52 protein-coding genes, 5 tRNA genes and 2 pseudogenes (1 of these 59 only partly in view) are annotated in these 56,886 nt (G+C 68.1%); 35 read left to right on the forward strand and 24 right to left on the reverse strand.

The window, feature by feature from the left end:
• Nucleotides 1-192: 192 nt before the first annotated feature.
• Complete coding sequence (locus tag HNR57_RS10605; RefSeq protein WP_033309004.1) at nt 193-681, reverse strand: YajQ family cyclic di-GMP-binding protein; 489 nt, start codon at nt 679-681, stop codon at nt 193-195.
• Nucleotides 682-901: 220 nt separating this feature from the next.
• On the opposite strand from HNR57_RS10605, the gene HNR57_RS10610 reads away from it, so the two are divergent.
• A tRNA-Tyr gene (locus HNR57_RS10610) sits at nt 902-983 on the forward strand.
• Nucleotides 984-1,147: 164 nt separating this feature from the next.
• On the opposite strand, the gene HNR57_RS10615 is transcribed toward HNR57_RS10610, so the two are convergent.
• The 14 genes and pseudogenes from HNR57_RS10615 to HNR57_RS10680 all read right to left on the reverse strand — a co-directional run bounded on the left by HNR57_RS10615 (nt 1,148) and on the right by HNR57_RS10680 (nt 12,702).
• Nucleotides 1,148-2,515, reverse strand: coding sequence for a tyrosine-type recombinase/integrase (locus HNR57_RS10615; protein ID WP_184559249.1), 1,368 nt, complete (start codon nt 2,513-2,515; stop codon nt 1,148-1,150).
• Nucleotides 2,516-2,584: 69 nt separating this feature from the next.
• Complete coding sequence (locus HNR57_RS10620) at nt 2,585-2,773, reverse strand: helix-turn-helix transcriptional regulator (RefSeq protein ID WP_184559250.1); 189 nt, start codon at nt 2,771-2,773, stop codon at nt 2,585-2,587.
• Between the two features lie 164 nt (nt 2,774-2,937).
• Entirely contained in the window at nt 2,938-4,164 is a 1,227-nt protein-coding gene (locus tag HNR57_RS10625; RefSeq protein WP_184559252.1) for a DUF3631 domain-containing protein, read from the reverse strand.
• Nucleotides 4,161-4,583 (reverse strand): hypothetical protein, encoded by a 423-nt coding sequence (locus HNR57_RS10630; protein ID WP_221342355.1) that lies wholly within the window; start codon nt 4,581-4,583, stop codon nt 4,161-4,163. The genes HNR57_RS10625 and HNR57_RS10630 overlap by 4 nt, the downstream gene beginning before the upstream one ends.
• Nucleotides 4,580-5,506 (reverse strand): bifunctional DNA primase/polymerase, encoded by a 927-nt coding sequence (locus tag HNR57_RS10635; protein ID WP_313673339.1) that lies wholly within the window; start codon nt 5,504-5,506, stop codon nt 4,580-4,582. Before HNR57_RS10635 ends, HNR57_RS10630 begins: the two co-directional genes overlap by 4 nt.
• Entirely contained in the window at nt 5,503-6,252 is a 750-nt protein-coding gene (locus tag HNR57_RS10640) for a class I SAM-dependent methyltransferase (RefSeq protein WP_184559254.1), read from the reverse strand. The genes HNR57_RS10635 and HNR57_RS10640 overlap by 4 nt, the downstream gene beginning before the upstream one ends.
• 89 nt (nt 6,253-6,341) lie before the next feature.
• On the reverse strand, nt 6,342-6,650 hold the full coding sequence (locus HNR57_RS10645; protein ID WP_184559256.1) for a hypothetical protein: 309 nt from the start codon (nt 6,648-6,650) through the stop codon (nt 6,342-6,344).
• 220 nt (nt 6,651-6,870) lie between these two features.
• On the reverse strand, nt 6,871-8,982 hold the full coding sequence (locus HNR57_RS10650) for a hypothetical protein (protein WP_184559258.1): 2,112 nt from the start codon (nt 8,980-8,982) through the stop codon (nt 6,871-6,873).
• Nucleotides 8,983-8,984: 2 nt separating this feature from the next.
• The gene (locus HNR57_RS10655) at nt 8,985-10,595 is read right to left on the reverse strand and encodes a hypothetical protein (protein WP_184559260.1); all 1,611 of its coding nucleotides are present in this window, start codon (nt 10,593-10,595) and stop codon (nt 8,985-8,987) included.
• A 74-nt stretch (nt 10,596-10,669) separates the two neighbouring features.
• Complete coding sequence (locus HNR57_RS10660; protein ID WP_184559262.1) at nt 10,670-11,008, reverse strand: RRQRL motif-containing zinc-binding protein; 339 nt, start codon at nt 11,006-11,008, stop codon at nt 10,670-10,672.
• A pseudogene (locus tag HNR57_RS10665) lies at nt 11,008-11,884 on the reverse strand (DUF2637 domain-containing protein). Before HNR57_RS10665 ends, HNR57_RS10660 begins: the two are co-directional and overlap by 1 nt.
• Nucleotides 11,881-12,171 carry a hypothetical protein gene (locus HNR57_RS10670; protein ID WP_184559264.1) on the reverse strand — a complete coding sequence of 97 codons (291 nt, stop codon included), beginning with the start codon at nt 12,169-12,171 and terminating at the stop codon, nt 11,881-11,883. Before HNR57_RS10670 ends, HNR57_RS10665 begins: the two are co-directional and overlap by 4 nt.
• Complete coding sequence (locus HNR57_RS10675; protein WP_184559266.1) at nt 12,168-12,428, reverse strand: DUF6284 family protein; 261 nt, start codon at nt 12,426-12,428, stop codon at nt 12,168-12,170. The genes HNR57_RS10670 and HNR57_RS10675 overlap by 4 nt, the downstream gene beginning before the upstream one ends.
• A 94-nt stretch (nt 12,429-12,522) precedes the next feature.
• Complete coding sequence (locus HNR57_RS10680; protein ID WP_184559268.1) at nt 12,523-12,702, reverse strand: hypothetical protein; 180 nt, start codon at nt 12,700-12,702, stop codon at nt 12,523-12,525.
• 408 nt (nt 12,703-13,110) lie between these two features.
• On the opposite strand from HNR57_RS10680, the gene HNR57_RS10685 reads away from it, so the two are divergent.
• Nucleotides 13,111-13,872, forward strand: a complete 762-nt coding sequence (locus HNR57_RS10685) for a GntR family transcriptional regulator (protein ID WP_184559270.1) — start codon at nt 13,111-13,113, stop codon at nt 13,870-13,872.
• Between the two features lie 25 nt (nt 13,873-13,897).
• Nucleotides 13,898-14,566 carry a histone deacetylase gene (locus tag HNR57_RS10690; RefSeq protein ID WP_184560349.1) on the forward strand — a complete coding sequence of 223 codons (669 nt, stop codon included), beginning with the start codon at nt 13,898-13,900 and terminating at the stop codon, nt 14,564-14,566.
• Nucleotides 14,567-15,149: 583 nt separating this feature from the next.
• On the opposite strand, the gene HNR57_RS10695 is transcribed toward HNR57_RS10690, so the two are convergent.
• Together HNR57_RS10695 and HNR57_RS10700 are read right to left on the reverse strand one after the other, a co-directional pair.
• The gene (locus HNR57_RS10695) at nt 15,150-15,539 is read right to left on the reverse strand and encodes a cupin domain-containing protein (protein WP_184559272.1); all 390 of its coding nucleotides are present in this window, start codon (nt 15,537-15,539) and stop codon (nt 15,150-15,152) included.
• 172 nt (nt 15,540-15,711) lie between these two features.
• On the reverse strand, nt 15,712-16,095 hold the full coding sequence (locus HNR57_RS10700; protein WP_184559274.1) for a hypothetical protein: 384 nt from the start codon (nt 16,093-16,095) through the stop codon (nt 15,712-15,714).
• Between HNR57_RS10700 and HNR57_RS40860 the strand changes: the two are divergent.
• Nucleotides 16,090-16,308: pseudogene (locus tag HNR57_RS40860) on the forward strand (hypothetical protein); the annotation flags it as partial. The gene HNR57_RS10700 and the pseudogene HNR57_RS40860 overlap by 6 nt on opposite strands.
• A 21-nt stretch (nt 16,309-16,329) precedes the next feature.
• Here HNR57_RS40860 and HNR57_RS10705 read toward each other — a convergent pair.
• Together HNR57_RS10705 and HNR57_RS10710 are read right to left on the reverse strand one after the other, a co-directional pair.
• Complete coding sequence (locus HNR57_RS10705) at nt 16,330-17,100, reverse strand: hypothetical protein (RefSeq protein WP_184559276.1); 771 nt, start codon at nt 17,098-17,100, stop codon at nt 16,330-16,332.
• A gap of 758 nt (nt 17,101-17,858) precedes the next feature.
• Nucleotides 17,859-18,347 (reverse strand): hypothetical protein, encoded by a 489-nt coding sequence (locus HNR57_RS10710; protein ID WP_221342356.1) that lies wholly within the window; start codon nt 18,345-18,347, stop codon nt 17,859-17,861.
• A 157-nt stretch (nt 18,348-18,504) separates the two neighbouring features.
• On the opposite strand from HNR57_RS10710, the gene fxsT reads away from it, so the two are divergent.
• The 3 genes from fxsT to HNR57_RS10725 all read left to right on the forward strand — a co-directional run bounded on the left by fxsT (nt 18,505) and on the right by HNR57_RS10725 (nt 22,718).
• Nucleotides 18,505-21,405 (forward strand): FxSxx-COOH system tetratricopeptide repeat protein, encoded by a 2,901-nt coding sequence (fxsT, locus tag HNR57_RS10715; RefSeq protein WP_184560351.1) that lies wholly within the window; start codon nt 18,505-18,507, stop codon nt 21,403-21,405.
• Between the two features lie 144 nt (nt 21,406-21,549).
• Nucleotides 21,550-21,640 (forward strand) — tRNA-OTHER (locus HNR57_RS10720).
• A 250-nt stretch (nt 21,641-21,890) separates the two neighbouring features.
• On the forward strand, nt 21,891-22,718 hold the full coding sequence (locus HNR57_RS10725) for a hypothetical protein (RefSeq protein ID WP_184559280.1): 828 nt from the start codon (nt 21,891-21,893) through the stop codon (nt 22,716-22,718).
• Nucleotides 22,719-22,817: 99 nt separating this feature from the next.
• On the opposite strand, the gene HNR57_RS10730 is transcribed toward HNR57_RS10725, so the two are convergent.
• A complete protein-coding gene (locus HNR57_RS10730) occupies nt 22,818-25,031 on the reverse strand; it encodes an MFS transporter (protein ID WP_184559282.1) in 2,214 nt (737 codons plus the stop codon).
• Nucleotides 25,032-25,419: 388 nt separating this feature from the next.
• Here HNR57_RS10730 and HNR57_RS10735 point away from each other — a divergent pair, with 388 nt between their 5' ends.
• A complete protein-coding gene (locus HNR57_RS10735) occupies nt 25,420-25,632 on the forward strand; it encodes a hypothetical protein (protein WP_030839769.1) in 213 nt (70 codons plus the stop codon).
• A gap of 28 nt (nt 25,633-25,660) precedes the next feature.
• On the opposite strand, the gene HNR57_RS10740 is transcribed toward HNR57_RS10735, so the two are convergent.
• Together HNR57_RS10740 and HNR57_RS10745 are read right to left on the reverse strand one after the other, a co-directional pair.
• Nucleotides 25,661-26,317 (reverse strand): NAD(P)H-binding protein, encoded by a 657-nt coding sequence (locus tag HNR57_RS10740; RefSeq protein WP_184559284.1) that lies wholly within the window; start codon nt 26,315-26,317, stop codon nt 25,661-25,663.
• 124 nt (nt 26,318-26,441) lie between these two features.
• Nucleotides 26,442-27,701 (reverse strand): amidohydrolase family protein, encoded by a 1,260-nt coding sequence (locus HNR57_RS10745; protein WP_184559286.1) that lies wholly within the window; start codon nt 27,699-27,701, stop codon nt 26,442-26,444.
• A gap of 236 nt (nt 27,702-27,937) precedes the next feature.
• Here HNR57_RS10745 and HNR57_RS10750 point away from each other — a divergent pair.
• From HNR57_RS10750 to HNR57_RS10790, 9 genes are all read left to right on the forward strand, one after another.
• Nucleotides 27,938-28,010: transfer RNA gene (locus HNR57_RS10750), tRNA-Thr, on the forward strand.
• 47 nt (nt 28,011-28,057) lie between these two features.
• Nucleotides 28,058-28,130, forward strand: a tRNA-Met gene (locus HNR57_RS10755).
• 88 nt (nt 28,131-28,218) lie between these two features.
• Nucleotides 28,219-28,383 carry a 50S ribosomal protein L33 gene (gene rpmG / locus HNR57_RS10760; protein WP_003948671.1) on the forward strand — a complete coding sequence of 55 codons (165 nt, stop codon included), beginning with the start codon at nt 28,219-28,221 and terminating at the stop codon, nt 28,381-28,383.
• A gap of 100 nt (nt 28,384-28,483) precedes the next feature.
• Nucleotides 28,484-28,936, forward strand: a complete 453-nt coding sequence (locus HNR57_RS10765; protein ID WP_184559288.1) for a MaoC family dehydratase N-terminal domain-containing protein — start codon at nt 28,484-28,486, stop codon at nt 28,934-28,936.
• Nucleotides 28,937-28,944: 8 nt separating this feature from the next.
• Nucleotides 28,945-29,373, forward strand: coding sequence for a MaoC family dehydratase (locus HNR57_RS10770; RefSeq protein WP_184560353.1), 429 nt, complete (start codon nt 28,945-28,947; stop codon nt 29,371-29,373).
• A 112-nt stretch (nt 29,374-29,485) separates the two neighbouring features.
• Nucleotides 29,486-30,040 carry a TetR/AcrR family transcriptional regulator gene (locus HNR57_RS10775; RefSeq protein ID WP_184559290.1) on the forward strand — a complete coding sequence of 185 codons (555 nt, stop codon included), beginning with the start codon at nt 29,486-29,488 and terminating at the stop codon, nt 30,038-30,040.
• Between the two features lie 92 nt (nt 30,041-30,132).
• Complete coding sequence (locus tag HNR57_RS10780; RefSeq protein ID WP_184559292.1) at nt 30,133-31,569, forward strand: DHA2 family efflux MFS transporter permease subunit; 1,437 nt, start codon at nt 30,133-30,135, stop codon at nt 31,567-31,569.
• Between the two features lie 31 nt (nt 31,570-31,600).
• Nucleotides 31,601-31,981: a DUF3291 domain-containing protein gene (locus tag HNR57_RS10785; RefSeq protein WP_184559294.1), complete on the forward strand. Its 381-nt coding sequence runs from the start codon at nt 31,601-31,603 to the stop codon at nt 31,979-31,981.
• A gap of 98 nt (nt 31,982-32,079) precedes the next feature.
• Nucleotides 32,080-33,135, forward strand: a complete 1,056-nt coding sequence (locus tag HNR57_RS10790) for a UDP-N-acetylmuramate dehydrogenase (protein ID WP_184559296.1) — start codon at nt 32,080-32,082, stop codon at nt 33,133-33,135.
• Between the two features lie 340 nt (nt 33,136-33,475).
• On the opposite strand, the gene HNR57_RS10795 is transcribed toward HNR57_RS10790, so the two are convergent.
• Nucleotides 33,476-34,507 (reverse strand): adenosine deaminase, encoded by a 1,032-nt coding sequence (locus tag HNR57_RS10795; protein ID WP_184559298.1) that lies wholly within the window; start codon nt 34,505-34,507, stop codon nt 33,476-33,478.
• Nucleotides 34,508-34,644: 137 nt separating this feature from the next.
• On the reverse strand, nt 34,645-35,871 hold the full coding sequence (locus HNR57_RS10800; protein ID WP_184559300.1) for a pyridoxal phosphate-dependent aminotransferase: 1,227 nt from the start codon (nt 35,869-35,871) through the stop codon (nt 34,645-34,647).
• 306 nt (nt 35,872-36,177) lie between these two features.
• Here HNR57_RS10800 and HNR57_RS10805 point away from each other — a divergent pair.
• The 18 genes from HNR57_RS10805 to HNR57_RS10890 all read left to right on the forward strand — a co-directional run.
• A tRNA-Trp gene (locus HNR57_RS10805) sits at nt 36,178-36,250 on the forward strand.
• Nucleotides 36,251-36,358: 108 nt separating this feature from the next.
• Nucleotides 36,359-36,643 (forward strand): preprotein translocase subunit SecE, encoded by a 285-nt coding sequence (gene secE, locus HNR57_RS10810; protein ID WP_030233953.1) that lies wholly within the window; start codon nt 36,359-36,361, stop codon nt 36,641-36,643.
• An 80-nt stretch (nt 36,644-36,723) separates the two neighbouring features.
• Nucleotides 36,724-37,548: a transcription termination/antitermination protein NusG gene (nusG, locus tag HNR57_RS10815; protein WP_184559302.1), complete on the forward strand. Its 825-nt coding sequence runs from the start codon at nt 36,724-36,726 to the stop codon at nt 37,546-37,548.
• A 166-nt stretch (nt 37,549-37,714) separates the two neighbouring features.
• Nucleotides 37,715-38,149, forward strand: a complete 435-nt coding sequence (gene rplK / locus HNR57_RS10820) for a 50S ribosomal protein L11 (protein WP_003992325.1) — start codon at nt 37,715-37,717, stop codon at nt 38,147-38,149.
• A 77-nt stretch (nt 38,150-38,226) separates the two neighbouring features.
• Nucleotides 38,227-38,952, forward strand: coding sequence for a 50S ribosomal protein L1 (rplA, locus tag HNR57_RS10825; RefSeq protein ID WP_033308987.1), 726 nt, complete (start codon nt 38,227-38,229; stop codon nt 38,950-38,952).
• Between the two features lie 127 nt (nt 38,953-39,079).
• The gene (locus HNR57_RS10830; RefSeq protein WP_184559304.1) at nt 39,080-39,934 is read left to right on the forward strand and encodes an SCO4651 family lipoprotein; all 855 of its coding nucleotides are present in this window, start codon (nt 39,080-39,082) and stop codon (nt 39,932-39,934) included.
• A 91-nt stretch (nt 39,935-40,025) separates the two neighbouring features.
• Nucleotides 40,026-40,853, forward strand: a complete 828-nt coding sequence (locus tag HNR57_RS10835; protein ID WP_184559306.1) for an SCO4651 family lipoprotein — start codon at nt 40,026-40,028, stop codon at nt 40,851-40,853.
• A gap of 308 nt (nt 40,854-41,161) precedes the next feature.
• Nucleotides 41,162-41,692, forward strand: coding sequence for a 50S ribosomal protein L10 (rplJ, locus tag HNR57_RS10840; protein ID WP_033308984.1), 531 nt, complete (start codon nt 41,162-41,164; stop codon nt 41,690-41,692).
• 115 nt (nt 41,693-41,807) lie between these two features.
• Nucleotides 41,808-42,197: a 50S ribosomal protein L7/L12 gene (rplL, locus tag HNR57_RS10845; RefSeq protein WP_033308983.1), complete on the forward strand. Its 390-nt coding sequence runs from the start codon at nt 41,808-41,810 to the stop codon at nt 42,195-42,197.
• A 571-nt stretch (nt 42,198-42,768) separates the two neighbouring features.
• Complete coding sequence (gene rpoB / locus HNR57_RS10850; protein WP_184559308.1) at nt 42,769-46,254, forward strand: DNA-directed RNA polymerase subunit beta; 3,486 nt, start codon at nt 42,769-42,771, stop codon at nt 46,252-46,254.
• 94 nt (nt 46,255-46,348) lie between these two features.
• A complete protein-coding gene (locus tag HNR57_RS10855) occupies nt 46,349-50,248 on the forward strand; it encodes a DNA-directed RNA polymerase subunit beta' (RefSeq protein WP_184559310.1) in 3,900 nt (1,299 codons plus the stop codon).
• 160 nt (nt 50,249-50,408) lie between these two features.
• A complete protein-coding gene (locus tag HNR57_RS10860) occupies nt 50,409-50,927 on the forward strand; it encodes a DUF1707 and DUF4190 domain-containing protein (RefSeq protein ID WP_184559312.1) in 519 nt (172 codons plus the stop codon).
• Nucleotides 50,928-51,249: 322 nt separating this feature from the next.
• A complete protein-coding gene (rpsL, locus tag HNR57_RS10865; protein WP_003948652.1) occupies nt 51,250-51,621 on the forward strand; it encodes a 30S ribosomal protein S12 in 372 nt (123 codons plus the stop codon).
• Nucleotides 51,622-51,623: 2 nt separating this feature from the next.
• Nucleotides 51,624-52,094, forward strand: coding sequence for a 30S ribosomal protein S7 (rpsG, locus tag HNR57_RS10870; RefSeq protein WP_003998848.1), 471 nt, complete (start codon nt 51,624-51,626; stop codon nt 52,092-52,094).
• Nucleotides 52,095-52,133: 39 nt separating this feature from the next.
• The gene (fusA, locus tag HNR57_RS10875) at nt 52,134-54,260 is read left to right on the forward strand and encodes an elongation factor G (protein ID WP_033308979.1); all 2,127 of its coding nucleotides are present in this window, start codon (nt 52,134-52,136) and stop codon (nt 54,258-54,260) included.
• Nucleotides 54,261-54,416: 156 nt separating this feature from the next.
• Complete coding sequence (tuf, locus tag HNR57_RS10880) at nt 54,417-55,610, forward strand: elongation factor Tu (protein WP_033308978.1); 1,194 nt, start codon at nt 54,417-54,419, stop codon at nt 55,608-55,610.
• A 366-nt stretch (nt 55,611-55,976) separates the two neighbouring features.
• On the forward strand, nt 55,977-56,486 hold the full coding sequence (locus HNR57_RS39465) for a hypothetical protein (protein WP_246554451.1): 510 nt from the start codon (nt 55,977-55,979) through the stop codon (nt 56,484-56,486).
• A gap of 48 nt (nt 56,487-56,534) precedes the next feature.
• A protein-coding gene (locus HNR57_RS10890; RefSeq protein ID WP_184559314.1) for a hypothetical protein crosses the window boundary here: on the forward strand, nt 56,535-56,886 show its 5' portion. Its footprint extends 296 nt past the window's final position; the window shows 352 of its 648 coding nt (coding positions 1-352); it begins with the start codon at nt 56,535-56,537; its stop codon lies beyond the right edge, outside the window.

Here is a 56,886-nt window from a genome sequence, read left to right on the forward strand (position 1 = left end):
CGGCCGGCAGAAGAGCCGATGACGGCTGGCGGGCGGGCCGATGGCGGCCGACAGATGAGCCGATGGCGGCCGGCAGATGAGCCGACGACGGCCGGCGGGCGAGACCAGGGGCGGCAGGTGGGAGAGAAGGGTGGGCACCGGTGGTACCCACCCCTCCGCTTGTCCGTGAGGACGGGGGCCGGGGGACCGGACCTACCGGTAGTTCACGAACTGCATCGCGAAGTCGAAGTCCTTGCCCTTCAGCAGGGTGATGACGGCCTGCAGATCGTCACGGCTCTTGGAGCTGACCCGCAGCTCCTCGCCCTGCACCTGCGCCTTCACGCCCTTGGGGCCCTCGTCGCGGATGGTCTTCGCCACCTTCTTGGCGTTCTCCTGGGAGATCCCCTCCTTGATCGAAGAGAAGATCTTGTACTCCTTGCCGGAGAGCTGGGGCTCGCCCGCGTCCAGGGCCTTGAGCGAGATGCCCCGCTTGATCAGCTTGGACTGGAAGACGTCGAGGATGGCCTTCACCCGGTCCTCGGAGTTCGCCTCCATGAGGATCTGCTCACCGGACCACGAGATCGAGGCACCCACGCCCTTGAAGTCGTAGCGCTGCGAGATCTCCTTGGCGGCCTGGTTGAGTGCGTTGTCGACCTCCTGCCGCTCGACCTTCGAGACGATGTCGAAACTGGAGTCGGCCATGTCCTGTGGCTCCTTGTATCGGGGTGCGTATCGTGCGTACCGGCGTATGCGGGCGGTCGCGGGGCCCGTTCAGGTCCCGGGCCGCATCCGGACAAGCCTAGCCACCCCCGGCCCTCCGGGCGCCGATCAATCGGGTGGCGGAGCACCCCTCCACATCAGGTATTGTTTACGTCGTTGCCACGGAGCGCCGCGGGAAAGCGGCTCGCCAGGCAGCAACCCCGGCGGTGTGCCCGAGCGGCCAAAGGGAGCAGACTGTAAATCTGCCGGCTCAGCCTTCCCAGGTTCGAATCCTGGCGCCGCCACAAGACCGAAAGGGTCTGTGACCAGCAGCAATGCTGATCGCAGACCCTTTCGGCGTTCACCGGTGTGCACTGGTTGCTATGGGGGCTTTTTCCCGGTGTGTCTCACCCTGATTCGGGTGCTGACCAGTCCGTGTGGGGCAGGCGTGGGGCAGCTTCCGGCCCTCCTAGCTGCCGTTCTTCAACGCCTGCTCGATTCGGGCGTTCGCCGTGGCCGTGCCGCCGTCCAGGCACTTCGCGTACACCCGGAACAACACGGCCACACTGTGGCCGGCGCGTGCGGCCACCTCCTGTGGTTCCACCCCGGAGCTGAGCCACGTGGACACGGCGGCGTGGCGAAGATCATATGGACGCTTCGCCAGCAGCGACGCGCACTGAGCGGGCGTGAGCGCACGCGTGCGGGCTTCGGCCCACACCTCGCCGTATCCGGTGTCCTGGATGAGTCCGCCGCGTTGCGTCCGAAACAGCCGCCCGTCGGGGGCAACACCGTACGCCGTGACGTGCCACCGGAGCAGGTTCACGAGATCGGGCGGGATCGGCACGGTGCGGACTGCTTTCCGGGGCCGGTGCTTGAGCCCTCGCCGGTCGTGAGCCTCACCGCTGTCAGTCCAGGCCGACCCGGAACGCGGGCGGGTCTCTCGGAGTCGCAGAGTGCCCCACCCTCGGCGGGGCAGGTCGCAGTCCTGGAGCCGGAGACCGATGACTTCCGCTGGCCGTGCCGCCGCGTAGTACATGCAGCCGAAGAATGCGACCATGCGCCGCCCGCGGGGGCTCTGCGTGCGCACGGCATCGAGCAGCGCGAGGGCCTGCCGGGGGTCTGGCACTGAGGCGGGGTCCAGTTCCTCCGCTACCTGCTCCGGAGCTTTCCACTGCACCTGTGGCAAAGGGTTGTCCGTCAGACGGCCGGCATCGACGGCATAGCCGAGTGCGTTGTGGAAGATGGCTCGCTTCCGGCGAATGGTAGATGCCGCCGCCGTGGTGCCGTCCAGCTTCTTGGTCAGGGCGTCCAAGGCGGCGCGTACCTGCATGCGGTCGGCCAGGGCGGACGTGGGCAGGGACTTCCGTTCGAACCACGTCAGCACCGCGGTCACCTCGTCGGGCGGGTCCTGGTCGCGTCGGCTCACGTTGAATGCCCAGCTATAGAGAGCCGTCCGAACCGTAGCGGCGTCGGCCATGCCCTTGCTGTCCTTGACGAGAGCCGGTGTCACGGTTGCCATGGCTTCCGCGAGCGTCCGGCGAGTCGAGCCGGGGGAGTGCTGCCACTTCATCTCGATGTACTCGCGGGCGTGCTGGTACCAACTCACATCATTGCGCTGTCGAAGCTCAGAGAGCGGTACCCCGGTGGACTCGTCGAACGGCTCGCCGGCGTGTGCCGCCTGCAGCAGTTCAGCGCGGCGGCCATCGGCCAGCGTCTTGGTGCGGAACGTCTGAGAGTGCGGAGTCTCGCCCGTCTTCCAGCGCAGTTCCGCGGAGGTCTGTCCGCGGTCCTTCCGCTGCCGGACGGACCAGATTCGAACGTCGTACGTCTTCCCCATCGGGGGCCTTCCTAAGAACGGGACCCGGTATAGGCCGGGCCCCGTGGGTGAGTTGGTCGGTCGGTGCGATCAGTAGGCGGGGGAGTCCAGGTTGCTGAGCCAGTCGTCCAGGTCGTTGCGGCGGACCCGCAGATGACCGTTGGGCAGCTTCACGAGTCGCGGCGCCTGCCCACGGGCGCGCATGCGATAGAAGGCGGCGCGGCTCATGCCGATCTCTTCGAGGACTTCGGGGAGTTTGAGCATCTGGGGGCGGGCCAAGGTGCGACTCCTTGTCTCTGTCTCTCTTCTGGGGAATCCGCCACGTCCGCCACGCCGCCACATCGCAGGTCAGAGCCTTGATCGTGTGGCGGATAGCGGCTTTGTGGCGGATAGGTGCCGCCACATCCGGCGGGGTGTGGCGGCGTTGACGGTTGCCGGGTGAGTCAGCCGGCGAGGGTGGGCTGTGTGGCGGTTTCCGCGAGCGTGTGGCGGATGGCTGTGGCGGTATCCGCCACGGATTCACCCCTGCTGACCTGCGGTGTGGCGGACGTGGCGGACGTGGCGGACTTTCCGGGGGGTGGGGGGCAATACCGCGTCCAGGCGTCCGTGAGGTCTTCCGCGTAGTAGCCCTTGGGGAAGCCCGAGGGGGTGCGGATGCCGCGGGGCTTGATGGGCTTGTTGGTGGGGGTGACGTACTGGCCGAGCAGCTTGGACAGCATCCGGGAGCTGAGCGGCTTGTCGTCCACATCGCCCCAGGGGGCGTCGTCCAGGGCCAGCAGCATTTCCAGGATGACGGCGGTGGGTACGCGGTCGGCGCCGCAGAACACCTTGTCGCGCAGGTCGGTGAGCAGCCGTACTCCGAGGGATGCTTCGTCGTTGTCGTGGGCTGCGTTGACCAGTTCCAGGCAGGCGGCCCGTGCACGGGTGGGCCATTCGCCGCCGGCCGCGTCCGCGACGGCAAGGAGGGGTTCCCATACGTCGGCGGGCCGATCGGTGACGCCTTCGGGCAGGTCGGGCCAGGCACCGGAAACCTGCTCGCGGACGCTGTCGGCCCACTTTGCGAGTCGGTCTCGGAGGGCGTGGCCCTGGTGTTCGTTGAGCCGCTGGCGGTAGGGCTCGATCCTCTCGTTGGGGGCGCGCTTGCGCATGCGGATGATGACGGAGCGGGTCAGGATCGTGTCGGGCAGGGAGCCGAGCCCGGCCATGGCGACGGCGCAGAACGAGGAGAAGCGCTGCACGCTCTGGTTGGCGCCGTCTCCGACGCAGCGCAGCATGGTGCCGATGCGCCGGTATCCGGAGTTGAGGAAGCCCCGGACGGGTTCATTGTCTCCGGCCTTGGGGCCGAAGACGGTATCGATCTCGTCGAACAGCAGCGTCGGCCGTCCCTCTGCCGCGTCTACCAGCCGGAACAGGGCATTGGGAGACGCGTTCACGGTGGCCTCGGCTCGCGGGGTGAGAGTCTCCACGATCTCCAGCGCCCGCGACTTGCCCGACCCCGGCTCGGGGCTCAGGAAGGCGAGTCGGGGGGTGGAGTCGAAGCAGTCGAGCAGGTGCGCGTGCGCGTCCCACAAAGTGACCGCGACGTAGGCGGCCTCGGTCGGAAAGACGTTGAACCTGCGGTGGAAGGCTTCCACCTCGTCGAGCAGCGCAGCGCCGTCAATGGCGGTCATGCGGCGTTCCTCCCTTCGGCGGGCGCGGCGGGCGCCCCGGTGCAGGCGGACGTGTGTGCCTCGTACTCGGCGACTAGCGCGGCCACGGCGTCCGGGCCGGTGGCAGTGCCGATCAGTCCGCAGGCGCAGACGTAGGCGGCGGTGGGCAGGGCGCCGGGCCGGGTGGACCAGCGGGCCCCGTCGTAGTGGTGGCGGTAGACCGGTGGGGCGAAGATCCGGATGCCAGGCTGGTCCGGCGTCGGGTCGGCTCCCGGCCGGGCCGGGGAGCGGTTCGAGCGGGGAAGAGCAGTGACGACGCCCTTGCGGGCGGCGCCTTTCGGCTCGCCCACGGCCGCCACGTCCACACGTTGTGGAGCGACGTGCGGCCGGTCGGGCGTGCCGGTGTGGCAATCCAGGCGGGGGGAGTCGGGGGCGGTCATGAGGCTGCCTGCCGTGGTGTGGCGTGGGCGATGACCCAGTCCATGGCGCTGCGGATGGTGGTGCGGCACTCGGCCGGCGGCAGTCCGCTGGCCTCCCCCGCCGCCTGGATTGCCTGCTCCGCGACATCCCCGGGGAGGTCGCCCCACGCGACGAACCGGGCCACCTTGCAGGCGCTCTTGTGGAGGGTGTTGTTGCGTCCGTTCGGCCCGCCCTCGCTCGTCGCGGCGACGATCGCGCACTCCCGTTCCAGAGCCGCGCGGGCGGCCTTGGTGCCGTCCCGCAGCGGGGCCAGGTCCACGACGGTGGGCTTGCGGGGCTTGGTGAGCAGCGCGGCAAGCCACTCCGGGAGTGGCGCGAGCGGCGCATCGTCGCTCACCTCGTAGGCCCCGTCGGGGGTGGTGCTACCGGGGGCGACGACGTAGCCGCCCCAGGCGCGGGTGTCGATGTGCGGCCCGAGACGGTTCGCGCTGCACTTCAACCGCACTCCAGATGGGGCGGTGAAGTACAGGTGCTCCCCGCCGCGCGCGGTCCGCACCCGGTAGGTGGCGGGGACGGTCTGGCCGGTGCGCTCGCAGAGCGCCGCAAGGGAAGTTGCGCCGTCAGGCGCTCCTTTCGGCTCCTCGGGCTTGCACACGTCCAGGTCGACCACGAGCAGCCCGGCCGGGCCGGTCGCGATACCCACGTTGTACGGGCGCGTCGCCCAGGCGGCATGGATGAGTGCCGGATCGGTGGTGGCGCGCTGCTCGGGCGTGCGGTGTCCTCCCGCGCAGCGCCCGGTGCCGGGGCAGTCCCGTTCGGCATGCCCCGCCGGGCGCTTGGCCGACGGGATCAGCGGGATGACCGGCCAACCGCGCTCCGCGGCGGTGAGCGCGGATGCGAGGCGGGGCAGGCAGGCCAAATCGGCGGTCAAGATGCCGCTCACGCCGCCACCCCCAAGGTGGGGGCGAGGGTGGCGAGGTAGGCGCGGCCAATCCACTCGGTGTAGGCGGGCGGGAGCGCTTCCCGCAGCTTCAGATGGTCGGTGGACCAGTCGATGCCCTTGGCGGCGCGGATCTCCTCCACGGTGGCCTTGCCGCCGCCCTCGCCGTACGCGGCCACATAGGGGCCGTCGTGCCACTCCCCGTGTCGGTACCCGCGCACCCTGCCCCGGTGCTTGGGGTGGGCCGGCTGCGGGGTCGTCCAGCCGCCCAGCTCGAAGTAGCGGTGCATGATGACGGCGAGTTCGAACTGTTCCCCGCACAGGCGGATGTCCTTGCGGACCGCGGAGCCGGCCACGTTCTCGATCACGTACGGCCGGCCGGTGGCCTCCAGTGCTTCGCGGGCGGGGTCGATGAGGTGGGGGTAGGTGCGGCCGATCGCGGCGTTGCGGGCCTTGTTGGTGCCCTTGGCGGGTGCGCCCTCGCCCTGGCAGGGCGGGGAGATGTGGATGAAGTCGAATTCGTGGCCGTGGGCGCGGATGAACTCGATCGCGTCGCCCTGGTGGAAGTCGTCACCGCAGTAGTCCGGCTGGGCTTCCTTGTCGATGCCGGTGATGCGGCAGTCGGGGCCGAACGCGCGCCGGTAGCCCTCGGTGCCGCCGCCGATGCAGCAGCAGCCGTCCAGCACCCGGAAGGGCCGGGCCGGGGTGAGTAAAGCGAGGGCTCGCCGGATGTTGGTGGGTTGGGTCATGCTGGATGTCTCCAGTTCGGTGCTAGCGGGCTGGATGGTCAGGGCGGCCCCGTGTTCTTGGCGGAATTGGGGGGCCGCCCTTGGCGTAGCTAGGTCTTGTTGCGGGCCAGGCGCAGGGTGATGCCGCCGATGCCGATCGGTCCGGCGACGCTGGCGATGACGGTGGCGGTGTGGGCCGCGGCGTCGAGCAGGAAGCACAGGGCCACGACCAGTCCCCAACCGCCGGCGACAGCGGCCCCGGCGATCGCGAACGGGACCAGGATCCGGCGCCACGGGATGCCGACCGGAGCGGGGTTGTGGACGACGATGACGACGGGCTGTCCGGTGGCTTGTGCGCGCTGCCAGTCGTCGGCGGGTATGTGCGGGGCGATGTTCCCCTGCGGGGTGCGGTGATCCATTGCGGGCTCCTTGGGTGAGCCGCGGGCCCGCACCATCAGGTGGTGCGGGCCCGCTCGGATGGGTGGCTGTGCTTGTCGCGTTGCTTGTCGTCTCCCTTGTCGTGTGGCTTGTCGCCTGTCTTGTCTTGTCGCTTGTCGCCTTGCAGGTCACAAGCCGATTCCGCGCTCCCAGACCCTCAGAGCGGCATGTGTTCGGGGTGAGCCGACAAGCGACAAGTGATCAGCCCTCGGGGGGCTGTTCGGGGGCGTGCTGGCGGTGGACGTAGCGGGCTTTGGTGCCCTCTCCGACGCGTACGGCGGTGCCGTCCTTCACCCAATCCCGCAGCCAGCCGACGACCGTCTGACGGGACGTGCCGTGCTCGTCGGCGAGCGCGCGGGCGATCGCAGAGGCCCCGGTGCCCTCCCGGCCAGCGGCGAGCAGCAGCGCCAGGGCAGCCTGTTGCGCGGGACTCTCCTGCTCGCCCCGCAGCGCCGACAGGTTCAGCCCACCCGCGGCCGGCGGCCTGTCACCTCCCGCGGGGGTCTGCGGCTCGGGTGCGGTGCCGAACTGGGCGTCGATCTGCTCGCGGAAGCGGCGCAGCATCTCGTCTTCCGGCGAGCCCTGCGCCTGCTCCGAGCTGTTCAGGGCGGACAGCCTCAGCCCCGTCCCCGCCGAACTGGTGGCGTTGGCGTCGTTGCTGGAGGCTTGGTCACGCATCCAGGCGGTGCGGTCGCTGTCCCAGCGCCGGACGTAGGCGGGCCCGGCTGCCTTGGCGGACACGGCATCGAGGGTGGGGTGGCGGTCGGAGGTGGCGGCGATGATCTCCCGGATCTGGTTCGGGAGGATGCGCCAGGCCTTGAACAGCGCGGCCGGCGACTCGGGGGTGCCCATGAACCCGGCGCCCTTGTGGGGTGCCTGGTCGACGCGCAGTCCGCGGGAGCCGGGGAACATCTTGGACAGGTCCATGCCCTCGGTCTCACCACCGGTCAGGGCAACCCTGACCTTGGCCTCTCGCCGGATCATGAGGTTGCTCAGCACGCTGCCGGTCGCTCCGAGGGCGGTGAGGACGGTGCGGATGCCCATGGCGCGGGCGATCCGGATCACTTCCAGGATCTTCTCTCCGAGCTTGCGCACCTGCCGGTCCGGGCTGGACAGGATCTCGGCGCCCTCATCGATGACCAGCATGATCTGCGGAATCTTCGCGCTGATGGGCAGCAGGTCCGTGTTCGCGCGGGCGAGTACGTCCTGGTAGCCCATCTTGCGGTGCTTGGCCACGCGCACGGCGGTGTCCAGCATGGTCATGGCTTCGTCGTAGGTGCCAGCGAGCCAGTCGATGCCGGGCCGGACCAGTTTGCCGTCCGGGGTGCTGATCTCGCCGTTGAGCGCCGGGAGCACCCAGGGCAGGCCCGCAGAACCGGCGTTGAGGTCGATCACCCAGGTGAGGATGTCGTCGGCGCGGGCGAACCCGGCGAGGATCGAGTGGACCATGTTGGTCTTGCCCGATCCGGTCGGGCCGACGATGAGGGCGCACTGCTCGCGCAGGTAGGTGAGGATCTGTTCGGCGTTGGTCCGGTATCCCCACGGGATACCGGTGTGGACCGAGAGCGGCCCGTAGTCGCTGGGATAGGTGCGTTCCTGCTCCAGCACGTTGACGGTGGTCACGTCGATGATGACGCGGCCCTGGTGGATGCCGGGGGAGGCGGTGGCGGTGCAGCCGTGCGGCAACCGAGCATCCGCAGACAGGCGGGGGGACTCGGCGGCGATCCTGTTCCAGGTGGCGCCGCCGGGCGGGAGTTCGGCGTCGATGGAGTACCCGGCGCCGGTCTCCCACGTCTCGACTCCGACCACGCGCACGGTGATCGAGCAGACCCGCTGGATACGGTCCACCCACTGCGCAGCGATAGCCCGGCGCTCCGCGGACAGCTCGGCGGCGATCTGCCGCTGTTCGGCGGCGATGGCCTCTTCCTCCCGGGCCTCTTCGAACAGGGCGGTGGAGCGGGCGGCGGCACCGATGCCGACGCCGATGGTGGCGAGGGAGCCGAGGGCGGCCCAGGTCAGGGGGCCGTGGGTCATGGCCCAGGTGGTCCATCCGGCGCCGACGAGCCAGGAGGCGGCGCGGGTGGCGAGCGTGCGGCCGGCGTCGCGGACGCGCAGGCCGACCACGGTGTGTCCGAGGGCGCCGGCCGCGCCGACGGCCAGGGCCCAACCCGGGGGCATGGATGTGGCGGCGCCGGTGGTGGCGACGGCGAAGGCTCCGGTGGTGGCGGACAGGGCGCCGGTCACGGGTCCGTGACCGGCCGTCCAGTCCAGCACCGGGCCACTGGGCTGCTGCTTTGTGGCGGTGGTGGCCATGATCAGACGTTCCAGCCCTTCTCGGCCTCGTGTCCGTTGCGGGGGTCCTCGTGTCGGGCGATGTCCTGGGCGTGGACCTGGCGGAACACCGGGCCCATGTCCTCGGCCACGGCGACGGCGCTCATCAGGGCGCCGTAGATGTCGTTGAAGTTGTCGGCGATCTGCTTCTCCAGCGGGAACTCGCTGTCGGAGCGCTCGGCGAGGATCTTCATCACGTTCGCCACGCTGGTCAGCGCGGCGGGCAGGCTCTCGACCATCGCCAGGATCTCCATGCAGCCGTCGGGCTCGTAGGAGTTGGCGGCCTCCTCCATCTCGGAAGCGGCCTCTTCGAACCGGAAACCGGTCATGTGCTCTCCCTCGATCGACGGGGTGTTCGTGCTGGTGGGAACGGTGGATGCGGGTCGCTCGACGCCGTCGGCGATGCCGTCGGTGGCGTCCTTGGCTGCCTCCGCGTCCGCGGCGGCTTCCTGCTGGGCCTGCTCCTGGCGGATCGCCTCATCCCGCGCGGCCCGCTGCTCGGCAGCGACACCGGCCAGCCGCCGGTACAGGCGCCGTCCCGGGTGGATGAGGGCGGGGATGCCGAGCTTGCGGCCGATCGGGCTGGTGATCAGCCCCAGCAGTCCGGCCGGGAGGGCGAGCAGCGCGGCGAGCAGGCGCCGGCCGTGGAAGCGGGCCGCGGACCGGCGCAAAGCCTGCCGGGCCGCCCTGCGAGCCGGAGCCTTACGGACCGCGGCGCGCTTGGCAGCGACCGTGCCCGCCGCCTGGGCATCCCGCCTGGCACGACTCTTGGCGACCGCTGCATCTCGCGCGGTGCGGGCCTTGCGGGCGGCGCTGCTGAGCATCCGGCCTGCCAGGCCGCCCCGGCGCCCTGCCCGGGAGGTGATCCCGCTGCCGCCGGGGGTGCGGGTCTCGGCGTGGCGGCGGGCGTCGGCGACCGCGCGGCGGGCAGCGGTGGTCTGTGCCCGCTGCCCGGCCCGGGATCCGGCGGCGGCCTGCTGCGCCGACCGCAGAGCCTTGACCTGCCCAACCCGGCCCGCAGCCTTCCCAAGTGCGCTGGCCGCGCGCTTGGACGCGCCCTGACCGGCCTTGCTGCGGGTCTTCCCGGCTCCGGCGGTGCTGCCGTTACGGGCAGATGAGCCGGACCCGCGGCGGTGCTGTCCGGGCGCGCTGCCCGACCGGCCGCCGGAGCGACCGCCACGAGTAGCGGACGAACGCCCCCCGGCGCGGCTGCCGGGAGTTCCCGCACCACCGCGGCGCAGGCCTGCGCTGTGGGCAGCGGATCGGCCGGCGGCACAGGCGGCGGCCCGGCGGGCTTCCTTGCGGGGGTTGGCCTGGCGGCTGCGGGTGGCAGCGACCGTGCCGAGGACGACGGCGCCGGTCGCGGCCACCATGGCGGTGACCGGGCCGCCGGCCAGGGCCGCGGTGGCGACTAGGCCCACGGTGCTGTTCGCCCCGGACAGGGCGAGGGGGACGACCGGCCAGCCGCCGGGCGTGTGCTCCACCTCGGCCACAACCGGGGTCGAAGCCTGCTCGGTCGGTGGCGCAGGTGGGGGCAGGGGTGGTGCGGGTGCGGGCGCCTCGATGGCTACCGGTTCGGTGCTGAGTTCCGTCATGCTGTGAGCACTCCTTTGGGAGTAGGGCCCGGCCGGGGCTGTAGGAGGCGTTTGGCCGGGCCTGCCAACAGGGCTTATGCGGCGTGCTGTTCGTCGGGGTAGGCGCACGGGGTGCACATGCCGAGTGAGGGCGGGACGACGTATCCGGCATCCCGCCGGCACTCCGGGCAGATACGGCGAGCGGCGTTCGCCTTGGCCAGCGCCGCCCACTTCGCGGGCGTCATCGGCCGTACGGGCTTGGCCTGCTCGATCGAGTAGAGGTAGGCGACCAGCGGGCCTCGGCGGCGCCGCGGACGCTCAACCTGCGCGGCCACATCCTGACCACCGGGCCGCAACCCGAGAGCCCGGAGCTGGCGGCGCGTGGCCAACCCGTCGGGGGCGAGCCGCCACTGGTAGACCGGGACAGCGGGCATCAGACGCTAACCGTGTCGACTGCCCGCAGGACCGGCCGGGCCGGTTGCTCGTCGTCGCGGACGGCGAGGATCTGCTTGCGTCCCCAGGACTCGCTCATGCCGAATGCCTCACCCAGCGCACGGGCGCTGAGCGGGCGGCCCGCCTGTGCGGACTCGGCATACGCACGGCGTGCGTCCTGCCGCATCCGCTCCAATTCCGCCTCCTCGAACTGCGCCTGCCGCAGCGCGTCATCAGCGCTCTCGGCCTCAGGCGTGCGGGCGGTGTGCGGGCTGTGCGGATCGGTTGCCCGTCCGGCATCCGCACGGGCCGTGACCAGCACAGACGCCTCGCGATCCGGAGCAGCGGCCAGCGGGGCCGGGGCGCTCTGGCCGACGGGTGCAGGGGCGTGCGGGACGGGTGCGGATTCCTCCCCGTCCGGCCCGTACACCTGCTCCGGTGTGGCAGTGCCGCGCTGGTGCAGAACCTTGGCCACGAGGTCGGAACCGAAGTAGATGGAACCGACCGGCAAGGACGTGGCGAGCAGGACGAGCACCCAGTGCGCCACATCCCACTCGGCCAGCCGCACTCGGCCGGCGCCGCCGCCGTGCGCAGCGGGGACGAGGCCGTGCACGTAATTCAACACCAGCGACGCGAGGGTGTAGGTGGCCAGCACCCGCAGCGCGAACCGCTTGTCCGTCCGTGTCGGTCAGCACCAACGTGGCGATGAGGGCCAGCGCCATCAGTCCGTCGACCACGAACGGGTACAACAGCGCCGCGGTCGCGTCCGCGCCGATGGACTGCGCAACATCCCGCAGGGCGTTCCAGGAGACGCGGAAGGCCATGGCGACCACCGCAACCAGCGCGAGAACGAGCAGGACCCTTCCCTTGCGGTTCACCGCGCACCCCTCTCGTTGGTCCACGGGGTGTAGGTGACCGGCTCACGGTCCACCCAGGCACGCAGCGACAGCGCGGCCCGTCCCGCCTCGTGTCCGTCATCGAGGATCCCGGCGAGGATGACCTGCGCATCCCTCGCCCGGTGCACCAGAAGACGGGCGTAGGCGCGTTCGTCTGCGTCGGTCAAGCCCGGCAGCGGAAGATCCAGCGCGTCATGGACAGCGCGGAGCAGCGCCATCACCGGGTCCGGGAGCGAGTCGACGCGGTGGGAGTCGGTGCGCCCGCTCATGCGGCGCCCCTCTCGGCCGCGGCCTGGTTGGTCAGAGCGCAACGGGCAGCCAGGGCCTTGCGGCGGGCCCGGCGGATCCGACGGGCGTCCAGCTCGGTCGGCCGGTTGTCCAGCGCGGCAATCTCCGCGTCGACCAAGTCGACGTCCGCGAGGATCGCGGGCATCTCCAGCTCGATCGCGTCCAGCTCCGCGTCCGTCGGCTCCTTCCAATCGGCGAACGCGGTAACAGCTTCCTGAACAGTGACGATGTGGCTCATTGGGTCGGGTGTCCTCTCACAGGTGAACGGCCCGAACAGCGGCTCCCGGGAGGCACCCCGGGAGCCGCGCGCCGTTTAAGAAGTAGGTCCGAACTCAGCGGCGAAAGGCCCAGGAGATGAGGCCACTGACAGCGTCGGTGCAGTCGGTAACCCGGCCGGACTCCAGTTCTTCGGCCCGGTCCTCCATCTGCTTCGCGGCAGCGTCCTTGCCCCGACTACGCAGCACCTTCGCTGCCTCGCGGTTCTTCGAGGCCTGCGCCTTCAGGCGGTCCATGAACAGTCCTCTCGATGGGTGAAGGGTGAAGCCCACGCGGCTCCCCACGCCCCGCCCGTACGGCACGCGCACCAGGTGCGGAGCCGGACGGGCGGGGGAGGCAACCGGCCCCAGCCGCTCAGGGCTGCGGAGAGGTCGAATAGCGCTGTACCTCACGCGGGAGCTCCCGCGTGACCGCCTACTTGGCCGAGGAGAGGCGGTGTGATCCCCATGCAGTTGTCAATGAACGCCCAGCTCAGGGACTTACGGCGAACCGCAGTAGCCCTGCCTGGCATAAAGACTGACTCAACGGTGTTGGTGGTGTTGTACCAACAACTGATGCCCTGAGTGTTGCCTCAAGTCGCTACGACCGTCAAGGCAAAAGGCGTATGTTGTTGGCACAAGTCAGCCAACTAGCAGGGAGGCACCGTGCGGGAGCAGCGCCCCAGGTACCACCGAATCGCGGATGACCTGCGAGGACAGATCGAGCGGGGCGAGCTGGAACCGGGTCAACAGCTCCCAACGGAGTTCGAGTTGGTCGAGCGATACGAAGCGAGTCGCAACACAGTCCGCCTGGCCCTACGGCGCTTGACCGAGGAAGGGCTCATCATCGCTGGTCAGGGGCGGGGTAGCTTCGTTCGCCGCAGTCTGACACCGGCCGTCTGGGACTGGTCAGTATTGGAGTCTCGGACCCGGCACCAGTCGAACGAGCGCGGTGACCAGTGGGCCAGCATCGTGGCTGAAAGTGGGCGCCAACCTCGGCAGGAAGTTCGCGTCTCCATCCGGCGTCCACCGGCTGAAGTCGCGGAACGCCTGGAACTGGATCCCGAGACCGCACTGACTGTCGTCCGGGAACGGGTGCGCATAGTGGACCACGATCCGTACGCCCTGGCTGACTCCTACTTCCCTGAAGAGCTAGTTCGGGGCACGCCGTTGATGCTGCCCGAAGATGTGTCAGCGCCGGGTGGCGTGCTGGCCAGCGTTGGCCTTGTCCAGGCTCGCTACAGGGACGAGATCACTGTGCGGATGCCGACCCGCGCCGAGGTCGAAAAGCTGTCGCTTCCCTCCGCTACCCCTGTCGCTGTGCACATGCGCACGGGCTACGACGAGAACAACCGGCCCCTACGAGTAATGATCACGATCCTTCCGGGAGACCGTCATGTCATCAGGTACGACGTTTCGGCAGACTGAGCGCGTCTCTCAGGAGCAGGCAAGAGTGAAGGCCCTACACAGCATTGATCCGACGTTGCCGACCAACCACTACCCGGAACGGGTCTGGTACACGTCCTACGGCTCGAACATGCACCTCGATCGACTCGCCGCGTACATCCAGGGCGGTCGCCCACCCGGCGCGGCACGGGAATACCCAGGGTGCCGAAACCCGACGATGCCCGCCAGGTCGATCCCCGTTGAACTGACCGGCGCCCTGTACTTCGCGACCGAGTCACCCGTGTGGGGAGGGGGAAGGGCCTTTTACGATCCGCAAGTGAGTGGACGAGTGCTGGCTAGGGCTCACCTGGTGACTACCGATCAGTTCTCCGATATTGCCGCCCAAGAGATGTACAGGGAACCGGGTGCGGGTCTTGAACTGGTGGATGTGCTGGCACAGGGCCGAGCGGTGCTAGGTGAGGGCCGCTACGAAACACTCGTGTGTGCCGGTCAGGTCGATGGGTTGCCAGTCCTGACCTTCACCGCCCCGTGGGGCGTGCGGGACGTCCAATGGGTCCCGCCCTCCGGCGCGTACGTGCGCTTCTTGGCTTCGGGACTACTGACCGCCGGCGCATGGGATGTAGAGGCAGTGGCCTCATACGTAGCAGCATGCCCCGGCGCCGCCGGTCACTGGTCGGAGCAGGCCATCTGCGATCTCTTGAGCGAGGACCTTTGAACCGCGGTGCTGCCAGCGCGGTACAACTTTCTCCACTGCATCAAGCACCCGTCGTCGCTCCGCTCCGCCGGGCGGGCGCGGGCGGCCGGCGGCGCCCGCGCTCATGTCTCCGCCCCGCTCGGCACCGCCGGCCGCAAGAGGCAGACACACAGTGCATGAGGTCAGAACACGTCGTGGCTGGGGCGGTCGGCTCCGCGACTTTAGCCAGCCACTTTGGGGCGAGCCTCGAAGATCATGGCACAAAATCGGGCACTATCGGGCAGGACCACAAGCCTGCCCGATTCGCGGGCCAGCGTAATGGCCCATGATCGCTCGCGCCAAAGCAGCTCCCGGCCAAAGTCGCTACGCCAACCGCGCGTCAGACAACCTGCCGTATTCCCACTGCGAGACTGCGTATGGCAAGGTCTTAAATCCGGATTAAGCCACGTAGTGGCTGGCATGGGGATCGCAACTGCAACAAGCTCCCCGCATGGCCAAACAGGGAAGAACTCGACCGCAGGGGTAGTGCTCGACCGTTTGCGGTTTGGTGGCACTGAGAGGGCGTACTCGACGGTGGGATGGAATCTCTGAGGCCGTTACGCGGTCACCACTTGCCATTTACTATTCTGGCTTCTTCTTCGCCATCTGCTGGCCACGGCGGCATGGTAACTCCAATTATTCGAAGCGGCTCCGGGCTTTCGCATCGAAACTGAAAGGTAGTGCCGATCGGAATAGTCAAGCAAGTCCCCGGTGTGATCTCTTCGGTGCACTCCTGGTCGTTCTGTCGGCGCCACATCTTTCCTGCACCGTTTATGACGTACCAGATCTCTTGCACCGTGCTGTGCTGCACAGCCTTGGAAACTTCGCCGGGGTCAAGGTAGAAATGCGCAACGCCGCCACTTGCGGATAGCTCGCAGAGCGGCTTGACGATCGACCCATCTGGTGCGCGGTGTTCAGGGGCATCCCATAGCGAGCGGGTCTCGAATGCGTCCATCGAGTTTCCTTCGGGCAGGGTTCCATCTAAGGGTTGTCCCGTGACCAGCGGTTACGGGACAACCCTTAGAGGGCATGAGCCCGACCTTCAAGTTCCGCCACCGTTCCACTACGGTCCAAGAACTCGGTGGGAACATCCGATCCCTGATCTGAATCTCTGAACGGGCGCTGCGTCAGCCAATTACGGTGATATCGATCTTGACATCACCGCGATCCGGCATGCTGAAGACGAGCTGGCCGCCCGCATCGCGTGGAATACCGAAGGGGTTCATCGGTCTCCACCTGTTGACCTTGATGGTCTTATCCCGATGGTAGATCACTTCCTCTTCGTGGGTTCTTGCTTGCCCCCTCGGAAAGTGTCCGGAAGTCCAGATCCTCTGGTGATCCGGATAGATGGAGTCCATGACGACGTCGATCCAATTGCCCGTCCCGTTGTTGACGGTGATCGTCAGCTTGCCGGGCTGCGGATCATCAGGGTCGTGAGACCACTCGGCGAGGTTGATCCCCCAGATCTCCCCCTCGACCAGGATGTCGAGGTTGTCTACTCTTGGCGCCATGGCATCTCCATCTCTGAGTCCGCACGACTTGGGAAATTCGCCCCTGTCCCCAAACGTCCTCTGACTGCGAGTTGGCTCAACAATTGTTCGTCTGAAGGGGTGACGCCGGGTGTCGTACGAGCCTGCATATGTCATCCCCGCAACTACCTGGCCTTACTCGAACTCGCCGCCGCGCTGTGCTACTACAAGCGACTCGTCCGCCTCACCACATAGGAAACGGTCTAAGCCTTCGACCTATCTAAGCTCGAATAGCTTGTTGCTCGGCAAGGCAAGGACCTCGGCTTTGGATATTTTAGGATTCGGCCTAAAGCTCAGGCTTTCCCAATTCTGCCCTCTCGGGTCATCACCATAGAGGTCTTTCCGCAGAGATGGCGCGACTCGCCAGACTCGGTCGAATACAGGTGTATTGCCTTCCCTAAACTTGTACCCTCGGACGCTTCCAGAACCGAAGCTGAAGGTCACCCCAGCATTAGCCAAGTTACCCCAGGTAGGGTCTCCCCCCGCGAGCGCAGCGGCGTTTACTTGCAGGGTAGCTTGCGCATTGCGACCGCCCATCAGCATGGCGAAACCACTCTTTACCTTAAGTCGCTTCGCCACGATGAGCCACCCCAGTCGGAATCCTCCATCCGCAAGGCGCTGCTTAGCTTCATCTAGCACATCTGATTCGTTTCGGATCATTTCTTCTTCGCCCGAACCGATGTAGAGGGTGAAGCCCATGCCTCGCTTGAGCCTCACGTTAGCCACCCCCACAGGCGCTCCCGCCTTCGCCTCCATGAAAGCGAACCTACCCGTTTGGTAGATGGTCTTGCTGAACTTAGCTCCGGTCCTCGCGTTGGGTGATATATCGAGGATCTTTTCTGCGCTGCCAATTGCGACGAACTTGCCGCATTCGTCGAAGTGGCCAATGCTGCCGAGGGGTATCTTGTTGGATGGCTGCCAGGCGCCAATGTCACCCGTCGCTTGCCTAATCCACCGCAGGTATTCCTTGGTGAGCGCGTCGCACATGTTTCTCACCGCCGGTCACATAGACCTCAGTTATATCTAGGGTCACTCTGCTTCAAGTCCATGTCAAACGCGGGAACGTGCTAGAGCGCTCCAGGTCATCGGCTTCAGGTAGCCGTCTGGCCAGCTTCAGCAGACCCCAGCAGCCGTTGCACTCGTAGTTCGCATCGACACCGTGCCGACCGCAGATGACTGAGCAGACCGTTGGTGGCGCTGCGACCAGTTCCCCGCCCCGCGCATAGTTCGGTCAAGGCACTACCCCGGGTTGTGCCACTCTCGTGCCAGAACGGACGGGGACTCACGGAGAACGGGGGTACCCATGCTGACTTCGGCCGGACTCTGCCTAGGCCAAGGAGCGAGCAGGTCGCGCCCGTGATCGCCCAACCTCGCTTCTTTAGCGGTGCTCACAGGAACGTGCCTCCGACGGCAGTGACGGCAGTGCTGACGGCAACGACGGCGGACCGTAGCGGCGCTCAGCAGCCCGGCACGGCAGCGGCACAGGACGGACGGTTCGACCGGCGCAATGGGGCCTGCCCGCATCTTCTAAACGCTTGTCGGATGTGTCTTCCGAAGCGGTGCTCACTAGCCCGCCGCGCAGGGCTTCCCCCAGGTGTCCCCGGCAGCGGGCGAACTACACAAAATCGCAGGTCATCGCGCGCGAAGTGAGCCCGCTGTAAATCTGCTGCCGAGCCGAGCCAGGGCGACGGGTGCCATGTTCACTCGCGATCACGAGGAACGCCCTCCTCCCGCCTCGTGGTGCGTCAGGAGCGGGGGTTGGGATAGGCGCCGAGGAGGTTGGGTACGCCGCAGGCGGTGGCGAGGAGGTCGGCGTACGCAGCAAGGATGCGACGGGTGTCGTCCAAGGCAGTTCGCAGCTGAGCTGACTGGGGCCAGGCACGCTCATGGTCGCGGCGGGAGCGGTCCGCAGGGCGGCGGCTCTCCCAATCCTCCAACGCAGGGTGCCAGGCGGCTAGGAGCGGGCGTACACCGTAGTTGAGCGTAGCCACCGCCAGGTACCCGAAGTTGTACTCGCCGTTCCGTTTCGGTTCGGCGACTTGCGGCCCGTGACGGCGCAGGATTTCGCGACTGGTGCCGAACAGCGAGTGCAAGCTCGTCAGCGCCTCTCGCAGCAGACCCTCGTCCTCCCGCAGTGGCACCACAGACACTCGGGTGATCAGCTCTACATACAGCTCCCAGGCAGCTCGCCGCTCCGCGTCGTTCGGCTCCCAGCTGCCGGCGATCTCGAGCATCGGCAGCTTCAACCTGACTTCAACGTTCCTTGGCGCCTGGGCCACTTCACTCCCTCTTCCTATCACCGATCTCGGTGTTCTTCGCCTGCTACCAGGCTATACGCGAGATCATGGCTGTCGGTTAACGTGACAATTATCAGAGGATGGGGGGTCAATGGTGACCGACACCGCGCAGCGGTTCTTCGTCAGCTATGCGGGCCCGGACCGTGTCTGGGCGGAGTGGGTGGGCTGGCAGCTCAAGCGGGCGGGGCATGAGGTTGAGCTGGACAGGTGGGACTGGCGCACTGGGGACGACTTCGTCCAGAAGATGAACGTTGCTCTTGTCAGGGCCGACGCGATGGTGGCCCTGTTCTCCAAGAACTACTTCGCCGCCGGACGGTGGACCCAAGAAGAGTGGTCGGCCACCGTGGCCAAGCGGGGGCGGCTCGTTCCGGTGGTGATCGAGCCTCTGGCCGACGACGACATCCCAGCCCTCCTGGCTGGGAGGCTGCGTACGGACCTCCACGGGCTGGACGAATCTGCCGCTACTGCTTCCCTGCTCGAAGCGGTTCATGGACCGGTTCCCCCTGCTGGTCCGGTCGCCTTTCCTGGCGCTGCCTTGGCTGACTCAGATACAGAATCCGACCCACAGCGCCCCCGGCTACCTAGCAGTGTCGGTCTGCCCAAGGTATGGAACGTCCGCCGCCGTAATCCAGACTTCTTCGGTCGCGAGGCTGAAATGATTCAGCTTCGTGCCGGATTGCTCAGCGGACGCCAGGCAGTGGTCCAGGCACTGCACGGCATGGGCGGCATTGGTAAGACCCAGATTGCTTTGGAGTACGCCCACCGCTTCGCCAGCCAGTACGACCTCGTGTGGTGGGTTGATGCCGAACAAGCCGACCAGTTACCCGTCCGCTACACCGAACTCGCCGAACGCCTCGGCATCGCCAAATCCGACGCCGGTACCGAAGCGAATGCACGTGCTCTTCTCCAGTATCTGCGGGCGCGGCACCGATGGCTTCTCATCCTAGACAACGCTGAAAAGCCTGATCAGATCGAGCCTTGGCTCCCAGAGGGGACCGGCCACGTTCTGATCACCTCACGCGACCCAGACTGGCATGGGATTGCTCACCAGAGTGACCTGGGTGTGTTTACCCGCGCCGACTCCCTGGCCTACGTTCAGGCTCGTATCCCGACAATCGCCACGGAACAGGCCGACCTCCTCGCGCAGGACCTCGGCGACCTGCCCCTTGCGCTCGCCCAAGCTGCGGGAGTTCTGCGCAGCGGCATGACCGTGGACCGCTATCGTCAACTCCTGACCACCAACACCGCCCGCCTCCTTCAGGAGAGCGATGTTCGCGACTACCCCGCGCCGCTGGCTGCGACAGTTAACATCGCCGTCACCCGCCTCATGGACGACGGCCACCCCGATGCCACTGCTCTGCTCCGCCTCGGAGCGTTCCTCGGCCCCGAACCCATTCCCACCGCCTGGCTGGAGACAGCCCGCTCCCGACTGACCAGCATTCCCGGTGATCCAGACGACCCGATGTGGCTACGCAGCGCCCTTCAGCCCCTCAGCCGCTTTGGACTGGCCCGCACTGACGTCAACGCCTGCCAAATCCATCGACTGACTCAGGCCATCGTCCGCACGGAGACCAGCTCTGATCTGGCTGTAGCGATTGGCGACGACGTCATTGCCGTCCTCATGGCAGCAAACCCGGGCGACCCACAATCCCCAGCTGAATGGTCGGTGTGGGCATCCCTTACTGCCCACCTCACCATTCCCCACGTTTCCACTGCGGTTATCGACCGACCCGAAATGCGTCCAACGCTTTCCAAGGCTGTCCATTTTCTCCTCAGCAGCGGTCAACCACGCGTCGCCTATGACCTTAGTGCGACGCTGCATCAGGTGTGGATTAACGCATTGGGGCCAGATCACCCTGACGTGCTCACCTGCGCACAGCGTGTGGGACATGCCAGCGCTGACCTTGGCGACTACGCCAAAGCCCGCTCAGTCATTGAGGACCTTGTTACTCGTCGTCGCCGTATTTTGGGGGAGGACCATCCTGACACCCTTCAATCCGCCAACAACCTTGCCAACACCTTGCATGCCATGGGGGATTACGCGGAGGCTCGGCGGATGCAGGAGGAGGTCCTTGCTCGTCGTCGCCATGTTTTGGGGGAGGACCACCCCGGCACCCTCGAATCCGCCATGAACCTCGCCAACATGTTGGACGATTTGGGAGAGTACGCGGAGGCTCGGGCGATGCAGGACGACGCCCTCGCACGTTGTCGCCGGGTCTTGGGTGAGGACCATCCTGACACCCTCCAATCCGCCAGCAACCTCACCACCACCCTGAGCGCATTGGAGGAGTACGCGGAGGCTCGGCGGATGCAGGAGGACGTTCTCGCTCGTCGTCGCCGTATTTTGGGGGAGGACCACCCCAGCACTCTCACCTCCGCCAACAATCTCGGCAACTCCCTGCGCGAATTGGGGAAATGCGCGGAGGCTCGGGCGATGCAGGAAGATGTCGTTTTTCGTCGTCGTCGTGTTTTGGGGGAGGACCACCCTCACACCCTCGCCTCTGTCAGCAACCTCGCCACCACCTTGAACGCCATGGGGGAGCACGTGGAGGCTCGGCGGATGCAGGAGGACGTTCTCGCTCGTTGCCGTCGTGTTTTGGGGGAGGACCACCCCAACACCCTCTCCTCCGTCAGCAACCTCGCCACCACCTTGAACGCCATGGGGGAGCACGTGGAGGCTCGGCGGATGCAGGAGGACGTTCTCGCTCGTCGTCGCCGTATTTTGGGGGAGGACCACCCCAATACCCTCCTCTCTGCCAGTAACCTCGCCAAAACCCTGCGCGATCTCCGTCGTAACTCGGAGGCCGTTGAGCTCCTGAAGGACGTACATGCTCGCTGCCCTCGCGTCCTCGGCGAGAAGCACCCCGGCACTGCGCGTGTCACCCGGAGTCTCGCTGCTGCGCTGACGGCGATGGGCAGGACATATGAGGCCCAACAACTGACGGGCCGAAAGCTCGGCAAAAGCAGGCGCCGTTTCGGCCGCAAGCGGCGGTGACCTCGCGGGTGCCGGCGCTTACCGTGTGCAATGCAAGACCGCGCTCACACTGTGACCAGTTGCTAGAGCAGATACGACACGAAAGCGGATGTTCCCTGATGGTCTCAGCTCTCTGTGGGGCAGGCCTGGGGCAATGCACTCTGTGGCAGTTCAATCTGCTGGTCATGAGCAGGGGCGCGCGCAGACTGTAAATCTGCCGGCTCAGCCTTCCCAGGTTCGAATCCTGGCGCCGCCACACTGGGGAAGACCCCCTCTCCTCTACGGAAACGTAGGCGAGAGGGGGTTTTTCGTTGTCTCAGTGGTCCTCTGGGGCGCCCCTGGGGTGAGCATGATCACGCCGCTTCGCGGCAGCCACCTGCACATTGCACGCCAACGGCGGCCCAACAGCAGGTGGTTCACGACGTCTGCCAGGAGCCCGTCGGCGGGCATGAACTCGTCAGATACGCTGCCGCCTCCTATCACGGCATTCTCCTGAAGAGGTGTGCATGAAAACAGGCAGACGAACCGTCGCGGTGGCCACGCTCGTGGGGGCGCTGGGGCTTTCGGTGCTGAACGCGCCGGCGGCCCAGGCGGCGGACACCGGCATCACCGTGTCAGACATCGTCATCAACAACGGCAAGCCGATCGTCGTCGGCACGTCGAAGGAGGTGGAGCCGCCCATCAGCTTCAACATCGCGCTGCCTTCCGGGTACAGCACCTCCGACCCCTCCCGCTACGACGCGTACCCCTTCCTCTACCGCGGCACCATCAAGACGGCGGCCGACACGGGAGAGAACTTCATCCAGCCGGGCAGCTACACCTGCTACGAGACCGACTCCAAGCACGCTCGCTGCGAGGGCAACCTCTACATCGACCCGCACCCGAGCCAGGAGCACGTCGACTCCAACAGCGACGCCACGACCTGGAAGGTCGGCGTCTCGCTGCGGCTGTGGAAGGCCGACGGCGGCCTCAAGACCGGGGAACTGGAGACGCGGTCAGCGACCGCCCAGCTCAAGCGCGCGGCCAAGGCGACCACCAACGCCACGCCGGAGCCGGTCACCAAGGGCAAGCCGATCTCCGTCACGGGCAAGCTGACCCGGGCGAACTGGAGCACCAAGAGGTACGACGCCTACAGCGGCCGCACGGTCAGCCTCCAGTTCCGCGCCAAGGGCACCGACACCTTCAAGACGGTCAAGAAGGCGACCACCAGCAGCACCGGAGGACTGAAGACCACGGTCACCGCCTCGGTCGACGGCTACTACCGCTGGGTGTACTACGGCAACTCCACGACCGGCGTCGCCACCAGCGCGGCCGACTACGTCGACGTGCGCTGACGCCGATCCGCCGGCGCGGCTTCTCCCGGGATGACGGTGGGCGGGCGGGGGCGCGTCGCGGCGACGCACGCCCCTCCGCCCGGCTACCCGGCCACCCCGCTATCCGACTGTGTCCTGCTCCCCGGCGTGGGCGAGTTCGATGTCGTGGTCGTCCACGCCGGTGCCCGGGACCGTCAGCGGCGCCGTCCGGGGCGGGTAGCCGGTCGCGATGACCGTGTACGCGCCGGTGTCCAGGTCGGGGAAGGCGTAGGCCCCGTCGAGACCGGTTCGCGTCGTGGCGACCACGTTGCCCGCCGCGTCCACCAGCGTCACCCGCGCGTCGCTCAGCGGCACGCCCCCTCCGCGCACCGTGCCGCGTACCTGCGCGCCGGGCCGCAGTTCGAGCTCGACCCGGGTCGTCCCGGCTCCGCCGATCTCGACGACCTGGGCCAGCGGCCGGTGCTTGGGGGAGCTGACGGCCAGCGTCACCGGCCCCGGCACCAGGTCGGTGACCGTGAACTCGCCCAGTACGTCCGTCCGTGTGGTGGCCAGCACCTCCCCGCGCACGTCCGTCATGATGACCACCGCCCCGGCGACCGGTGTCCCGCCCTCCGCGGAGCGAACCACCCCGGCGAGGCCGCTGGTGCCGCTCAGCAGCACGTCGTACGCCACCGGCTCACCGGCCACGACGATCGTGGACGCCTGCGGCTGGTAGCCCTCCGACGCGGCGATCAGGACGTACGATCCGGCGCCCGGAGCGTCCACGCCGTACGACCCGTCACTCCGCGAGACCGACCGCCCGATCTGCTGGCCGCCGAGCGAGATCAACGTCACAGCGGCCCCGCCGACGGCGGCCCGGTCGGCCCCCAGCACCCGGCCCCGCACGGCGATCCCGGCCCGTTCGGCAGTGGCCACCCCCGCCTCGGCCGGTGCTCCGGCGGCCGGTGCTCCGACGACCGGCTCCCCACCCGCGGAAGCCTTTGCCACCGGCGCTTCCGCCGCCACCTCCGCAACCGGCGCCGCAGCCCGCTGCCGCGGAATGAACGAGGCGACCGCGAAGGCCAGCAGCGCGGCCCCCGCCCCGACCGCCAGGACGACCTTGAATCCGTCCTGGGACGGCAGCGGTGTCCGCCCGAAGTCCGTCGTCATCCGGGCCAGGATCACCCCGGCCACCGCGCTGGCGGTCGACGTACCGATGGACCGCATGAGCGTGTTGAGGCTGTTCGCCGCGCCCGTCTCCGAGGCCGGGACGGCGCTCATGATGAGTGCGGGCATCGAGCCGTAGGTGAAGCCGATACCGGCGCCGATGACACAGGTGACGAGCACGAAGTGCCAGAGCTCCGACATCAGCGCGATGTTCAGCCCGTACCCGGCGGCCACGATGAAAGCGCCGGTCATCAGGGTGATCTTCGGGCCCTTGGCCTTGGACAGGGCGGCGGAGACGGGAGCCGTGGCCATCATGACCAGGCCGGACGGAGCCATGGTCAGCCCGGCGACGAGCAGTGACTTGCCGAGACCGTATCCGGTCGCCTCAGGCAACTGCAGGAGCTGCGGAATGACCAGGGACATCGCGAACATCGCGAACCCGACGGCGATCGAGGCGAGGTTGGTGACGAGCACCTGGCGACGAGCGGTGGTCCGCAGGTCGACCAGTGGCTCGCCGACCCGCAGCTCCCACCGGCCCCACACCAGCAGCACGACGACGGCCGCCGCGAACAGGCCGAGGGTGGTGCCGCTGCTCCAACCCCAGTCGCCGCCCTTGGAGATGGCCAGCAGCAGTGACACCAGACCCACCGCCATACCGATGCCGCCGACCAGGTCGAAGCGCCCGCCGGTACGCACTGTCGACTCCGGCACGATGGCCGGCACCAGCGCGAGGGCGACGACACCAAGACCGGCGGAGGCCCAGAACAGGGCGTGCCAGTCGAAGTTGTCCGCGATGAGCGCGGCGGCGGGCAGTCCGAGGGCGCCGCCCACGCCGAGTGAGGCGCTCATCAGCGCGGTCGCCGACCCGAGCCGTTCGGCGGGCAGTTCGTCCCGCATGATGCTGATGCCGAGCGGGATCACGCCGGAGGCGAGGCCCTGTAGTGCCCGTCCGGCGATCATCGGGGCGAGTGAGTCGCTGAGCGCGGCGGTCACCGAGCCGGCCACCAGCATCACAAGGCTGATCAGCAGCAGCCGCCGCTTGCAGTACATGTCGCCGAGCCGGCCCGTCATCGGCGTGGCGACGGCGGCGCCGAGCAGGGTGGCGGTGACGGCCCAGGCGGTGTCCGAGGCGGGGGCGCTCAGCAGCCGGGGGAGCTCCGGGACGATCGGGATGACCAGGGTCTGCATCAGCGAGACCACGATCCCGCCGAAGGCCAGGACCGCGACGACGGCGCTCGCCCGGGGCGCGGGGGGCTCCCCGGTGTCGGCGGGTCGGGGAAGGGCGTGGGACGTGGCCGGGCCTCCGTAGGGGCGTCAAGGGGCAGCGCGACCCGACCAAGCTAAGCCAATTGATTGACTTAAGCAACTGGATCGAGCTGCGCGACCACCGGGCTCCACGACGAACCGGGCTCCACGACGAACCGGGCTCCACGACGAACCGGGCTCCACGACGAACCGGGCTCCACGACGAACCGGTCTCCACTACAGCCGAAGTCCACGGCATTGAGGTCCGCGAAAGGCGCAGCCACCGCAGGGGAGCGGCCCGGCCGGTCCGCCCGCGCGGCACACTGGCCCCATGTCCTCCCGTCGCAGAGTCTGCCCCGAGTGCCGTCGCGAGATCGCCGTCGTCGCCGGGCGGTACGCGCGCCACGACCCGCCAGGCGCCCGTGAGCACGGCGAACTCACCTCGTGCCCGGGCTCCCGCCGCCAGGCCCGCCCGGGCCCCGAGCAACCGTCCCTGGACGGCTACACGGTCCCGGACTTCCCCGGCCAACTGCCCCTGTTCTAGGCCCCGCCCGCGCGGCGGGCCGCCAACCTCAGTTCCCCGCCACCGACTTCACCGCCACCGAGACCGGCGCCGACCCGCTGATGAGCTCCAGGGTGAGCCCGGCCGTCGCGGAGGTGTCCACCAGCTCCGCCAGCACGGCGGCCACGTCGTCGCGCGGGATCGGGCCGCGGCCGGTGCGGGCCTCCAGACGTACGAGACCGGTACCGGCGTCGTCGGTGAGCCGGCCGGGGCGCAGGATCGTCCATTCCAGGGCGTCCAGCCCGCGCACGTACGCGTCCGCCTCGCCCTTGGCGCGCAGGTAGACGTCGAAGATCTCGTCGCCCTGGTGGCGCGGGTCGGCGCCCATGGACGACACGACCACGAAGCGCCGTACTCCTGCCTTCACCGCCGCGTCCGCGAAGAGGATCGCCGCGGCCTTGTCCACCGTGTCCTTGCGGGTCGCCCCGCTGCCCGGGCCAGCGCCCGCCGCGAAGACCGCGGCGTCAGCGCCCCTCAGCCGCTCCGCGACCTCGTCCACGGACGCCGACTCCAGGTCGAGCACGACCGGTTCGGCACCGGCCTGCCGCAGATCGTCCGCCTGCTCGGCCTTCCGGATGATTCCCGCTACCTCGTCCCCGCGCGCGGCGAGCAGCCGCTCCAGCCGCAACGCGATCTGACCATGACCACCAGCGATGACAATGCGCATGTCTTCGACCGTACGCCTCGACAGCACCGTCCGCCGCACGCCTTCGCCGCACCCGCCGCAGGCCTTTCGGCTTCGCCCGCACCCGCCGCACGCCCAACGGCCCCGACCGCACCCGCCGCAGGCCTCACGGCCCCTCACCCCGGCCCTGCCGCGGCAGCCCCAGCTCCACCGAGGACGCCGAACTGCAGTACTCCCGCACCGCGCTGGTCCGCGCCACCACGCGCCCCTGGTGCACGACGATCCGGCTGTACGCCAGGGACAGCACCCCGGCGAGCCGGTCCCCGCGCACCGCGAGCAACTCGGCGGGGAAACCGGCCTCGACCCGCACCTCGGGCAGCCCCAGTACCGCGCGCGCCGACGAGCTCACCGCGTCGTACGCCTCCTCGGGCGCCAGCCCGTAACGCGAGGCCAGCAGGAAGGCCGCCTCCAGTGGGTCGCCACGCCCCACCGGGTTGGACACGTCCCGCAGCGCCCCGCTCCCGGCGGTCACCCGAACCCCGGCCGCGCGCAGCAGCCGGACGGGCGCCGCCCCGCGCCGGTCGACGCCGCCGCAGCCGCCCTGGGGCAGGCACACCACCGCCACCCCGGCCGCCGCGAGCTGGTCGGCCGTCCGCGAGGCCACCTCGGAGGGCAGCCGGCCGAGATCGCCGCAGGGGCTGAGGGACACCCCGGGGCGCAGCCCGCCCGCCATCGCCGCGAGCCGGGCCAGCCGGGCCGGGTCCCCGGCGTCCGTGTGCAGGTCGACGGGGCAGCCGTGCTCGGAGGCCAGCTCCAGGACCGCCTCCACGTACCCCGTCGGGTCGGGGTCGAGGTCCGGCCGGCCGCCCACCGCCGAGGCGCCCATCTTCATCGCGTCCCGCAGCACCGCGAGCCCGTCCGCACCGGCCACGCCGGTCAGCACCCGGGGCATCGCCACCGTCGTCAGCTCCGCCAGCCCGCGCAGCGCGCGCCGCGCCTGCAGTACGGCCGCGAGCGCGCCCAGCCCCTGGACGTCCCCCACGCGGACATGCGCCCGCAGCGCCGTCGCCCCGTGCCCGAGCTGGAGCAGCGCGGCCTCCGTCGCCCGGCGCTGCACGTCGTGCGGCTCGTGAGAGGCAGGCCCCTCGGTATCGGCCGACAGGGCCGTGTCGGCGTGGGCGTGCGGCTCGGCGGGAGCCGGCAGCAGCAGGTAGCCCTTGAGGTCCACGCGCGTCCCGCACGCGCGCGTGCCGCCCGCGCCCAGACTGCCGGCCGTGCCGACCGCCTCGATACGCCCGCCGCCCAGCCGTACGTCCACGGTCCGGCCGTCGGTGAGCCGCGCCCCGCACAGCAGCAGCGACGACGGGTCGGCCGGACCCGGCGAGGACGACGGGGGCGGTGGTGGCTGCGGCCGGCTGTCGGGCATCGCACTCCAGGGGCTCGGGCTGGCACGGGAGGACGCATGATCACGCAGAGTGAGACGAGCCTAGGACGGCCCCCTGCCCGCGGCGGGGAGGAGCGCAATAGTCGTACCGGCGTGGTCCGCTCACGGAACGGGAGGGGCCCGGGAGGCCGCCGGGAGGACGGTCCGGGCGCCCGGAGCGGGTGCCTCGAAACGGATTTGGGTGAACGGCGGCGGAGCGTGTAATGTCTTCATCGCTCGCCCCAATAGCTCAGTCGGCAGAGCGTCTCCATGGTAAGGAGAAGGTCAACGGTTCGATTCCGTTTTGGGGCTCTGGTGTGACTGGCTCCCGTCGCAAGACGGGGTCCGGACCACATCAAAGCGGTGTAGCTCAGTCGGTAGAGCAAGCGGCTCATAATCGCTGTGTCACCGGTTCAAGTCCGGTCACCGCTACTGACAGTAGCCGATTGCGGGGTCGGTCCTTCGATCGGCTACTCTTCTTGCGTTAAACAGTCCATCCGTTCGTCTTAGGAGCACTCACGTGGCTGCCACCGACGTCCGCCCGAAGATCACGCTGGCCTGCGTGGAGTGCAAGGAGCGGAACTACATCACCAAGAAGAACCGGCGTAACAACCCGGATCGTCTGGAGATGAAGAAGCACTGCCCGCGTTGCAACGCGCACACCGCGCACCGCGAAACGCGATAAATCAGGCTCGTACGCGAGGCCGTTCCCGAGTGATCGGGGGCGGCCTCGCGTCGTTGAAGGACCCGTACCGGTCAGTAGAGCTACCAGGAGGTGCCGAGCCATGGCGCTCGACCAGTCCTTCGTGGGGCGGACGTACCCGCCCACCGCGCCATACGAGGTGGGCCGGGAGAAGATCCGTGAGTTCGCCGAGGCGGTCGGCGACGCCAACCCGGCGTACACGGACGCTGAGGCCGCCAAGGCACTGGGGTACCCCGATGTGATCGCGCCGCCGACCTTCGTGTTCGCGATCACCTTCAAGGCGGCGGGCGAGGTCGTCCAGGACCCGCAGCTCGGCCTGGACTACAGCCGCGTGGTGCACGGCGACCAGAAGTTCGCCTACCGGCGCCCCGTCCGCGCCGGCGACCGTCTCACGGTCACCTCGACCATCGAGGCGATCAAGTCCCTCGCGGGCAACGACATCGTGGACATCCGCGGCGAGGTGCACGACGAGGCCGGCGAGCACGTCGTGACCGCCTGGACCAAGCTCGTGGCCCGCGCGGCCGAGGAGGCGTGAGCGACCCCATGACCGCGAAGATCTCCTACTCCGACGTCGAGGTCGGCACCGAACTGCCCGCCCAGACCTTCCCCGTGAGCCGAGCGACCCTCGTGCGCTACGCGGGCGCCTCCGGCGACTTCAACCCGATCCACTGGAACGAGAAGTTCGCCAAGGAGGTCGGCCTGCCGGACGTCATCGCGCACGGCATGTTCACCATGGCCGAGGCGATCCGCGTGGTCACCGACTGGGCCGGAGACCCGGGCGCGGTCGTCGAGTACGGCGTCCGCTTCACCAAGCCGGTCGTCGTCCCGAACGACGACCAGGGCGCCGTGATCGAGGTCGCGGGCAAGGTCGCCGCCAAGCTCGACGACAACACGGTCCGCGTGGACCTGACTGCGACCAGCGCCGGGCAGAAGGTGCTGGGCATGTCCCGGGCGGTCGTGCGACTGGCCTGAGGCGGCCACGGCATCGCGTAAGGGGCGCTCTCCATTGGGGGGCGCCCCTTACGCATGGCGCGTGCCGGGTATCGCTTGACAGAGTTAGTGATTGAGCACTAACTTCGAATGCATGGCAAGGATGAGTGCGGAAGAGCGGCGCGAGAGCGTCATCCGGGCCGCGATGACCGAGTTCGCTCGCGGTGGTTACCACGGCACCTCGACCGAGGCGATCGCTCGCCGGGTCGGCGTGTCGCAGCCGTACCTCTTCCGGCTCTTCCCCGGCAAGAAGGCCATCTTCCTGGCGGCGGCGGAGCGGTGTGTCGAGGACACCATCCGGATGTTCGCGGAGGCGGCCGAGGGGCTGGAGGGTGAAGAGGCCCGCCACGCGATGGGTGCCGCGTACGTCGAGACCATCTCCGAGCAGCCCGAGCGGCTGATGATGCAGATGCAGATGTACCTCGCCGTCGCGTCCGCCGAGGAGGAGGGGGACCGTGAGTTCGGCGAAGCCGTACGCGCGGGCTGGATGCGGCTGTGGGACACCATCCACCTGCCGCTGGGCGCCGACGCCCACGAGACGACGACCTTCCTCGCCCAGGGCATGCTCATCAACTGCCTGGTGGCCATGGGTTTCCCGGCCGATCACCGAGTCTGGGCAGGGCTGGGTGCACCGGAGTCCGACGACTGACGCAGCGGAGTGAGAAGGGCCGCCCTTTTCATGACCTCGAAAGTTAGTAATCAATAACTAATCGATCACGGCACACACTCCATGGGGGAGCGATGTCACAGCAGACCACACGTCGCGGGGGAGCCGCCTGGGCCCTCGTCATCACCAGCGTCGCCGGATTCATGGCGGCCCTCGACAACCTCGTCGTCACCACCGCCCTGCCCTCCATCCGGGAGGACCTCGGCGGAGGACTGCACGATCTGGAATGGACCGTGAGCGCCTACACGCTCACCTTCGCCGTCCTGCTGATGTTCGGTGCCGCCCTCGGCGACCGCTTCGGCCGCCGCCGGCTCTTCATCGCCGGGCTCGCCGTCTTCACCGGAGCCTCCGCCGCCGCGGCCATGGCGCCCGGCATCGACTCCCTCATCGCCGCCCGCGCGGTCCAAGGCGCCGGCGCCGCGGTGATGATGCCGCTGACGCTCACCCTGCTGACCGCCGCCGTGCCCGTCGCCAAGCGCGGCATGGCGTACGGCATCTGGGGCGCCGTCAACGGACTCGCCGTCGCCTCCGGACCGCTCGTCGGCGGCACCCTCACCGAGCACATCTCCTGGCAGTGGATCTTCTGGCTGAACGTCCCGCTGGGCCTGGCCCTGATCCCGGTCGCCCGACTCCGCCTCGCCGAGTCCCACGGCACCGGGGCCCCGCTCGACGTCCCCGGCACCCTGCTCGCCAGTGGCGGCCTCTTCGGCATCGTCTACGGCCTGGTCCGCGGCCCGGCCGACGGCTGGACCTCCTCCCTCGTCCTGACCGGCCTGTTCGCGGGCGGAGCGCTGCTCGTCGGCTTCATCCTCTACAGCACGCGAGCCAAGAACCCCATGCTTCCGATGCGGCTGTTCCGCTCCCGGGCGTTCTCCGGCATCAACGCGGCGAGCCTGCTGATGTTCCTCGGCATGTTCGGCTCGATCTTCCTGCTCAGCCAGTACATGCAGGGCGTCCTCGGCTACTCGCCCACCGAGGCGGGCCTCAGGATGCTGCCGTGGACCGGCATGCCGATGCTGGTCGCCCCGATCGCCGGCATCCTGGCCGACCGCATCGGCGGCCGCCCGGTCGTCGCCGCAGGCCTCTTCCTGCAGGCGCTGGGCCTCGGCTACATGGCGGTCGTGGCCACGGCCGACGCCTCCTACGTGTCCCAGCTGCCCGCCCTGATCGTCAGCGGCGTCGGCATGGCACTGTTCTTCGCCCCCGCCTCGCACCTGGTCATGTCCAGCGTGCGGCCGTCGGAGCAGGGCATCGCCTCCGGCGCCAACAACGCCCTGCGCGAGGTGGGCGGGGCGCTCGGCATCGCCGTCATGGGGTCGATCTTCGCGGCCCAGGGCGGCTACGAGACCGGCCAGACCTTCGTCGACGGCATGCGGCCCGCCCTGGTGACGGGTTCCGCGGTGGTCGCCCTCGCCGGCGTCGCGGCCCTGCTGATACCGACCCGGCGGCGCACCGAGCGGCAGGCCGGGCCGGCCGAACCGGCACCGGTGCTGGAGACGGCCGCCCACTGACCCCGAAGGACCCGAACAAGGAGAAGCGGCCATGCCCACTCTTCCCTGGACCGTCCCGAACACCCCGCCCCGCGACACCGAGGTGTACGTCTTCGCCTCCCGCTTCGAGACCCGCACGCTGTGGGGAGCCCTGAGGTTCCTCGCCGGGACGCCCGCCGTCTGGCGGCAGGTCCGCCGGAGCCCCGGCGCCTACGGAGCGACCCTCAAGGCGAAGCCCCTGCAGCGGACCTTCTGGACCCTGTCGGCCTGGGAGTCCAAGGACGCGCTGCACGCCTTCGTCCGCGCCGGTGCCCACGGCCCGGCCTCCCGGGGCCTCGCCCCGCAGATGAGGGACTCGGCCTTCACCACATGGCAGGTGAGCAGCGACGACCTCCCGCTCTCCTGGTCCGAGGCGCTCCGCCGACTGTCCTGAGAGCCACCACGCGCGCGTGCGGCCCCCTTGCCCCGGCGAAAGGGGGCCGCACCCACACGTGCCCGGCGCCGTCAGTGCCGTCTCGTACTCTTGAGCCCGTGCAGGAACTCCACGACGCCCCTCTCGCCCCGCTGACGACCTTCCGGCTGGGCGGCCCCGCGACCCGGCTGGTCACCGCGACGACGGACGACGAGGTGATCGCCGCCGTCCGCGAAGCCGACGAGGCGGGCACCCCGCTGCTGCTCATCGGCGGCGGCTCGAACCTGGTCATCGGCGACAAGGGCTTCGAAGGCACCGCCCTCGTCATCGCCACGAAGGGCTTCGCCCTCGACGGCACGAGCCTGGAGCTCGCGGCCGGCGAGATCTGGACCGACGCGGTCGCCCGTACGGCCGAGGCGGGTCTGGCCGGCATCGAGTGCCTGGCCGGCATCCCCGGCTCCGCGGGCGCGACCCCCATCCAGAACGTCGGGGCGTACGGCCAGGAGGTCTCCTCCACGATCACCGAGGTCGTCGCCTACGACCGCCGCGCCGGCGACACGGTCACCCTGGCCAACGAGGACTGCGCCTTCTCCTACCGCCACAGCCGCTTCAAGTCCGACCCCGAGCGCTACGTGGTCCTGCGGGTCCGCTTCTCCCTGGAGGACGCCGGGGGCCTCTCCGCCCCCCTCCGGTACGCCGAGACGGCCCGCGCCCTCGGTGTGGAGGCGGGCGACCGCGTCCCGCTCGCGCAGGCCCGCGAGACGGTGCTCAAGCTGCGCGCAGGCAAGGGCATGGTCCTGGACCCCGAGGACCACGACACCTGGTCGGCGGGCTCCTTCTTCACCAACCCGATCCTCACGGACACGGACTTCGCGACGTTCCGCGCACGCGTGCGAGAGCGGCTCGGCGACGGGGTGGAGCCCCCCGCGTACCCGGCCGGCGACGGCCACACCAAGACCTCCGCGGCCTGGCTGATCGACAAGGCGGGCTTCACCAAGGGCTACGGCGACGGTCCGGCCCGCATCTCCACGAAGCACACGCTGGCGCTCACGAACCGGGGGAGTGCGACCACTGAGGACCTCCTCGCCCTGGCCCGCGAGGTCGTGGCCGGAGTCCGCGAGGCCTTCGGAATCACCCTGGTCAACGAGCCGGTGACGGTCGGAGTCAGCCTGTAGGCACCCGGCGCCACCGCTGAGGCCGGGTGGGTCCGCAGCTTGGCGTAGCGGGGTGCCGGTACGTTGGCGCTGAGGCCGGGTGGGTCCGCAACCCGGCGCAGCGGGGTGCCGCTGCGCCCACCCGTGCCGCCCCCAGCGGCACGCATGCCCGCAGCTGGGGCGGTCCGCACCCGCGTACGGCGAGCAGGGGTCGTGTCGGGGGGTGTCCGCCCGCAGCGGTTGGCGCGTCAACGGACAGTCAGTCGGCGTCCGACCCCATCGCGCCGTTCCGAGGACGGACACCCCCCGGCGCGGCCCCGACCCACCACCCGGCGCCAGGCGAAGCGGACGCGCACCCGCGCTACGACGCCAGCCAGTCATCCACCCCCGCCAGCAGCTTCGCTTTCACGTCCTCCGGCGCCGCCGACCCCCGCACCGACTGCCGGGCCACCTCCGCCAGCTCCGCGTCCGTGAACCCGTGATGCCGTCGCGCGATCTCGTACTGCGCGGCAAGACGCGACCCGAACAGCAGCGGGTCGTCCGCGCCCAGCGCCAACGGAACACCCGCCTCGAACAGCGTCCGCAGCGGCACGTCCTCCGGCTTCTCGTACACGCCCAGCGCCACGTTCGACGCCGGGCACACCTCGCACGTCACCTGCCGGTCCGCCAGCCGCTTCATCAGCCGGGGATCCTCCGCCGCCCGCACGCCGTGCCCCACCCGGTTCGCCCCGAGGTCGTCCAGACAGTCCCGTACCGACGAAGGCCCCGCCAGCTCACCCCCGTGCGGCGCCGACAGCAACCCGGCCTCGCGCGCGATCCCGAAGGCCCGGTCAAAGTCCCGCGCCATCCCCCGCCGCTCGTCGTTCGACAGCCCGAACCCGACCACGCCCCGCTCCGCGTACCGCACCGCCAGCCGCGCCAGCGTCCGCGCGTCCAGCGGGTGCTTCATCCGGTTCGCCGCGACCAGCACCCGCATCCCGAGCCCGGTCTCCCGCGACGTGGTCTCCACCGCGTCCAGGATGATCTCCAGCGCCGGGATCAGCCCGCCCAGCCGCGGCGCGTACGACGTCGGGTCGACCTGGATCTCCAGCCACCCCGACCCGTCCCGCACGTCCTCCTCCGCGGCCTCCCGCACCAGCCGCTGGATGTCCTCCGGCTCCCGCAGGCACGAGCGCGCCGCGTCGTACAGCCGCTGGAAGCGGAACCAGCCCCGCTCGTCCGTCGCCCGCAGGCTCGGCGGTTCCCCGCTGATCAGCGCCTCACTCAGCGCGTCGGGCAACCGCACGCCGTACTTGTCGGCCAGTTCCAGCACGGTCGAGGGCCGCATCGACCCGGTGAAGTGCAGGTGCAGATGGGCTTTCGGCAGCTCAGAGACATCACGTACACGCTCCATCCAAAGATCCTGCCGCATGCCTCAGCAGTCCCGACAGCGTTTTCCCCGAACGTGGTCTTGCTCGCACGCGCACACGACGAAGCGGGCCGCTCCCCGCAAGGGGAACGGCCCGCCCATCACCTCACGTGAGGTGCAGGTCAGTCCCGCGCCTCCGCCAGCAGCTTCTGGATCCGGCTCACACCCTCGACCAGGTCCTCGTCACCCAGCGCGTACGACAGCCGCAGGTACCCGGGCGTGCCGAACGCCTCGCCCGGCACCACCGCGACCTCGGACTCCTCCAGGATCAGCGCGGCCAGCTCGACCGTGTTCTGCGGCCGCCTGCCCCGGATCTCCTTGCCGACCAGCGCCTTCACCGACGGGTACGCGTAGAACGCGCCCTCCGGCTCCGGGCACACCACGCCGTCGATCTCGTTCAGCATCCGCACGATGGTCTTGCGGCGCCGGTCGAAGGCCTCACGCATGGTCGCCACGGCGTCCAGGTCACCGGAGACGGCGGCCAGCGCGGCGGCCTGGGCGACGTTGGACACGTTCGACGTGGCGTGCGACTGCAGGTTGGTCGCGGCCTTGACGACGTCCTTCGGGCCGATGATCCACCCGACGCGCCAGCCGGTCATCGCGTACGTCTTCGCGACGCCGTTGACCACGACGCACTTGTCGCGCAGCTCCGGCAGCACCGCCGGCAGCGACACGGCGGAGGCGTCGCCGTAGACGAGGTGCTCGTAGATCTCGTCGGTCATCACCCACAGGCCGTGCTCGACGGCCCAGCGGCCGATCGCCTCGGTCTCCTGCTCGCTGTAGACCGCGCCGGTCGGGTTGGACGGCGAGACGAAGAGGACGACCTTCGTCTTCTCCGTACGGGCCGCCTCCAGCTGCTCGACGGTCACCCGGTAGCCGGTCGTCTCGTCGGCGACGACCTCCACCGGGACACCCCCGGCCAGCCGGATCGACTCCGGGTACGTCGTCCAGTACGGCGCGGGCACGATGACCTCGTCGCCCGGGTCGAGGATCGCGGCGAAGGCCTCGTAGATGGCCTGCTTGCCACCGTTGGTGACCAGGATCTCCGAGACGTCCGGCTCGTAGCCCGAGTCGCGCAGCGTCTTCGCGGCGATCGCGGCCTTCAGCTCGGGGAGGCCGCCGGCCGGCGTGTAGCGGTGGTACTTCGGGTTCGAGCAGGCCTCGATGGCCGCCTGGACGATGTAGTCCGGAGTCGGGAAGTCGGGCTCACCGGCGCCGAAGCCGATCACCGGCCGCCCGGCGGCCTTGAGGGCCTTGGCCTTGGCGTCCACGGCGAGGGTGGCGGACTCGGAGATCGCGCCGACTCGGGCGGAGACCCGGCGCTCGGTGGGAGGGGTTGCAGCGCTCATGGGGCCCATCGTTTCAGACCGGAAACGCGCGCGGCACGGGGGTTTCACAGACTGAACAACGTCGGGCAAACCCCTGAACAACAGTGCGGATCGCCTGCACGGCCTGCGCGATCTTCAGCGGATTCTCGTCAGTCCGCCCGCCGTTTGGGAGGCGATCTTCCGCCAACGAGCCCTGCCGCGGGCCCTTTCTGTTCGACGACCGGCCGCGGAGCACGTACACTCTCACCTCGTTGGCCTCTCGCAGGCCGCGCCCGTTCGGTGCACACCAAGCATCCGGATGGATGCGGTACGTTGGGTGGCACACAAAGGGTCGTAGCTCAATTGGTAGAGCACTGGTCTCCAAAACCAGCGGTTGGGGGTTCAAGTCCCTCCGGCCCTGCTACACACACCTTCGCCAGGATGTGTGCGCATGTACGTACAGCAATGCACCGCCGTGCGGCTCAGACCGGGCGCGGCACGGCCACGACCCGGAATCAGGTGAGGACGAGTGACGGACGCCGTGGGCTCCATCGACATGCCTGATGCCCAGGACGAGGCGCCGGAGTCGAAGAAGACCCGCAAGGGTGGTAAGCGTGGCAAGAAAGGCCCGCTGAAGCGCCTTGCCCTCTTCTACCGCCAGATCGTCGCGGAACTGCGCAAGGTCGTCTGGCCGAGCCGTAACCAGCTGACGACCTACACGACCGTGGTGATCATCTTCGTCGTCATCATGATCGGCCTGGTCACCGTGATTGACTATGGGCTCAGCAACGCCGCCAAGTACGTGTTCGGCTGAGCAGTCCGCGAAGAGCGCCGAGGTACCCGGCGCTCCTTTCGCATGTTCCACCCCCATGTATCCAGGAAGAAGCAGCCACCGTGTCTGACCCGAACGTGAACGACGCCATCGAGCCGGTCGAGTCCGTCGAGGACGAGCTCGACATCGTCGAGGGCGCGGACAACGAGGACACCGAGGCCTCCGCCGAGGTCGAGGCTGCCGCCGTCGAGGACGACGCCGCTGAGGCGGAGACCGAGGACGGCGAAGAGGCCGCGGAAGAACTCGTCGAGGAAGAGCCCGAGGACGACCGCGACCCGATCGAGAAGCTCCGCGAGGAACTGCGGGTCCTGCCCGGCGAGTGGTACGTCATCCACACCTACGCCGGCTACGAGAACCGCGTGAAGACCAACCTGGAGCAGCGCGCCGTCTCGCTGAACGTCGAGGACTACATCTTCCAGGCCGAGGTGCCGCAGGAAGAGGTCGTCCAGATCAAGAACGGCGACCGCAAGACGATCAAGCAGAACAAGCTCCCGGGCTATGTCCTGGTCCGCATGGACCTGACGAACGAGTCCTGGGGCGTCGTCCGCAACACCCCCGGCGTGACCGGCTTCGTGGGCAACGCCTACGACCCGTACCCGCTGACCCTGGACGAGATCGTCAAGATGCTCGCCCCCGAGGCCGAGGAGAAGGCCGCCCGCGAGGCCGCCGAGGCCGAGGGCAAGCCGGCTCCGCAGCGCAAGGTCGAGGTCCAGGTGCTGGACTTCGAGGTCGGCGACTCGGTCACCGTCACCGACGGCCCGTTCGCCACGCTGCAGGCGACCATCAACGAGATCAACCCGGACTCGAAGAAGGTCAAGGGCCTGGTCGAGATCTTCGGCCGCGAGACGCCGGTCGAGCTCTCCTTCGACCAGATCCAGAAGAACTAACTTCCGGACTCACCGCTTCCGCGCAGGTCAGGCGATCGCTCCGGCGCTTGCCTGACCTGCTCGGTTTTTGGCCGCGCATCTATACCCGTTATCGTTGTGCGGTATGCCTGCATCCGGGTGGTCCCCGGGCGCAGGCAGGACCCGAATCGAAAGGACCCGGAGAGCTATGCCTCCCAAGAAGAAGAAGGTCACGGGGCTCATCAAGCTCCAGATCCAGGCCGGTGCCGCCAACCCGGCCCCGCCGGTCGGCCCCGCGCTGGGTCAGCACGGCGTGAACATCATGGAGTTCTGCAAGGCCTACAACGCCGCGACCGAGTCGCAGCGTGGCTGGGTGATCCCGGTGGAGATCACGGTCTACGAGGACCGTTCCTTCACCTTCATCACCAAGACGCCGCCGGCCGCGAAGATGATCCTGAAGGCCGCGGGCATCGAGAAGGGCTCCGGCGAGCCGCACAAGACCAAGGTCGCGAAGATCACGCGTGACCAGGTCCGTGAGATCGCCACGACCAAGATGCCCGACCTCAACGCCAACGACCTGGACGCCGCCGAGAAGATCATCGCCGGCACCGCCCGTTCCATGGGCGTCACGGTCGAGGGCTGAGCCCCAACCTCCATCAGCAGAAGTGGCAGGGCCTGCTCGGCCCGGACCACGACTCCTAAGAATCCACAGGAGCAGTAGTGAGCAAGCGCAGCAAGTCCCTTCGCGCTGCGGACGCCAAGGTCGACCGGGAGAAGCTCTACGCCCCGCTCGAGGCCGTCCGTCTCGCCAAGGACACCTCCACGACCAAGTTCGACGGCACCGTCGAGGTCGCCTTCCGCCTGGGTGTCGACCCGCGCAAGGCCGACCAGATGGTCCGTGGCACCGTGAACCTTCCGCACGGCACCGGCAAGACCGCCCGGGTCCTGGTCTTCGCGACCGGTGACCGTGCTGCGGCCGCGGAGGCCGCGGGCGCCGACATCGTCGGCTCCGACGAACTGATCGACGAGGTGTCGAAGGGCCGTCTGGACTTCGACGCCGTCGTCGCCACCCCGGACCTCATGGGCAAGGTCGGCCGCCTCGGCCGCGTGCTCGGTCCGCGTGGTCTGATGCCGAACCCGAAGACCGGCACCGTCACCCCCGACGTGGCCAAGGCCGTCACCGAGATCAAGGGCGGCAAGATCGAGTTCCGCGTCGACAAGCACTCGAACCTGCACTTCATCATCGGCAAGTCGTCCTTCGACGACACCAAGCTGGTGGAGAACTACGGCGCCGCGCTGGAGGAGATCCTCCGTCTGAAGCCGTCCGCCGCCAAGGGTCGCTACATCAAGAAGGCCGCCATCAGCACCACGATGGGCCCCGGCATTCCGGTCGACCCGAACCGCACCCGCAACCTCCTCGTCGAGGAGGACCCGGCCGCGGTCTGAGCCTGAGGCTCACCCAACCGGTCACGGGCCCCGCACCTCTTACAGGTGCGGGGCCCGTTCCCTTTTCCGGTACGTACGCCGGTGGCCTGGGTTAACGTGCGGGAACCGGATACGAACGGGGGGACGTATGCAGGGCACTACCGTGCGCCGCGTGGGCCTGGTGCTCGCGGCGACCGCGCTGACGGGGGTGGCCGCCTGCACTTCCCAGGACTCCTCCGACAGCCCCGGCCCGGACGACCGCGCCGCACGCGGGCGGTCCCTGGCGGCCCTGCGCTCCGCCGAGCGCGCCACCGAGCACGCCGCGTCCGCCCGGGTCGAGTCCACGACGACCATGGGCTCGCTGATGTCCATGACCGCCGACGGCACCCTCGGCTGGAGCGACGGCATCACCGGCACCCTCACCATCACGTACACCGGCGGCACCATGGCCGACACCATGCGCCGGCTCGGCACCACCTCGATGGAGGCCCGCTACCTGCCCGACGCGTACTACGCGCGCATGGGAGCGAAGTTCGCCGAGCAGACCGGCGGCAAGCACTGGATCCGGTACGCCTACAAGGACCTCGGAGCCCTCACCGGAGGCTCCGGCTCCCACCTCGGCGACCAGATGCGCAGCACCACCCCCAACCAGTCGGTGAAGCTCCTGCTGTCCTCCGGCGACGTCAGGAAGGTCGGCGAGGAGACCGTCCGCGGCCGGTCCGCCACGCACTGGTCCGGCACCGTGGCGGCGGCCGACGTAGCCGACGCCACGGTGAGGAAGCAGCTCACCGAGGCCGGAGTCACCACCGAGACCGTCGACATCTGGATCGACAAGCGGAACCTTCTTGTCAAGAAGGTCGAGAAGGCGCGGATGGCCACGGGCGTGATGACCCAGACCGCGCACTACGCCGACTACGGCGTCCGGGTCCGGGCCGAGCGGCCCCCGGTGTCCGACACCGGGGACTTCGAGGACCTGATGCGGAAGCGGACCGGTAAGCCCTGAGACCCGCCAATTCGCATAGATCACTTGTGCCCCTCTGGGATAGGCTCACGGCCTTGCTGTGAAGCAAGCACGTATTCCTTGGGGGGAATCAATGAGGACATCCATACCTGCCGCCGGGCTGGGCGCTCTCCTGCTCGCCGCCGGCGCTGTCGGCTGCGGCTCCGAGGAGTCGCCGGAGATGACGCCCGCGGCGGCCGTCGCCAAGGCGGCGAAGAACACGGAGGACATCACGTCCCTCCAGTACCGCATGAAGGGCACGGTCCCGGAGTCGGGCCGCGTCGAGGGTGAGGCGTCCATGCGCCTGAAGCCCACGATCGCCATGAGCATGAAGATGAAGGCGCCCGATCAGGCCGCCGGTGAAACCGTGGAGATCCGTCTCGTCGACAAGGCCATGTATCTCGGTGGGGGAGCCGAGATGGCCAAGGAGATGGACGGCAAGCGCTGGCTGAAGTTCGACCTCTCCGGCTCCGACGCGGCCAAGGACCTGGACAAGATGGGGTCCACGAGCCAGGCCGAGCAGAACCCGGCGGCGGAGTCCACCTTCCTCACGGGCGCCAAGGACGTGAAGAAGGTCGGCAGCGAGAAGGTCGACGGCGTCGAGACCACCCACTACACGGGCACGGTCACCCTCGCCGACCTGCGTGCTTCGCTGAAGGACAGCAAGGCGGAGAACCGCGAGCAGCGCGAGAAGAGCATCAAGCAGTACGAGAAGCTCGGCGTCGACAAGTTCACGATGGACATGTGGGTCGACGGCGAGGACCACACCAAGCAGTTCCGCATGAAGGGCCAGGCCGACAAGGGCCCGATGGACATGACCATCACCTTCCTCGACTACAACAAGCCGGTCACAGTCGAGGCCCCGCCCACGAAGGAAGTCGCGGACCTGGGCGAGATGTTCAAGGAGCTGGAGCAGGGCTGAACCGCCCCGCGCTGATCAGCCGTACGGGCGGATTTGCTTGACGGCGATCCGTTCCCGTACTCTCCTACAGAAGCCAAAGACCGCTGGTCGTTACCGCGCGCTCATCAGAGGGCGCGGTGGCCGAAGGATCCGCTGAACGGCGGACGACCCGCGCAGGTGACACTGGAGAAGCTCCCGGAGTCCGCCGCCTCGTGCGTGTGTGAACCCGGTTGAGCTACGCCCCGTGCGCTTGCGCCGGGGCGTTTCGTTTTCCCCAGTCCTCCTTCGGGTCCGCGCGGTCCGACACACCCGGAAGGAGGCCGAGGCTCATGGCGAGGCCTGACAAGGTCGATGCCGTCGAGGAGATGCGGGACAAGTTCCGCAACTCCAACGCTGCCGTCGTTACCGCGTACACCGGTCTCACCGTCGCGCAGCTCCAGCAGCTGCGTCGTTCACTCGGTGAGAACGCTCAGTACCGTGTGGCGAAGAACACGCTGACCAAGATTGCGGCCAACGAGGCCGGGATCACGACGCTGGACGACCTCTTTGCGGGTTCGTCGGCCGTCGCCTTCGTGACCGGTGACCCGGTCGAGGCGGCGAAGGGTCTCCGTGACTTCGCCAAGGACAACCCCAACCTCGTCATCAAGGGCGGCGTCCTTGACGGCAAGGCGTTGTCCGCCGATGAGATCAAGAAGCTTGCGGACCTCGAGTCCCGCGAGGTTCTGCTCTCCAAGCTGGCCGGTGCCATGAAGGGCAAGCAGTCCCAGGCTGCCTCTGTCTTCCAGGCGCTGCCGTCGAAGCTCGTCCGCACCGTGGACGCTCTTCGCGCCAAGCAGGACGAGCAGGGCGGTGCCGAGTAACTCGGCTCGCATCCCGGCCGCCGCTGCCTGAACGCGGCGACCGTCGCGGGCCAGTAGTACGCCCGCCTCACATGTACATCCGGCACCTGCCGAATTAGTGGAAGGACCGCCAATCATGGCGAAGCTCAGCCAGGAAGACCTGCTCGCGCAGTTCGAGGAGATGACCCTCATCGAGCTCTCCGAGTTCGTGAAGGCGTTCGAGGAGAAGTTCGACGTCACCGCCGCCGCTGCCGCGCCGGTCGTCGTCGCCGGTGGTGCCGCTGGTGGCGCCGCCGCCGAGGCCGCTGAGGAGCAGGACGAGTTCGACGTCATCCTCACCGGTGCCGGCGACAAGAAGATCCAGGTCATCAAGGTCGTGCGTGAGCTGACCTCCCTGGGTCTGAAGGAGGCCAAGGACCTCGTGGACGGCGCCCCGAAGCCCGTTCTCGAGAAGGTCGCCAAGGACGCCGCCGAGAAGGCCGCCGAGTCCCTCAAGGGCGCCGGCGCCTCCGTCGAGGTCAAGTAAGACCCTCGGATCCGACAGGATCCACAACACGTCCCGCTGGACGTGTAACGCGTAAGCGCGGAAGAGCGATCATCCATCCGGGTGGTCGCTCTTCGGCGTTCTCGGGGGTGGGCCACGGTTGCCTTGAAGCCCCGGTGACGGGGGGTATGGTGATCTTCGTCGTGTCTCCGGGCGGCCCCGGATCGGGCAGAGGGGCCTTGACGAACCGCACGCAGCGCGCAATTCTCAGGACGCGTCGTCACAGGATCCGAATCCGAGGCATGGATCGGCGACGAAGAGGGCAGTACTAACGTGCGTTGAGGGCAGCGCCTTGTCGCAGGAGTGGAACAACGAGGGTGAACACGGGTTCCAGGACCCGCACTGGACATCAGTGTGCCAAGTGGCTACACTGACCCTTTGCGCTGCCTGTTAGCTGTCCCCTGCCCGTCACCAGGGGTCTGCCCTCGCCCGAGCATCGATGACAAGACATGCCTGACCTGGCCTTTCGGCCCTCAAGGCACAGCTTGTCTCCGTGTACGGGAGAGGGGCCGGTACGCGCGTAGTGAGTCCGAGCCCTCGGAAGGACCCCCTCTTGGCCGCCTCGCGCAACGCCTCGACCGCGAATACGAACAACGCCGCCAGCACTGCCCCGCTGCGCATCTCTTTTGCAAAGATCAAGGAGCCTCTCGAGGTTCCCAACCTGCTCGCGCTGCAGACCGAGAGCTTCGACTGGCTGCTCGGCAACACCGCCTGGCAGAGTCGGGTCGAGGAGGCTCTCGAGAACGGTCAGGACGTCCCCACCAAGTCCGGGCTCGAGGAGATCTTCGAGGAGATCTCCCCGATCGAGGACTTCAGCGGGTCGATGTCGCTGACCTTCCGCGACCACCGCTTCGAGCCGCCGAAGAACTCGATCGACGAGTGCAAGGAGCGCGACTTCACGTACGCGGCCCCGCTCTTCGTCACCGCTGAGTTCACGAACAACGAGACCGGCGAGATCAAGTCCCAGACGGTCTTCATGGGCGACTTCCCGCTCATGACGAACAAGGGCACCTTCGTCATCAACGGCACCGAGCGTGTCGTGGTGTCGCAGCTCGTCCGTTCGCCCGGTGTCTACTTCGACTCCTCCATCGACAAGACGTCCGACAAGGACATCTTCTCCGCGAAGATCATCCCGTCCCGGGGTGCCTGGCTGGAGATGGAGATCGACAAGCGCGACATGGTCGGTGTCCGCATCGACCGCAAGCGCAAGCAGTCCGTCACCGTCCTGCTCAAGGCGCTCGGCTGGACCACCGAGCAGATCCTCGAGGAGTTCGGCGAGTACGAGTCCATGCGCGCCACCCTGGAGAAGGACCACACCCAGGGCCAGGACGACGCGCTGCTCGACATCTACCGCAAGCTGCGTCCGGGCGAGCCCCCCACGCGTGAGGCCGCGCAGACGCTGCTGGAGAACCTGTACTTCAACCCCAAGCGCTACGACCTGGCCAAGGTCGGCCGCTACAAGGTCAACAAGAAGCTGGGCGCGGACGCTCCGCTGGACGCGGGCATCCTGACCGTCGAGGACATCATCTCGACGATCAAGTACCTGGTGAAGCTGCACGCGGGCGAGACCGAGACGGTCGGCGACAGTGGCACCTCGATCGTCGTCGAGACCGACGACATCGACCACTTCGGCAACCGCCGCCTGCGCAGCGTCGGCGAGCTCATCCAGAACCAGGTCCGTACGGGCCTGGCGCGTATGGAGCGTGTCGTCCGCGAGCGGATGACGACCCAGGACGTCGAGGCGATCACGCCGCAGACCCTGATCAACATCCGGCCGGTCGTCGCCTCCATCAAGGAGTTCTTCGGCACCAGCCAGCTGTCGCAGTTCATGGACCAGAACAACCCGCTGTCGGGTCTCACCCACAAGCGCCGTCTGTCGGCGCTTGGCCCGGGTGGTCTCTCCCGTGAGCGGGCCGGCTTCGAGGTCCGTGACGTGCACCCCTCGCACTACGGCCGCATGTGCCCGATCGAGACGCCCGAAGGCCCGAACATCGGTCTGATCGGCTCGCTCGCCTCCTACGGCCGGGTCAACGCGTTCGGTTTCGTCGAGACCCCGTACCGCAAGGTGTTCGAGGGCCAGGTCACCGACGAGGTCGACTACCTGACCGCCGACGAGGAGGACCGCTTCGTCATCGCGCAGGCCAACGCGCAGCTGACGGACGACCTCCGCTTCGCCGAGGCCCGGGTGCTGGTCCGCCGTAAGGGCGGCGAGGTCGACTACGTCGGTGGCGAGGACGTGGACTACATGGACGTCTCGCCGCGCCAGATGGTGTCGGTCGCGACCGCCATGATCCCCTTCCTGGAGCACGACGACGCCAACCGTGCCCTCATGGGCGCGAACATGATGCGTCAGGCCGTGCCGCTGATTAAGTCCGAGTCCCCGCTCGTCGGCACCGGCATGGAGTACCGCTCCGCAGTCGACGCCGGCGACGTGGTCAAGGCCGAGAAGCCCGGTGTGGTCCAGGAGGTCTCCGCGGACTACATCACCACCGCCAACGACGACGGCACGTACATCACGTACCGCCTGGCCAAGTTCGCCCGCTCCAACCAGGGCACCTCGGTCAACCAGAAGGTCATCGTCAACGAGGGCGACCGGATCATCGAGGGCCAGGTCCTGGCCGACGGTCCGGCCACCCAGAACGGCGAGATGGCGCTGGGCAAGAACCTGCTCGTGGCGTTCATGCCGTGGGAGGGTCACAACTACGAGGACGCGATCATCCTGTCGCAGCGCCTCGTGCAGGACGACGTCCTCTCCTCGATCCACATCGAGGAGCACGAGGTCGACGCCCGTGACACCAAGCTCGGCCCCGAGGAGATCACCCGGGACATCCCGAACGTCTCCGAGGAGGTCCTCGCCGACCTCGACGAGCGCGGCATCATCCGTATCGGTGCCGAGGTCATCGCCGGTGACATCCTCGTCGGCAAGGTCACGCCCAAGGGTGAGACCGAGCTGACGCCGGAAGAGCGCCTGCTGCGCGCGATCTTCGGTGAGAAGGCCCGTGAGGTCCGTGACACCTCGCTGAAGGTGCCGCACGGCGAGACCGGCAAGGTCATCGGCGTCCGCGTCTTCGACCGCGAGGAGGGCGACGAGCTTCCCCCCGGTGTGAACCAGCTGGTGCGCGTGTACGTCGCGCAGAAGCGCAAGATCACCGACGGTGACAAGCTCGCCGGCCGTCACGGCAACAAGGGCGTCATCTCGAAGATCCTGCCGATCGAGGACATGCCGTTCCTGGAGGACGGCACCCCGGTCGACATCATCCTCAACCCGCTCGGTGTGCCGTCCCGAATGAACCCGGGTCAGGTCCTGGAGATCCACCTCGGCTGGCTCGCCAGCCGCGGCTGGGACGTCTCCGGCCTCGCGGACGACTGGGCGCAGCGCCTGCAGGCCATCGAGGCCGACCAGGTCGCGCCGGGCACCAACGTCGCCACCCCCGTCTTCGACGGTGCGCGTGAGGACGAGTTGGCCGGTCTGCTGAACCACACCATCCCGAACCGCGACGGCGAGCGCATGGTGCTCCCGACCGGTAAGGCGCCGCTGTTCGACGGCCGTTCCGGCGAGCCGTTCCCGGAGCCGATCTCCGTCGGCTACATGTACATCCTCAAGCTGCACCACCTGGTCGACGACAAGCTGCACGCCCGGTCGACCGGTCCGTACTCGATGATCACCCAGCAGCCGCTGGGTGGTAAGGCCCAGTTCGGTGGCCAGCGCTTCGGTGAGATGGAGGTGTGGGCGCTGGAGGCTTACGGCGCCGCGTACGCCCTCCAGGAGCTGCTGACCATCAAGTCCGACGACGTGACCGGCCGCGTGAAGGTCTACGAGGCCATCGTCAAGGGCGAGAACATCCCCGAGCCCGGCATCCCCGAGTCCTTCAAGGTGCTCATCAAGGAGATGCAGTCCCTGTGCCTCAACGTGGAGGTGCTGTCCTCGGACGGCATGTCCATCGAGATGCGCGACACCGACGAGGACGTCTTCCGCGCTGCGGAGGAGCTTGGCATCGACCTGTCCCGGCGTGAGCCGAGCAGCGTCGAAGAGGTCTGACGGGAGTCCGGCGGCCTTCGTCATGAAGGCCGCCGGCCCCAGGACCCCCGTATCAGACCCCATGACTTACAACCCTGAGAGGGATTGACGCATAGTGCTCGACGTCAACTTCTTCGACGAGCTCCGGATCGGTCTGGCCACCGCTGACGACATCCGTCAGTGGAGCCACGGCGAGGTCAAGAAGCCCGAGACGATCAACTACCGCACGCTCAAGCCCGAAAAGGACGGACTCTTCTGCGAGAAGATCTTCGGTCCGACCCGGGACTGGGAGTGCTACTGCGGCAAGTACAAGCGTGTCCGCTTCAAGGGCATCATCTGTGAGCGGTGTGGCGTCGAGGTCACCCGCGCCAAGGTGCGCCGTGAGCGGATGGGCCACATCGAGCTGGCCGCCCCGGTCACGCACATCTGGTACTTCAAGGGCGTCCCGAGCCGTCTGGGCTACCTGCTCGACCTGGCTCCCAAGGACCTCGAGAAGGTCATCTACTTCGCGGCGTACATGATCACGTACGTCGACGAGGAGCGCCGTACGCGCGACCTGCCCTCGCTGGAGGCCCACGTCTCCGTCGAGCGCCAGCAGATCGAGCAGCGCCGCGACGCCGACCTGGAGGCCCGCGCCAAGAAGCTCGAGACCGACCTGGCCGAGCTGGAGGCCGAGGGCGCCAAGGCCGACGTGCGCCGCAAGGTGCGTGAGGGTGCCGAGCGTGAGATGAAGCAGCTGCGCGACCGTGCGCAGCGCGAGATCGACCGCCTCGACGAGGTGTGGAACCGCTTCAAGAACCTCAAGGTCCAGGACCTGGAGGGCGACGAGCTGCTCTACCGCGAGCTGCGTGACCGTTTCGGCACGTACTTCGACGGCTCGATGGGTGCCGCGGCGCTGCAGAAGCGCCTGGAGTCCTTCGACCTCGACGAGGAGGCCGAGCGTCTCCGCGAGATCATCCGCACCGGCAAGGGCCAGAAGAAGACCCGTGCGCTCAAGCGCCTGAAGGTCGTCTCCGCTTTCCTGCAGACCAGCAACAGCCCCAAGGGCATGGTGCTCGACTGCGTGCCGGTCATCCCGCCGGACCTCCGCCCGATGGTGCAGCTGGACGGTGGCCGCTTCGCGACCTCCGACCTGAACGACCTGTACCGCCGTGTGATCAACCGGAACAACCGCCTGAAGCGCCTTCTCGACCTCGGTGCGCCCGAGATCATCGTGAACAACGAGAAGCGCATGCTCCAGGAGGCCGTGGACGCGCTGTTCGACAACGGCCGTCGTGGCCGTCCGGTCACCGGTCCCGGTAACCGCCCGCTGAAGTCCCTCAGCGACATGCTGAAGGGCAAGCAGGGTCGCTTCCGTCAGAACCTGCTCGGTAAGCGTGTGGACTACTCCGCGCGTTCCGTGATCGTCGTCGGTCCGCAGCTGAAGCTGCACCAGTGCGGTCTGCCCAAGGCGATGGCGCTGGAGCTCTTCAAGCCGTTCGTGATGAAGCGCCTGGTCGACCTGAACCACGCGCAGAACATCAAGTCGGCGAAGCGCATGGTCGAGCGCGGCCGCACGGTCGTGTACGACGTGCTGGAAGAGGTCATCGCGGAGCACCCGGTTCTGCTGAACCGTGCGCCCACGCTGCACCGCCTCGGCATCCAGGCCTTCGAGCCGCAGCTGGTCGAGGGCAAGGCCATCCAGATCCACCCGCTCGTCTGCACCGCGTTCAACGCGGACTTCGACGGTGACCAGATGGCCGTGCACCTGCCGCTGTCCGCGGAGGCGCAGGCCGAGGCCCGCATCCTGATGCTGTCCTCGAACAACATCCTCAAGCCGGCCGACGGCCGCCCGGTGACGATGCCGACCCAGGACATGGTCCTCGGTCTGTTCTTCCTCACCACCGACGGCGAGATGCGCGACCTCAAGGGCGAGGGCCGTTCCTTCGCCTCGGTCGCCGAGGCGATCATGGCCTTCGACGCGGGCGAGCTGTCGCTCCAGTCGAAGATCGACGTCCGCTTCCCGGTCGGCACCATCCCGCCGCGTGGCTGGACCCCGCCGGCGCGCGAGGAGGGCGAGCCCGAGTGGCAGCAGGGTGACAGCTTCCGGCTGAACACCACCCTGGGCCGTGCGCTCTTCAACGAACTGCTGCCCGAGGACTACCCGTTCGTCGACTACGAGGTCGGCAAGAAGCAGCTCTCCGAGATCGTCAACGACCTCGCCGAGCGCTACCCGAAGGTCATCGTGGCGGCGACGCTCGACAACCTGAAGGCGGCCGGCTTCTTCTGGGCGACCCGCTCCGGCGTGACCGTGGCCATCTCCGACGTCGTCGTTCCCGAGGCGAAGAAGGAGATCGTCCGCGGCTACGAGGCGCAGGACGAGAAGGTCCAGAAGCAGTACGAGCGCGGTCTGATCACCAAGGACGAGCGCACGCAGGAGCTCATCGCGATCTGGACCAAGGCGACCAACGAGGTCGCCGAGGCGATGAACGACAACTTCCCGAAGACCAACCCGATCTTCATGATGGTGAACTCGGGTGCACGAGGCAACATGATGCAGATGCGTCAGATCGCCGGTATGCGTGGTCTGGTGTCGAACGCGAAGAACGAGACGATCCCGCGTCCCATCAAGGCGTCCTTCCGTGAGGGCCTGTCCGTGCTGGAGTACTTCATCTCCACGCACGGTGCCCGTAAGGGTCTGGCGGACACCGCTCTGCGTACCGCCGACTCGGGTTACCTCACCCGTCGTCTGGTCGACGTCTCCCAGGACGTCATCATTCGCGAGGAGGACTGCGGCACCGAGCGCGGTCTGCGCCTCAAGATCGCGGACCGGAACGCCGAGGGCGGCCTGGTCAAGACCGAGGACGTCGAGACGTCCGTGTACGCGCGCTGCCTCGCCGAGGACATCGTGGTCGACGGACAGGTGCTGGCCCCGGCCGGTACCGACCTCGGCGACGTCCTCATCGAGGAGCTCGTGCAGCGCGGCGTCGAGGAGGTCAAGACCCGCTCGGTCCTGACCTGCGAGTCCGCCGTCGGTACCTGCGCGATGTGCTACGGCCGTTCGCTGGCCACCGGCAAGCTGGTCGACATCGGTGAGGCGGTCGGCATCATCGCCGCCCAGTCCATCGGTGAGCCCGGTACCCAGCTGACGATGCGTACCTTCCACACCGGTGGTGTGGCCGGTGACGACATCACCCAGGGTCTGCCGCGTGTCGTCGAGCTCTTCGAGGCCCGTACCCCGAAGGGTGTCGCCCCGATCTCCGAGGCCCAGGGCCGCGTGCGGATCGAGGAGACCGAGAAGACCAAGAAGATCGTCGTCACCCCGGACGACGGCAGCGACGAGACGGCGTTCCCGATCTCGAAGCGTGCCCGTCTCCTGGTCAGCGAGGGCGAGCACGTCGAGGTGGGCCAGAAGCTCACCGTGGGTGCCACCAACCCGCACGACGTGCTGCGCATCCTGGGCCAGCGTGCCGTCCAGGTCCACCTGGTCGGCGAGGTCCAGAAGGTCTACAACTCGCAGGGTGTGTCGATCCACGACAAGCACATCGAGATCATCATCCGGCAGATGCTGCGCCGCGTGACGATCATCGAGTCCGGCGACGCCGAGCTGCTGCCCGGCGAGCTGGTCGAGCGCTCGAAGTTCGAGCACGAGAACCGTCGTGTGGTCCAGGAGGGCGGTCACCCGGCTTCGGGTCGTCCGCAGCTCATGGGTATCACCAAGGCCTCGCTGGCGACGGAATCCTGGCTGTCGGCCGCCTCCTTCCAGGAGACGACGCGAGTGCTGACGGACGCGGCGATCAACGCCAAGTCCGACAGCCTCATCGGCCTCAAGGAGAACGTCATCATCGGTAAGCTCATCCCGGCCGGTACGGGTCTGTCCCGCTACCGCAACATCCGGGTCGAGCCGACCGAGGAGGCCAAGGCCGCGATGTACTCGGCCGTCGGCTACGACGACATCGACTACTCGCCGTTCGGCACGGGCTCCGGCCAGGCCGTTCCGCTGGAGGACTACGACTACGGTCCGTACAACCAGTAAGCGAGTCGCTTGAGTCGAAGGGCGGTCACCCCGCGGGGTGACCGCCCTTCGGCGTGTCCGCCGTCCGGCCGACACGCGGTGCCCTCTCGTGGACGCCATCTGTGCCGGAACCCGCGCTTCGGCGCATGATGGAAGGACTCCGGCCCCGGGGAGGTGCTCCGTGTCGCAGCCCTATCCGTCCTGGCAGCCCTGGCAGGGCCCTGGCGCCCCGTCGATGCTCGCGTCGCACGCCGACCGGGAGCGGGCCGTGGACGTGCTCAGAGCCGGGTACGGCGAGGGGCGCCTGGAGCACGGCGAATTCGAGAAGCGGGTCGGGCGGGCGTACGCGGCGCGGACCGTGGGGGAGCTGGCGCTGCTCGTCGCGGATCTGCCGCAGGGGCCGCTGACGCAGCCGGCCCCGGTCGCGCCGGTGCCGACGACGTTCCTGCCCGTGCCGCGGCCCCGGACCAACGGCAAGGCCGTCGCGGCCGGGGTGTGCGGGCTGCTGTGCGTGCCGACCATGGGGCTGACCGGGATCCCGGCCGTCGTGCTGGGGCATGTGGCCCGGGCCGAGATCCGCAGCCGGGGAGAGCTGGGGGACGGGCTCGCGCTGACCGGTCTCGTGCTCGGATGGTTGTCCACGGCAGGTTGGGCACTCGTTCTGGTGTTGCTGACGGTGGTGTCCGTCGTAGCATCCTGAACATATGCATTTCGGACACTCGCCGCCGAATTGAAGATCGACAACGGCCGAGGGGCTTGACATGTCCCGCCTGGCGATGCGGGCGGTGCCCATTTGTTTTGACCGCAGCGAATGCGGTAGGTACGCTCAGACCTTGTGCCTGGGGTGTGCCCTGGCTCGCGTGTGTGCCATGAACCGCACGGCGAGCTGATACACCGGCCACCGTAATCTGCGTTATTTCTGCCTGGCGGCGGAAGTCCGCGGGATTCGACACACCCGACCGCGTGGGTCGGCGACGTTCCAGGTTAGCTTCACCATTCGGCACACAGAAACCGGAGAAGTAGTGCCTACGATCCAGCAGCTGGTCCGCAAGGGCCGGCAGGACAAGGTCGAGAAGAACAAGACGCCCGCCCTCGAGGGTTCTCCCCAGCGCCGGGGCGTCTGCACGCGTGTGTTCACGACCACCCCGAAGAAGCCGAACTCGGCCCTGCGTAAGGTCGCGCGTGTGCGTCTGACCAGCGGGATCGAGGTCACCGCTTACATTCCGGGTGAGGGACACAACCTGCAGGAGCACTCCATCGTGCTCGTGCGCGGCGGCCGTGTGAAGGACCTGCCGGGTGTTCGCTACAAGATCATCCGTGGCTCCCTCGACACCCAGGGTGTCAAGAACCGCAAGCAGGCCCGTTCCCGCTACGGCGCCAAGAAGGAGAAGTAAGAATGCCTCGTAAGGGCCCCGCCCCGAAGCGCCCGGTCATCATCGACCCGGTCTACGGTTCTCCTCTGGTCACGTCGCTCATCAACAAGGTGCTGCTGAACGGCAAGCGCTCCACCGCCGAGCGCATCGTCTACGGCGCCATGGAGGGCCTGCGCGAGAAGACCGGCAATGACCCGGTCATCACGCTGAAGCGCGCTCTCGAGAACATCAAGCCGACCCTCGAGGTCAAGTCCCGCCGTGTCGGTGGCGCCACCTACCAGGTGCCGGTCGAGGTCAAGCCCGGCCGCGCCAACACCCTGGCGCTGCGCTGGCTGGTCGGTTACTCCCGCGCCCGTCGCGAGAAGACCATGACCGAGCGTCTCCTCAACGAGCTCCTCGACGCCTCCAACGGCCTCGGTGCGGCCGTGAAGAAGCGCGAGGACACCCACAAGATGGCCGAGTCCAACAAGGCCTTCGCGCACTACCGCTGGTAGTCGCTACCCACATCGAGACCGAGAGAAGACTGAAGCCTTATGGCTACCACTTCACTTGACCTGGCCAAGGTCCGCAACATCGGGATCATGGCCCACATCGACGCGGGCAAGACGACCACCACCGAGCGGATCCTGTTCTACACCGGCGTGTCGTACAAGATCGGTGAGGTCCACGACGGCGCCGCCACCATGGACTGGATGGAGCAGGAGCAGGAGCGTGGCATCACGATCACGTCTGCTGCGACCACCTGTCACTGGCCGCTCGAGGACAACGACTACACCATCAACATCATCGACACCCCGGGGCACGTCGACTTCACCGTCGAGGTGGAGCGCTCCCTGCGTGTGCTCGACGGTGCCGTGACGGTGTTCGACGGTGTCGCCGGTGTCGAGCCGCAGTCCGAGACGGTGTGGCGTCAGGCCGACCGCTACGGCGTGCCGCGTATCTGCTTCGTCAACAAGCTGGACCGTACCGGCGCCGAGTTCCACCGTTGCGTGGACATGATCTCGGACCGCCTGGGCGCGCAGCCGCTGGTCATGCAGCTGCCGATCGGTGCGGAGGCGGACTTCAAGGGCGTCATCGACCTCGTGACGATGAAGGCCCTGGTCTGGTCGGCCGAGGCGACCAAGGGCGAGATGTACGACACCGTCGACATCCCGGACACCCACGCCGAGGCTGCCGAGGAGTACCGCGGCAAGCTGCTCGAGGCCGTCGCCGAGAACGACGAAGAGCTGATGGAGCTGTACCTGGAGGGCACCGAGCCCACCGTGGAGCAGCTCTACGCCGCGATCCGCCGTATCACGATCGCGTCCGGCAAGGGCGGCGGCACCACCGTCACCCCCGTGTTCTGCGGCACCGCGTTCAAGAACAAGGGCGTTCAGCCCCTGCTCGACGCGGTCGTGCGCTACCTGCCCACCCCGCTCGACGTCGAGGCCATCGAGGGTCACGACGTCAAGGACCCGGAGCAGGTCATCGCGCGCAAGCCGTCCGAGGACGAGCCCCTCGCCGCGCTCGCGTTCAAGATCATGAGCGACCCGCACCTCGGCAAGCTCACCTTCGTCCGGGTCTACTCGGGCCGCCTGGAGTCCGGCACCGCCGTGCTGAACTCCGTCAAGGGCAAGAAGGAGCGCATCGGCAAGATCTACCGCATGCACGCGAACAAGCGTGAGGAGATCGAGTCGGTGGGCGCCGGCGACATCGTCGCCGTCATGGGCCTGAAGCAGACCACCACCGGTGAGACGCTGTCCGACGACAAGAACCCGGTGATCCTGGAGTCCATGGACTTCCCGGCGCCGGTCATCCAGGTCGCCATCGAGCCCAAGTCCAAGGGCGACCAGGAGAAGCTGGGTGTCGCCATCCAGCGCCTGGCCGAGGAGGACCCGTCCTTCCAGGTCCACTCGGACGAGGAGACCGGCCAGACCATCATCGGTGGTATGGGCGAGCTGCACCTCGAGGTGCTGGTCGACCGTATGCGCCGTGAGTTCAAGGTCGAGGCCAACGTCGGCAAGCCGCAGGTCGCCTACCGCGAGACGATCCGCAAGGCCGTCGAGCGCGTCGACTACACGCACAAGAAGCAGACTGGTGGTACCGGCCAGTTCGCCAAGGTGCAGATCGCGATCGAGCCGATCGAGGGCGGCGACGCCTCGTACGAGTTCGTGAACAAGGTCACCGGTGGCCGTATCCCGAAGGAGTACATCCCTTCGGTGGACGCCGGTGCGCAGGAGGCCATGCAGTTCGGCATCCTCGCGGGCTACGAGATGACGGGCGTCCGCGTCACGCTCATCGACGGTGGCTACCACGAGGTCGACTCCTCCGAGCTCGCGTTCAAGATCGCCGGTTCGCAGGCCTTCAAGGAGGCCGCGCGCAAGGCGTCCCCCGTGCTCCTTGAGCCGATGATGGCCGTCGAGGTCACCACGCCCGAGGACTACATGGGTGAGGTCATCGGCGACATCAACTCCCGCCGTGGTCAGATTCAGGCCATGGAGGAGCGGGCCGGTGCCCGCGTCGTGAAGGGCCTCGTGCCCCTCTCGGAGATGTTCGGTTACGTCGGCGACCTGCGCAGCAAGACGTCCGGCCGTGCGAGCTACTCCATGCAGTTCGACTCCTACGCCGAGGTTCCGCGGAACGTCGCCGAGGAGATCATCGCGAAGGCCAAGGGCGAGTAACGCACCGCGTCTACACGCCGTAGGCTTGACTCCGGAGCCTTGAGGGGCATTCCGCCGCAATCATGGTGAGAATGCCCCGAGGCCCGGGCTTTCCAGCAAAGATCACCTGGCGCCGATGAGTAAGGCGTACCAGAACCACTCCACAGGAGGACCCCAGTGGCGAAGGCGAAGTTCGAGCGGACTAAGCCGCACGTCAACATCGGCACCATCGGTCACATCGACCACGGTAAGACGACCCTCACGGCCGCCATTACCAAGGTGCTGCACGACGCGTACCCGGACCTGAACGAGGCCTCGGCCTTCGACCAGATCGACAAGGCTCCTGAGGAGCGCCAGCGCGGTATCACCATCTCCATCGCGCACGTCGAGTACCAGACCGAGACGCGTCACTACGCCCACGTCGACTGCCCCGGTCACGCGGACTACATCAAGAACATGATCACGGGTGCGGCGCAGATGGACGGCGCCATCCTCGTGGTCGCCGCCACCGACGGCCCGATGCCGCAGACCAAGGAGCACGTGCTCCTGGCCCGCCAGGTCGGCGTTCCGTACATCGTCGTCGCCCTGAACAAGGCCGACATGGTGGACGACGAGGAGATCCTGGAGCTCGTCGAGCTCGAGGTCCGTGAGCTCCTCTCCGAGTACGAGTTCCCGGGCGACGACGTTCCCGTCGTCAAGGTCTCCGCTCTGAAGGCCCTTGAGGGCGACAAGGAGTGGGGCAACTCGGTTCTCGAGCTCATGAACGCCGTCGACACGGCGATCCCGGAGCCCGAGCGTGACGTCGACAAGCCGTTCCTCATGCCGATCGAGGACGTCTTCACGATCACCGGTCGCGGTACGGTCGTCACCGGCCGTATCGAGCGTGGTGTCCTGAAGGTCAACGAGACCGTCGACATCATCGGCATCAAGACCGAGAAGACCACCACCACGGTCACCGGCATCGAGATGTTCCGGAAGCTCCTCGACGAGGGCCAGGCCGGTGAGAACGTCGGTCTGCTCCTCCGTGGCATCAAGCGCGAGGACGTCGAGCGCGGCCAGGTCATCATCAAGCCGGGCTCGGTCACCCCGCACACCGAGTTCGAGGCGCAGGCCTACATCCTGTCCAAGGACGAGGGTGGCCGCCACACGCCGTTCTTCAACAACTACCGCCCGCAGTTCTACTTCCGTACGACGGACGTGACCGGCGTGGTGACCCTCCCCGAGGGCACCGAGATGGTCATGCCGGGTGACAACACCGAGATGAAGGTGGAGCTCATCCAGCCCGTCGCCATGGAGGAGGGCCTGAAGTTCGCCATCCGTGAGGGTGGCCGGACCGTGGGCGCCGGCCAGGTCACCAAGATCAACAAGTGAGTCTTCGGACTGGCTTGAGGGTCTACTGACCTGAGTGGCTCGAAGGGGCCCGTACGACTTCGGTCGTGCGGGTCCCTTTGCCGTGTCCGGCCCTGCTCAGGCGGTTGCCGGCAGCTTGGCCGAGTGGGGGTGCCGCCGGTTCGGGTGCTTCTTTGCGGCAACCCGGGTGTGGGCGTGCGGGGGCACGTTAGGGGTCTGCGTATCCATCAGGAAGTTGGAGCCCTCCTCGGTGGTCAGGCCCTCGCACTGGGATTGCCGTCCCGGCGGGGGCCGTCGCATGTCTGCGGTTGTGTCGTGACGTGTTGCGCTGAGCGTGAGGTCTGCTTCACTTCACTCAGCGTGGCTGCCCGCATTTACCGTGAGGGCATGACTTCCGAACCCGCCTGCGACGACCTCGACCTGGATGCCATCGAGGAGGCATGCACGGCGCCGGACCCCGCCTTCCTCGCCATGGCGAGAGAGGCGGTGCCGCGTCTCGTGGCGGAGGTCAGGCGCCTGCGGTGGCTCGTCGAGTACGGGGCGTGCCCCACGGCCGGCACCACGGGCACGGAGTTCGTGCTGCCGCTCGACGAGGAGAGGCTCGCGTACTTCCGCGAGATGGCGGACGTACTGGTGGAGCGGATCGGTGTCTCCCGCGCGGAGGCGGTCGCCAGGATCAACGCGATGTACGGAACGCGGGAGTCGGCCGCCTGGGGCGTGGAGCTGATGGGCCACGAGCTGCCGGAGTACTGGGCGTACGGGACGTACTACATCCCGGATCACCGGAAGCGCCTCCCGGTCGGAGATCCGTACGCGGACGCGGACATCGACTTCAGCACGCATCCCGTACGACCGGCACCCCCGAGAGACTCACCGTTCTGGACGCTGGACGAGTAGTGGCACGATGTGCGCACGTGTGATCGAGCGAACGGGGAGACCGGCGTCATGGCCCGCTACATGGAGACACTGACCGTCGAGCGAGGCGGTTTCCGGATCAAGGTGCCGGAGTCGTGGTGGGAGTTCGACGTACGGCCGGAGTCGCGGGACGACTCGATCCGGCGGATGGTGAACGAACGGGTGCAGCAGCGCCCGGAGTTGGAGCAGTACCGCGGCACCTATGTCGACTTCCTCCGGAAGGCCGCTGCCGATGCCTGGAAGTCGGGCGCGATGTACTGCGGCTGCATGGCGGAGAACTTCGGCGGGGATACGCCGATCACGGGTTCGGTGACCGTCTCCCTGGTCGGCGGCCGCAACGAGCGCGGCGAGCCGCTGTCGAACGACCCGTCGGTCATCGCGA

This window comes from Streptomyces paradoxus (assembly GCF_014202475.1).
Lineage (GTDB): Bacteria > Actinomycetota > Actinomycetes > Streptomycetales > Streptomycetaceae > Streptomyces > Streptomyces paradoxus.

Coding starts and splice junctions, on each gene's coding strand:
- HNR57_RS10605 (WP_033309004.1), bottom strand. CDS start 681: ATGGCCGACTCCAGTTTCGACATCGTCTCGAAGGTCGAGCGGCAGGAG.
- HNR57_RS10615 (WP_184559249.1), bottom strand. CDS start 2,515: ATGGGGAAGACGTACGACGTTCGAATCTGGTCCGTCCGGCAGCGGAAG.
- HNR57_RS10625 (WP_184559252.1), bottom strand. CDS start 4,164: ATGACCGCCATTGACGGCGCTGCGCTGCTCGACGAGGTGGAAGCCTTC.
- HNR57_RS10630 (WP_221342355.1), bottom strand. CDS start 4,583: ATGACCGCCCCCGACTCCCCCCGCCTGGATTGCCACACCGGCACGCCC.
- HNR57_RS10640 (WP_184559254.1), bottom strand. CDS start 6,252: ATGACCCAACCCACCAACATCCGGCGAGCCCTCGCTTTACTCACCCCG.
- HNR57_RS10645 (WP_184559256.1), bottom strand. CDS start 6,650: ATGGATCACCGCACCCCGCAGGGGAACATCGCCCCGCACATACCCGCC.
- HNR57_RS10650 (WP_184559258.1), bottom strand. CDS start 8,982: ATGGCCACCACCGCCACAAAGCAGCAGCCCAGTGGCCCGGTGCTGGAC.
- HNR57_RS10655 (WP_184559260.1), bottom strand. CDS start 10,595: ATGACGGAACTCAGCACCGAACCGGTAGCCATCGAGGCGCCCGCACCC.
- HNR57_RS10660 (WP_184559262.1), bottom strand. CDS start 11,008: ATGCCCGCTGTCCCGGTCTACCAGTGGCGGCTCGCCCCCGACGGGTTG.
- HNR57_RS10670 (WP_184559264.1), bottom strand. CDS start 12,171: ATGAGCGGGCGCACCGACTCCCACCGCGTCGACTCGCTCCCGGACCCG.
- HNR57_RS10675 (WP_184559266.1), bottom strand. CDS start 12,428: ATGAGCCACATCGTCACTGTTCAGGAAGCTGTTACCGCGTTCGCCGAT.
- HNR57_RS10680 (WP_184559268.1), bottom strand. CDS start 12,702: ATGGACCGCCTGAAGGCGCAGGCCTCGAAGAACCGCGAGGCAGCGAAG.
- HNR57_RS10695 (WP_184559272.1), bottom strand. CDS start 15,539: ATGGACGCATTCGAGACCCGCTCGCTATGGGATGCCCCTGAACACCGC.
- HNR57_RS10700 (WP_184559274.1), bottom strand. CDS start 16,095: ATGGCGCCAAGAGTAGACAACCTCGACATCCTGGTCGAGGGGGAGATC.
- HNR57_RS10705 (WP_184559276.1), bottom strand. CDS start 17,100: ATGTGCGACGCGCTCACCAAGGAATACCTGCGGTGGATTAGGCAAGCG.
- HNR57_RS10710 (WP_221342356.1), bottom strand. CDS start 18,347: ATGCTCGAGATCGCCGGCAGCTGGGAGCCGAACGACGCGGAGCGGCGA.
- HNR57_RS10725 (WP_184559280.1), top strand. CDS start 21,891: ATGAAAACAGGCAGACGAACCGTCGCGGTGGCCACGCTCGTGGGGGCG.
- HNR57_RS10730 (WP_184559282.1), bottom strand. CDS start 25,031: ATGCAGACCCTGGTCATCCCGATCGTCCCGGAGCTCCCCCGGCTGCTG.
- HNR57_RS10735 (WP_030839769.1), top strand. CDS start 25,420: ATGTCCTCCCGTCGCAGAGTCTGCCCCGAGTGCCGTCGCGAGATCGCC.
- HNR57_RS10740 (WP_184559284.1), bottom strand. CDS start 26,317: ATGCGCATTGTCATCGCTGGTGGTCATGGTCAGATCGCGTTGCGGCTG.
- HNR57_RS10745 (WP_184559286.1), bottom strand. CDS start 27,701: ATGCCCGACAGCCGGCCGCAGCCACCACCGCCCCCGTCGTCCTCGCCG.
- HNR57_RS10765 (WP_184559288.1), top strand. CDS start 28,484: ATGGCGCTCGACCAGTCCTTCGTGGGGCGGACGTACCCGCCCACCGCG.
- HNR57_RS10770 (WP_184560353.1), top strand. CDS start 28,945: ATGACCGCGAAGATCTCCTACTCCGACGTCGAGGTCGGCACCGAACTG.
- HNR57_RS10775 (WP_184559290.1), top strand. CDS start 29,486: ATGGCAAGGATGAGTGCGGAAGAGCGGCGCGAGAGCGTCATCCGGGCC.
- HNR57_RS10780 (WP_184559292.1), top strand. CDS start 30,133: ATGTCACAGCAGACCACACGTCGCGGGGGAGCCGCCTGGGCCCTCGTC.
- HNR57_RS10785 (WP_184559294.1), top strand. CDS start 31,601: ATGCCCACTCTTCCCTGGACCGTCCCGAACACCCCGCCCCGCGACACC.
- HNR57_RS10795 (WP_184559298.1), bottom strand. CDS start 34,507: ATGGAGCGTGTACGTGATGTCTCTGAGCTGCCGAAAGCCCATCTGCAC.
- HNR57_RS10800 (WP_184559300.1), bottom strand. CDS start 35,871: ATGAGCGCTGCAACCCCTCCCACCGAGCGCCGGGTCTCCGCCCGAGTC.
- rplK (WP_003992325.1), top strand. CDS start 37,715: ATGCCTCCCAAGAAGAAGAAGGTCACGGGGCTCATCAAGCTCCAGATC.
- HNR57_RS10830 (WP_184559304.1), top strand. CDS start 39,080: ATGCAGGGCACTACCGTGCGCCGCGTGGGCCTGGTGCTCGCGGCGACC.
- HNR57_RS10835 (WP_184559306.1), top strand. CDS start 40,026: ATGAGGACATCCATACCTGCCGCCGGGCTGGGCGCTCTCCTGCTCGCC.
- rplJ (WP_033308984.1), top strand. CDS start 41,162: ATGGCGAGGCCTGACAAGGTCGATGCCGTCGAGGAGATGCGGGACAAG.
- rplL (WP_033308983.1), top strand. CDS start 41,808: ATGGCGAAGCTCAGCCAGGAAGACCTGCTCGCGCAGTTCGAGGAGATG.
- rpsG (WP_003998848.1), top strand. CDS start 51,624: ATGCCTCGTAAGGGCCCCGCCCCGAAGCGCCCGGTCATCATCGACCCG.
- fusA (WP_033308979.1), top strand. CDS start 52,134: ATGGCTACCACTTCACTTGACCTGGCCAAGGTCCGCAACATCGGGATC.
- HNR57_RS39465 (WP_246554451.1), top strand. CDS start 55,977: ATGACTTCCGAACCCGCCTGCGACGACCTCGACCTGGATGCCATCGAG.